The organism is Luteitalea sp. TBR-22, from assembly GCF_016865485.1.
GTDB lineage: Bacteria > Acidobacteriota > Vicinamibacteria > Vicinamibacterales > Vicinamibacteraceae > Luteitalea.
The window spans coordinates 5,643,636-5,700,718 of record NZ_AP024452.1 but is presented as its reverse complement, the minus strand read 5'-3'; the positions used below and the strand labels follow the sequence as shown (position 1 = coordinate 5,700,718).

The 57,083-nt window shown below is 70.9% G+C and carries 50 protein-coding genes, 1 tRNA gene and 1 pseudogene (2 of these 52 cut by a window edge); 37 read left to right on the top strand and 15 right to left on the bottom strand.

What is annotated here, in order from left to right; all coding sequences use genetic code 11:
* The 9 genes and pseudogenes from TBR22_RS23480 to TBR22_RS26995 form a co-directional block, all read left to right on the top strand.
* On the top strand, window positions 1-367 hold the end of the coding sequence (locus TBR22_RS23480; protein ID WP_239490270.1) for a hypothetical protein. The gene continues 407 nt to the left of window position 1, outside the view; 367 of the gene's 774 nt are visible here — the last part of the coding sequence; its start codon lies beyond the left edge, outside the window; it ends in the stop codon at window positions 365-367.
* A gap of 201 nt (window positions 368-568) precedes the next feature.
* A complete protein-coding gene (locus TBR22_RS23475) occupies window positions 569-1,558 on the top strand; it encodes a hypothetical protein (protein WP_239490269.1) in 990 nt (329 codons plus the stop codon).
* A 683-nt stretch (window positions 1,559-2,241) separates the two neighbouring features.
* Window positions 2,242-2,970, top strand: coding sequence for a hypothetical protein (locus tag TBR22_RS23470; protein ID WP_239490268.1), 729 nt, complete (start codon window positions 2,242-2,244; stop codon window positions 2,968-2,970).
* Between the two features lie 144 nt (window positions 2,971-3,114).
* Entirely contained in the window at window positions 3,115-4,665 is a 1,551-nt protein-coding gene (gene istA / locus TBR22_RS23465) for an IS21 family transposase (protein WP_239489239.1), read from the top strand.
* Window positions 4,662-5,423 carry an IS21-like element helper ATPase IstB gene (gene istB, locus TBR22_RS23460; protein ID WP_239489238.1) on the top strand — a complete coding sequence of 254 codons (762 nt, stop codon included), beginning with the start codon at window positions 4,662-4,664 and terminating at the stop codon, window positions 5,421-5,423. The genes istA and istB overlap by 4 nt, the downstream gene beginning before the upstream one ends.
* Window positions 5,424-5,477: 54 nt before the next feature.
* Window positions 5,478-5,708, top strand: coding sequence for a hypothetical protein (locus tag TBR22_RS23455; RefSeq protein WP_239490267.1), 231 nt, complete (start codon window positions 5,478-5,480; stop codon window positions 5,706-5,708).
* 865 nt (window positions 5,709-6,573) lie between these two features.
* Window positions 6,574-6,789 carry a hypothetical protein gene (locus TBR22_RS23450; RefSeq protein WP_239490266.1) on the top strand — a complete coding sequence of 72 codons (216 nt, stop codon included), beginning with the start codon at window positions 6,574-6,576 and terminating at the stop codon, window positions 6,787-6,789.
* A pseudogene (locus TBR22_RS27000) lies at window positions 6,765-7,094 on the top strand (recombinase family protein); the annotation flags it as partial. The gene TBR22_RS23450 and the pseudogene TBR22_RS27000, both read left to right, overlap by 25 nt.
* An 85-nt stretch (window positions 7,095-7,179) precedes the next feature.
* On the top strand, window positions 7,180-8,340 hold the full coding sequence (locus TBR22_RS26995) for a recombinase family protein (protein ID WP_370651554.1): 1,161 nt from the start codon (window positions 7,180-7,182) through the stop codon (window positions 8,338-8,340).
* Here TBR22_RS26995 and TBR22_RS23440 read toward each other — a convergent pair.
* Together TBR22_RS23440 and TBR22_RS23435 are read right to left on the bottom strand one after the other, a co-directional pair.
* A tRNA-Ala gene (locus TBR22_RS23440) sits at window positions 8,303-8,378 on the bottom strand. The two genes, TBR22_RS26995 and TBR22_RS23440, sit on opposite strands and share 38 nt — an antisense overlap.
* A 23-nt stretch (window positions 8,379-8,401) precedes the next feature.
* On the bottom strand, window positions 8,402-9,487 hold the full coding sequence (locus TBR22_RS23435) for a diguanylate cyclase domain-containing protein (protein ID WP_239490264.1): 1,086 nt from the start codon (window positions 9,485-9,487) through the stop codon (window positions 8,402-8,404).
* A gap of 177 nt (window positions 9,488-9,664) precedes the next feature.
* Here TBR22_RS23435 and TBR22_RS23430 point away from each other — a divergent pair, with 177 nt between their 5' ends.
* Together TBR22_RS23430 and TBR22_RS23425 are read left to right on the top strand one after the other, a co-directional pair.
* Window positions 9,665-13,786: a hypothetical protein gene (locus TBR22_RS23430; RefSeq protein WP_239490263.1), complete on the top strand. Its 4,122-nt coding sequence runs from the start codon at window positions 9,665-9,667 to the stop codon at window positions 13,784-13,786.
* 29 nt (window positions 13,787-13,815) lie between these two features.
* Entirely contained in the window at window positions 13,816-14,241 is a 426-nt protein-coding gene (locus tag TBR22_RS23425) for a hypothetical protein (RefSeq protein ID WP_239490262.1), read from the top strand.
* A 131-nt stretch (window positions 14,242-14,372) separates the two neighbouring features.
* Here the strand turns inward: TBR22_RS23425 and TBR22_RS23420 are convergent, their stop codons facing one another.
* A complete protein-coding gene (locus tag TBR22_RS23420; RefSeq protein WP_239490261.1) occupies window positions 14,373-15,476 on the bottom strand; it encodes an asparaginase in 1,104 nt (367 codons plus the stop codon).
* Window positions 15,469-15,678, bottom strand: coding sequence for a hypothetical protein (locus TBR22_RS23415; RefSeq protein WP_239490260.1), 210 nt, complete (start codon window positions 15,676-15,678; stop codon window positions 15,469-15,471). The genes TBR22_RS23420 and TBR22_RS23415 overlap by 8 nt, the downstream gene beginning before the upstream one ends.
* A 316-nt stretch (window positions 15,679-15,994) precedes the next feature.
* On the opposite strand from TBR22_RS23415, the gene TBR22_RS23410 reads away from it, so the two are divergent.
* The 3 genes from TBR22_RS23410 to TBR22_RS23400 are packed head-to-tail and all read left to right on the top strand — an operon-like array spanning window position 15,995 to window position 23,833.
* On the top strand, window positions 15,995-17,422 hold the full coding sequence (locus TBR22_RS23410) for a hypothetical protein (RefSeq protein WP_239490259.1): 1,428 nt from the start codon (window positions 15,995-15,997) through the stop codon (window positions 17,420-17,422).
* 2 nt (window positions 17,423-17,424) lie between these two features.
* Window positions 17,425-20,436, top strand: a complete 3,012-nt coding sequence (locus tag TBR22_RS23405; protein ID WP_239490258.1) for a PD-(D/E)XK nuclease family protein — start codon at window positions 17,425-17,427, stop codon at window positions 20,434-20,436.
* Complete coding sequence (locus tag TBR22_RS23400) at window positions 20,429-23,833, top strand: exodeoxyribonuclease V subunit beta (RefSeq protein WP_239490257.1); 3,405 nt, start codon at window positions 20,429-20,431, stop codon at window positions 23,831-23,833. Before TBR22_RS23405 ends, TBR22_RS23400 begins: the two co-directional genes overlap by 8 nt.
* A 29-nt stretch (window positions 23,834-23,862) precedes the next feature.
* Here TBR22_RS23400 and TBR22_RS23395 read toward each other — a convergent pair whose 3' ends face one another.
* On the bottom strand, window positions 23,863-24,069 hold the full coding sequence (locus tag TBR22_RS23395; protein WP_239490256.1) for a hypothetical protein: 207 nt from the start codon (window positions 24,067-24,069) through the stop codon (window positions 23,863-23,865).
* Window positions 24,070-24,174: 105 nt separating this feature from the next.
* On the opposite strand from TBR22_RS23395, the gene TBR22_RS23390 reads away from it, so the two are divergent.
* The 8 genes from TBR22_RS23390 to TBR22_RS23355 all read left to right on the top strand — a co-directional run bounded on the left by TBR22_RS23390 (window position 24,175) and on the right by TBR22_RS23355 (window position 30,302).
* On the top strand, window positions 24,175-24,735 hold the full coding sequence (locus tag TBR22_RS23390; protein ID WP_239490255.1) for a hypothetical protein: 561 nt from the start codon (window positions 24,175-24,177) through the stop codon (window positions 24,733-24,735).
* Window positions 24,732-25,130 carry a hypothetical protein gene (locus TBR22_RS23385; RefSeq protein WP_239490254.1) on the top strand — a complete coding sequence of 133 codons (399 nt, stop codon included), beginning with the start codon at window positions 24,732-24,734 and terminating at the stop codon, window positions 25,128-25,130. The genes TBR22_RS23390 and TBR22_RS23385 overlap by 4 nt, the downstream gene beginning before the upstream one ends.
* Before the next feature lie 156 nt (window positions 25,131-25,286).
* On the top strand, window positions 25,287-25,667 hold the full coding sequence (locus TBR22_RS23380) for a DUF4870 domain-containing protein (RefSeq protein ID WP_239490253.1): 381 nt from the start codon (window positions 25,287-25,289) through the stop codon (window positions 25,665-25,667).
* Between the two features lie 112 nt (window positions 25,668-25,779).
* Window positions 25,780-26,868, top strand: a complete 1,089-nt coding sequence (locus TBR22_RS23375; RefSeq protein ID WP_239490252.1) for an Mrp/NBP35 family ATP-binding protein — start codon at window positions 25,780-25,782, stop codon at window positions 26,866-26,868.
* 17 nt (window positions 26,869-26,885) lie between these two features.
* A complete protein-coding gene (locus TBR22_RS23370) occupies window positions 26,886-27,350 on the top strand; it encodes a DUF3347 domain-containing protein (protein WP_239490251.1) in 465 nt (154 codons plus the stop codon).
* Entirely contained in the window at window positions 27,350-28,654 is a 1,305-nt protein-coding gene (locus tag TBR22_RS23365; protein WP_239490250.1) for a pitrilysin family protein, read from the top strand. The genes TBR22_RS23370 and TBR22_RS23365 overlap by 1 nt, the downstream gene beginning before the upstream one ends.
* Window positions 28,651-30,018, top strand: a complete 1,368-nt coding sequence (locus TBR22_RS23360; RefSeq protein WP_239490249.1) for a pitrilysin family protein — start codon at window positions 28,651-28,653, stop codon at window positions 30,016-30,018. Before TBR22_RS23365 ends, TBR22_RS23360 begins: the two co-directional genes overlap by 4 nt.
* An 80-nt stretch (window positions 30,019-30,098) precedes the next feature.
* Window positions 30,099-30,302: a hypothetical protein gene (locus TBR22_RS23355; RefSeq protein ID WP_239490248.1), complete on the top strand. Its 204-nt coding sequence runs from the start codon at window positions 30,099-30,101 to the stop codon at window positions 30,300-30,302.
* A gap of 123 nt (window positions 30,303-30,425) precedes the next feature.
* On the opposite strand, the gene TBR22_RS23350 is transcribed toward TBR22_RS23355, so the two are convergent.
* The 3 genes from TBR22_RS23350 to TBR22_RS23340 form a co-directional block, all read right to left on the bottom strand.
* The gene (locus tag TBR22_RS23350; RefSeq protein ID WP_239490247.1) at window positions 30,426-31,463 is read right to left on the bottom strand and encodes a S9 family peptidase; all 1,038 of its coding nucleotides are present in this window, start codon (window positions 31,461-31,463) and stop codon (window positions 30,426-30,428) included.
* Between the two features lie 311 nt (window positions 31,464-31,774).
* Window positions 31,775-33,109, bottom strand: coding sequence for an amidase (locus tag TBR22_RS23345; protein WP_239490246.1), 1,335 nt, complete (start codon window positions 33,107-33,109; stop codon window positions 31,775-31,777).
* A gap of 4 nt (window positions 33,110-33,113) precedes the next feature.
* Window positions 33,114-33,488 (bottom strand): carboxymuconolactone decarboxylase family protein, encoded by a 375-nt coding sequence (locus TBR22_RS23340; RefSeq protein WP_239490245.1) that lies wholly within the window; start codon window positions 33,486-33,488, stop codon window positions 33,114-33,116.
* A gap of 233 nt (window positions 33,489-33,721) precedes the next feature.
* On the opposite strand from TBR22_RS23340, the gene pyk reads away from it, so the two are divergent.
* Window positions 33,722-35,146, top strand: a complete 1,425-nt coding sequence (gene pyk / locus TBR22_RS23335) for a pyruvate kinase (RefSeq protein ID WP_239490244.1) — start codon at window positions 33,722-33,724, stop codon at window positions 35,144-35,146.
* Between the two features lie 150 nt (window positions 35,147-35,296).
* On the opposite strand, the gene TBR22_RS23330 is transcribed toward pyk, so the two are convergent.
* Complete coding sequence (locus tag TBR22_RS23330; protein ID WP_239490243.1) at window positions 35,297-35,800, bottom strand: SRPBCC domain-containing protein; 504 nt, start codon at window positions 35,798-35,800, stop codon at window positions 35,297-35,299.
* Between the two features lie 277 nt (window positions 35,801-36,077).
* On the opposite strand from TBR22_RS23330, the gene asd reads away from it, so the two are divergent.
* The 12 genes from asd (at window position 36,078) to TBR22_RS23270 (ending at window position 47,294) form a co-directional block, all read left to right on the top strand.
* The gene (asd, locus tag TBR22_RS23325) at window positions 36,078-37,124 is read left to right on the top strand and encodes an aspartate-semialdehyde dehydrogenase (RefSeq protein WP_239490242.1); all 1,047 of its coding nucleotides are present in this window, start codon (window positions 36,078-36,080) and stop codon (window positions 37,122-37,124) included.
* A gap of 11 nt (window positions 37,125-37,135) precedes the next feature.
* On the top strand, window positions 37,136-38,524 hold the full coding sequence (gene lysC, locus TBR22_RS23320) for a lysine-sensitive aspartokinase 3 (protein WP_239490241.1): 1,389 nt from the start codon (window positions 37,136-37,138) through the stop codon (window positions 38,522-38,524).
* Window positions 38,524-39,207 carry a 4-hydroxy-tetrahydrodipicolinate reductase gene (locus TBR22_RS23315; protein ID WP_239490240.1) on the top strand — a complete coding sequence of 228 codons (684 nt, stop codon included), beginning with the start codon at window positions 38,524-38,526 and terminating at the stop codon, window positions 39,205-39,207. Before lysC ends, TBR22_RS23315 begins: the two co-directional genes overlap by 1 nt.
* Before the next feature lie 102 nt (window positions 39,208-39,309).
* On the top strand, window positions 39,310-40,218 hold the full coding sequence (gene dapA, locus TBR22_RS23310) for a 4-hydroxy-tetrahydrodipicolinate synthase (RefSeq protein ID WP_239490239.1): 909 nt from the start codon (window positions 39,310-39,312) through the stop codon (window positions 40,216-40,218).
* Window positions 40,215-41,066 (top strand): 2,3,4,5-tetrahydropyridine-2,6-dicarboxylate N-succinyltransferase, encoded by an 852-nt coding sequence (locus TBR22_RS23305; protein ID WP_239490238.1) that lies wholly within the window; start codon window positions 40,215-40,217, stop codon window positions 41,064-41,066. The genes dapA and TBR22_RS23305 overlap by 4 nt, the downstream gene beginning before the upstream one ends.
* A complete protein-coding gene (locus TBR22_RS23300; RefSeq protein ID WP_239490237.1) occupies window positions 41,054-42,055 on the top strand; it encodes a M20/M25/M40 family metallo-hydrolase in 1,002 nt (333 codons plus the stop codon). The genes TBR22_RS23305 and TBR22_RS23300 overlap by 13 nt, the downstream gene beginning before the upstream one ends.
* Window positions 42,056-42,133: 78 nt before the next feature.
* On the top strand, window positions 42,134-43,003 hold the full coding sequence (locus TBR22_RS23295; RefSeq protein WP_239490236.1) for a TIGR00730 family Rossman fold protein: 870 nt from the start codon (window positions 42,134-42,136) through the stop codon (window positions 43,001-43,003).
* Window positions 43,004-43,006: 3 nt separating this feature from the next.
* Window positions 43,007-43,768 carry a hypothetical protein gene (locus TBR22_RS23290; RefSeq protein WP_239490235.1) on the top strand — a complete coding sequence of 254 codons (762 nt, stop codon included), beginning with the start codon at window positions 43,007-43,009 and terminating at the stop codon, window positions 43,766-43,768.
* Window positions 43,765-44,826 carry a hypothetical protein gene (locus tag TBR22_RS23285; RefSeq protein ID WP_239490234.1) on the top strand — a complete coding sequence of 354 codons (1,062 nt, stop codon included), beginning with the start codon at window positions 43,765-43,767 and terminating at the stop codon, window positions 44,824-44,826. Before TBR22_RS23290 ends, TBR22_RS23285 begins: the two co-directional genes overlap by 4 nt.
* A complete protein-coding gene (locus TBR22_RS23280) occupies window positions 44,816-46,600 on the top strand; it encodes a hypothetical protein (protein ID WP_239490233.1) in 1,785 nt (594 codons plus the stop codon). Before TBR22_RS23285 ends, TBR22_RS23280 begins: the two co-directional genes overlap by 11 nt.
* 44 nt (window positions 46,601-46,644) lie before the next feature.
* A complete protein-coding gene (locus TBR22_RS23275) occupies window positions 46,645-46,818 on the top strand; it encodes a hypothetical protein (protein WP_239490232.1) in 174 nt (57 codons plus the stop codon).
* Window positions 46,815-47,294: a thermonuclease family protein gene (locus TBR22_RS23270; protein WP_239490231.1), complete on the top strand. Its 480-nt coding sequence runs from the start codon at window positions 46,815-46,817 to the stop codon at window positions 47,292-47,294. Before TBR22_RS23275 ends, TBR22_RS23270 begins: the two co-directional genes overlap by 4 nt.
* 134 nt (window positions 47,295-47,428) lie before the next feature.
* Here the strand turns inward: TBR22_RS23270 and TBR22_RS23265 are convergent, their stop codons facing one another.
* The gene (locus tag TBR22_RS23265; RefSeq protein ID WP_239490230.1) at window positions 47,429-47,863 is read right to left on the bottom strand and encodes a hypothetical protein; all 435 of its coding nucleotides are present in this window, start codon (window positions 47,861-47,863) and stop codon (window positions 47,429-47,431) included.
* A gap of 252 nt (window positions 47,864-48,115) precedes the next feature.
* Between TBR22_RS23265 and TBR22_RS23260 the strand changes: the two genes are divergently transcribed.
* On the top strand, window positions 48,116-48,574 hold the full coding sequence (locus TBR22_RS23260) for a hypothetical protein (protein WP_239490229.1): 459 nt from the start codon (window positions 48,116-48,118) through the stop codon (window positions 48,572-48,574).
* Between the two features lie 45 nt (window positions 48,575-48,619).
* Here the strand turns inward: TBR22_RS23260 and TBR22_RS23255 are convergent, their stop codons facing one another.
* The 5 genes from TBR22_RS23255 to TBR22_RS23235 form a co-directional block, all read right to left on the bottom strand.
* Complete coding sequence (locus tag TBR22_RS23255; protein ID WP_239490228.1) at window positions 48,620-49,288, bottom strand: DUF1080 domain-containing protein; 669 nt, start codon at window positions 49,286-49,288, stop codon at window positions 48,620-48,622.
* 125 nt (window positions 49,289-49,413) lie between these two features.
* Window positions 49,414-50,580, bottom strand: a complete 1,167-nt coding sequence (locus TBR22_RS23250; RefSeq protein WP_239490227.1) for an exo-beta-N-acetylmuramidase NamZ domain-containing protein — start codon at window positions 50,578-50,580, stop codon at window positions 49,414-49,416.
* Window positions 50,581-50,820: 240 nt separating this feature from the next.
* Complete coding sequence (locus TBR22_RS23245; protein ID WP_239490226.1) at window positions 50,821-53,358, bottom strand: fused MFS/spermidine synthase; 2,538 nt, start codon at window positions 53,356-53,358, stop codon at window positions 50,821-50,823.
* Between the two features lie 46 nt (window positions 53,359-53,404).
* Complete coding sequence (locus TBR22_RS23240) at window positions 53,405-54,202, bottom strand: PhzF family phenazine biosynthesis protein (RefSeq protein WP_239490225.1); 798 nt, start codon at window positions 54,200-54,202, stop codon at window positions 53,405-53,407.
* On the bottom strand, window positions 54,202-55,284 hold the full coding sequence (locus TBR22_RS23235; protein ID WP_239490224.1) for a branched-chain amino acid aminotransferase: 1,083 nt from the start codon (window positions 55,282-55,284) through the stop codon (window positions 54,202-54,204). The genes TBR22_RS23240 and TBR22_RS23235 overlap by 1 nt, the downstream gene beginning before the upstream one ends.
* Before the next feature lie 167 nt (window positions 55,285-55,451).
* Between TBR22_RS23235 and TBR22_RS23230 the strand changes: the two genes are divergently transcribed.
* Window positions 55,452-57,083, top strand: the 5' portion of a protein-coding gene (locus tag TBR22_RS23230) for a hypothetical protein (protein WP_239490223.1). The gene runs 270 nt beyond the window's last position; 1,632 of the gene's 1,902 nt are visible here — the first part of the coding sequence; it begins with the start codon at window positions 55,452-55,454; its stop codon lies beyond the right edge, outside the window.

Below are 57,083 nucleotides of genomic sequence, written 5' to 3'. Positions count from 1 at the left end.
CGCACATGCCGAGGGTCTCTTTCGCCGCTATCTGCTTGCCCTGAGTGAGGCGAAGAAGACCGCCGGCACCACAGCTTCTGGCCGGGAAGACGAAGTCGTCATTGTGTTCGGCAGGCGGGACGAACAGATGTCTGATTTGAGCAAGCCTGTTCTGAAGCTGCTGCCGCGGCTGGCTTCAGTGGACCCAAGCAATATAGCGATCAATCGGCAGATCTTGTGTAACGCGATGGTGAATGCGATAGCAGCGCGGTTCGCTCTGGCAGCGGTTCTAGGCGATGGAAGTCTGCAGGAGAACAGATCTAAGCCAGAAGCGCGAGCGACGAAGGGGAAGCAAGCCAGAAAGCGATCAGGAGCTCGGGCGAAGTAGAGTGTCTCGCCCACTGTGCGAAACCGCATGCGGCAAGTGAATGAGTTGCGCCACGTGTTGAGCTCCGAGGCAAAGGTCTGCGCGTGCAGGCGCTGACGCCGATCCGCGCGGCCGAATCCCTCTAGACATGATGGAGATGCTCGCCGTGCCGAATCCCCATCGAGTAGCTCCTCAAATCGCGAAGAGCGCGGGTATCATGCCGTGATCATGCCGCGCCGAAAAGCTCCGCAGCCACATCATTTTCGGTCGTCGACTGCTCTGACCGAGCACATCGCGTCCAAACGACTCGGTATTATCAATTCGCGTGAGTGGAAGGAAGAGTGGGCCCAAAGATGGGTTGTGTACGCTGATCTCGTTGCTTTCGCGTCCCGCGCTCTTCGATCAGAGCCCGTCGTACTGAACAACATCGTACGCTTCGACCGCGCCTCTACGCTCGTCGCTGCAGAAGTCCCGCAGATCGCGGTACGGAGGTTCTCTGACGCCACGTTTGCCATTGCCGAGAGCTTTCATCAGGCGCTGGCTTTCGGGGTTGCTCTTTCGCATACGTGCCTGGCGTTCAATCGTGAGTTCCTCAACCGCGGTACCAAGCCTTTCTTCATTCACCTGATCGCCCCCCGGGTCACCATCGCCAACGGCCAGGTCTTACTCCTGCCAACAGACGCGTCCCACCCTCGATACAATGGGATCGATCCTCGCAGCGTCTTGGCGGGCTCAGCAATCGTTCGGGCCTACCAATTGGAACGGCATTCGGCCGGCGGCCTTGTGACTATTGATGAGAGCGGGATCGACGCGCTCCGCGTTCTCCAGGTTCGCGGTGACAATGGCCGCGTGACGAACGGTCTGCGCCGGTGGGTAGCGCAGGTCGGGAACGCAGAAGCAGTTGCCAAGGGAGAAGTGTTGTTTCATCGCCGTCGGGTGCTTGACGTGCCCTGGCTGCTGATGAGACCCCTGCAAGACGAATCAGGACAGGTGTGGGGAGCGCACAATGAAGACGCCGACGCGGCAATCCAGACATTTCTCCAGGTCTGGGACAAGAGCGTTCGCGAGTTCTACTCACCTCAGAACTTCGACGCCTCTCTCGACGTCTCAAAGCATTCTCAAGCAGCCATACGTCACGCAGTCCAGTGTCATCACGCCGCTCACGGTAGGCGCGTACCGAAGTACCAGTCGTTCCGCGAGCTGCTTGATTAGTTAAGGAGTATGACCACCTGTCGGTAGTTCGCCGTGACGGCGTGCGGATGAGCTGTCCGGAGTAGAGTGTTGCGACCAAGCCAAGGGGCAATTGCCTGATTGGAGCAGCAGGGTCTGGCGCGACAGTCGCTGCCAGGCCTACACGCCCGCGAGCGACTCGCCTCGCGGCAATCCCGGTCTCTCTCCCTGGTAAGCCTCCCCCCGCTTTCGTCGGCCTAGACCTGGCCTCGACGAGTCCGCTCTGGCAGTGGGTGGTCGTTCGGAGACTCCATGGCCGACCTGAACGAGCGTGCGACGCGTCCCGGACGGCGATTTCAACCGGGCGATGTCCTGGCTACCGAGCGATGTCGCGATTCGCTACCGCTCAGTAAGGTCGAAGGCACTTCGCGGGTTCTACTTCGTGCAGGACGAATGTGCAGGACACATCGACCTCGCCGGAGACGAACGCCGTGCCGGAGCATCAAGACGGATCCGTTCCGTCGCAGCATGACCTACTGGGCGCTGGATCGCGTCGAGCCGCTACCTCGGTCGAATCAGTTGGCGGCGCTGGCCGAACGAGCCCTCGAGTCCTACGCAGTGGCGGGGGCCGCCCCGCCCGGTCACTCGCCTCTTCGCTGACCTTCGAGGCGCGCGTCGCAACTCTGCAGACCGAGGGCTTCACAGAGCGCCAGGCGGCCTTCCTCGTGACCGTGATGTTGCACGCTGGCGTCTGCATGGTGCGGCAGTACTGCACGTTCGCCGGCATCGCTCACGGCCATAACGCGCGCGAGTTATTCGCGCGTCTGGTCGAACGGCGCATCGCCACGCCGTACTCGGCGCTCCATGCCCGGGCGCGGCTCTATCACATCCACCATCGACGGCTGTACGCCGCCATCGGCGAGCCCCATAGCCGCTATCGCAAGCCGCTGCCGACCGGTCGCGCCATGGAGCGGCTGATGATGCTGGACGCCGTCCTCGACCAGCCCTCTATCCCGTGGCTTGCGACCGAGGGCGACAAGTGGACGCACTTCATCCGCGCCTTCGGCACCGCGTTGACGATCGAGTGGCTGCCACAACTCCGGTTCGGCACCCCGCCGCACGTCACGGTGCGCTACTTCCCCGACCGTCAGCCCATCGGCATCGTCGAGCCCGGCGAGGCGTACACGTTCCTGTACCTCGCCTCGAAGCCGTCGACGGTGGACCTCTACACGTTCCTGCAGCGGCACGCGGAGCTGTTACGCACTGTCCGGCGATGGACGGTGCGGGTGCTGCTGCCGCCGCACCTGTTCAAGGCGCGTGATTCCTACATCCGGGCCCTGCGCCTGGAGCTCGGGACGCGGTTGGCGCCCCACATGGCCGACGAGTTCCGTTGGTGGTGCCGGGCGCGAAAGGCGGGCGCGGCGACGAGGCTGCCAGGCGAGAGCCCTCGGTGAACACCCAAATCCGGCCATTTAGCGACACCTCAAAACCGGCCATACCCAAATCCGGCCATTAGCGACACCTCAAAACCGGCCATTTCCTGAGGCCGGCGCCGAGACGTGAACCGCGCCCGGACGCCCTGTGCGTCCGTGAGCGCCATGGGGAACGTCTTGGACCCACAAAAACAGCAGCAGGTGGTGGCGCTGGGGCGCCTGGGCTGGTCGCTGCGCCGCATCGAGCAGGCGACCGGCGTGCGCCGCGAGACCATCAGCGGCTATCTCCGGGCCGCCGGTGTCGCCGTGCGGGGCCGCGGGCGGCCGCGGGCCGACGCGCCCGCGCCGCCGAGCGAAGCGGCGGCAAATCCGGCCATTTCGCCGACGGGGGTGTCCACCGACCCCACACCGTCCCGCGCCTCGAGTGCGAGCGCCTGCACGCCGTACCGCGACCTGATCACCGAGGCGGTCGGTCGCGGGCGGAACGCCCGCGCGATCTGGCAGGACCTGGTCGACGACCACGGCTTCACGGCCGGCTACGCGAGCGTCCGGCGCTTCGTCGGCCGGCTGCGTGGTGCCGCGACGCCGGAGGCGCGCGTGGTGATCGTCACCGCGCCGGGCGAGGAGGCCCAGGTCGATTACGGCGAGGGGCCGATGGTGCGGCCGCCGGGCGGGGGCAAACACCGGCGCACACGCCTGTTTGTGCTGACGCTCGGCTACTCGCGTAAGGCCGTCTACCTCCTCACGTGGCAGTCGAGCGCGGCGATCTGGGCCACGCTGCACGAGCAGGCGCTTCGTCAGCTGGGCGGCGCCCCGCGCGTGCTGGTCCTCGACAACCTGCGCGAAGGCGTGCTGACGCCGGACGTCTACGACCCGACGATCAATCCGCTCTATCGCGATGTGCTCGCGCACTACGGCGTCACGGCGCTGCCGTGTCGCGTGCGCGATCCCGATCGCAAGGGCAAGGTCGAACGCAGCGTCGGCCACGCGAAGCAGACGCCGCTCAAGGGGCAGCGCTTCGAGTCCCTCGAGGACGCGCAGGCCTACCTCGATCGCTGGACGGCCCACTGGGCGGACACCCGCATCCACGGCACGACGAAGCGGCAGGTGGCCGCGATGTTTGCCGAGGAGCAGCCCGTGCTGCAGGCGCTTCCCGTCACGCCGTTTCGCTATTACCGGTACGGCACGCGCACCGTGCATCTCGATGGCTGCGTCGAGGTCGAGGCCGCCTACTACTCGGCGCCGCCCGGCTGGATCGGCCAGCGTGTCCAGGTGCAGTGGACCGATGGGGTCGTGCGCCTGCTCACGCTCGACGGCCAACTGCTGCGCGAGCATGTGCGTGGGCCGCGGGGGCATCACCGCATCGCGGAGGCGGACCGGCCCGCCAAGACGCCGGCGACGACGCTCGCGCTCCTGGCGCGCGCCCGCCGGATCGGTCCCGCGCTGCACACGCTGTGCACGCACATCCACACGCACGACGGCGCGGCCGGCACACGCCGCATCCTCGGCGCGCTCGCCCTCGCGAAGCGCTACGGCCCGATCGCCCTCGAGGACGCGGCCAAGGCGGCGCTCGAGCTGCGCGTCCTCAATTACCGCTTCCTCCGCCGCTACCTGGAGCGACGGCCGCCGCTCACGCTGCGGCAGGTCGACCCGCTGATCCGTCAACTGACCGTCTATCGCGATCTGATCGATCGCACCACAGGAGATCCCACATGACGCTGCCCGAACTCGATGCCGCCCTGCGCAAGCTGCGCCTCTCCGGGATGGCCGATGTCCTCGAGGCCCGCCTGCGCCAGGCGCAGCAGGAACGCCAGGCCCCGATCGATCTGCTCTCGGCGCTGGTCGGCGACGAGCTGCTGCGCCGCCAGGACCGGCTCCTCGCACGCCGGCTGCAGCAGGCCGGCTTTCGTGATGCCGAGCGGACCCTCGACACCTTTGACTTTGGCTTCAACCGGAAGATGCCGCAGGCGCTGATCCACGAGCTCGCCACCGCGCGCTTCGTGGCGCAGCGAGAAGACGTGCTGCTCCTCGGCCCGCCCGGCACCGGCAAGAGCCATCTCGCGCAGGCCATCGGGCGTGCGGCCATCCTGCAGGGCTATCGCGTGCTGTATCGCGAAGCGCACATCCTGCTCGAGGAGATCACCGAGGCCAGCGTGGAAGGGACGCGCAAAGCGCTGATGCTGGAGCTGACCACCGTGCCGCTGCTGATCATCGACGACCTCGGCATGCGCAAGCTACCGCACACGGCCGCCGAGGACCTGCTCGAGGTGATCATGCGGCGCTACGAACGCGCCTCGACGCTGCTGACGTCCAATCGGCCGGTCGATGACTGGGGCAAGCTGCTCGGCGACACCGCCGCCGTCACGGCGCTGCTCGATCGCCTGCTGCACCACGCCCACGTGCTCAAGTGCGGCCCCCGCAGCTGGCGAACCAAGGTGCACACCGACTTGCGTCCGGAGGCAGCCGCGCAGTAGAACTCAGACCGTCTCGACGCCCGGCGGGAATGGCCGGTTTTGGACGTCCACGAAATGGCCGGTTTTGACCCGTCCACCGAGGAGAGCGAACGTTGGGCCAGGGCATCGCGGGCCTTCGCGTCTCCCAGGTTCCGCGCGCTCTACCAGTCGTGGGGCGACTACGTCATCGACAGCGCGGTCTCTCCCATCCTCGCGGACGCGATGGAGCGCGGCACCGGCCGCATCGAATGCGAGGTGCTGACGCGCCCCTACCTGCACCTCTCTACCCTGGTCGGCACGGCGTGATGGAACGGTGATGTCGCGGGCCAAGGGGAGCCACCGGGGGAGCTAACGCTCCGGGGGGCTATTGGCCCCATGGCGACCCATCGGTCCGTGCCCTCCCGACTACGGCTCGCACGCTGGCGATCGGCGCAGCGTCGGCCTGCAAAGGCCCATGACGCAACGGGTTGCGCACGGTGGCCCCGGACCCGGAGGCGGCGCTCTGTGCCGCCGATCTCGAGACAAGCATCCACGACACAGAGGAGAGGTAGGGGCGTGAACGACCCCCTCAAAGAGTGCGGGACCCGGTCCCGCACCCCGCCCCGACGGGGTCGTTCACGCCCCGCTGCAGGTGCAGCTGCCTGACCCAGCTGGTGGCACCTCCAGACGGGAAGCAGAGCGCCGCATCACGGGCCCTTTGTAAGCTTCCGCCGCGAACGCGAGTTCAGGTAAGCAGAGACCAGTACGGCGCTGCATGCCCGAACCCGTGCAGAGCAGTGTCGTCGCGCACCGCCTCACCGGCGCTGCGTTCGTGGAGCGTGCCGCACGGCGCCACCCACCCGGCGGTCATCTCCCCCGGGAGCCATCGGTCTCACCTCTGGTCGACCTGAGTGGTCGCCACCGCCCGCGCCGCGATGGCCCGGGCGCTCCCGCCGCAAGCGCCCCAGTGGCGCCAGCCAGAACAGTTCGACGAGCAGGACCATCACGCGCTCGATGGTCGGCCCGTTCTCGTGCCCGTCAAGGCGCCTCGCTGGCGCTCGGCCCGCGCCGCCGGCGCGGCTTCGGCCTTGACGGGACCCTCGAACGAGCCGGAGACCGGCAACTGCGTGATGGTCCGAGACCGGTCCCGTGCTCATGCCTGGCGCGGGTCGTGTCAGGACAGGACGCCGCCATGGACGACATGGTCGAACCGCAAGGCGCGCGAGACGTGCTGCCGATTCTGCGTTGCCGTCAACTGCTGGGCGACGAGGCCACCGACCTGACCGACGCCGAGGTCGAGGAGCTGCGCCGCCACGCGCATGTGCTCGCCCACGCACTGCTGGAGGTGTTCCTGCACCGGCGTGCCCAAGGCCGAGTGAACCGATGCGCCCGACCACAAACGCCTTGAACGCGCTCGGCGACGGGACTACGCTGCCAGCCATGGCCGGCGCCGTCATCTACATCCGCGTCAGCACGAAGGAGCAGACGGAGAACCTGAGCCTGCCGACCCAGCTCCGGGCCTGTGAGGAGTACTGCCGCCGCGAAGGCCTCGACGTTCTCGAGCGCTTCAAGGAAGAGGGCGAGAGCGCCAAGACTGCGGACCGCACCGAACTGCAGCGACTGCTCACGTTCTGCCGCACGAACAAGGGCCGCGTGCACTTCGTGGTCGTCTTCAACCTGACGCGATTCGCGCGCGACAAGTACGACCATTTCGCGTTGCGCTCGCTCCTGAAATCGCTCGGCATTTCGTTTGCGGTCCGCGACGGAGCCGATCGACGACACGTCCACCGGCAAGTTGATGGAAGGCGTGCTGGCGGCGTTCGCGCAGTTCGACAACGACGTGCGCTCGGACCGCACACGGGCCGGCATGAAGGCGGCGCTCGAACTCGGACGCTGGGTGTTCCTGGCGCCGATCGGCTACATGAATGCGCCGCGCGCGTTGGGCAAGAGCCTGATGCCAGATCCCGAACGCGCGCCGCTCGTGCGACGGGCCTTCGAGGAGTACGCCACCGGACGGTTCACGAAGCAGCAGTTGCTGCAGCAGGTGACGGCCTGGGGACTGCGCAACCGGCGCGGCCAGCCTCTCAGCTCGCAGGCGATCGGGATGCTGCTGCGCAATCAGCTCTACGCCGGCGTCGTGGACGTCGCCGAGTACGGGGTCCGCGGCAAGCGTGGAGACTTCGAGCCGCTCGTCAGTGAGGACACCTTCTATCGCGTTCAGGCCGTGCTGTCGGGCCGCACACCCAGCCTGGCGCCCCAACTACAGGGACACCCGGATTTCCCGCTGCGTGGCTTCGTGCGGTGCGAGTCCTGCGGCCGCGGCCTCACCGGCAGTTGGTCGAAGGGGCGAAGCAGCTACTACGCCTACTATCACTGCCGTCCGGGCTGTCGCGGCGTCAACGTGACCAAGGCCAGGCTCGAATCCTTGTTCGAGAAGGAGCTGGCCCGGCTGCAGCCGACCGCCGGCTACATGCGGCTGCTGAAGGAGTCGGTCCTCCAGATCTGGAAGGCGCGCAAGGAGTCTGCCCGCGCCGACCTCGCGCGCGCCGCACGCCAGGCCGAAGCCATCCAGAAGAAGCTCGACCGTCTGGACGAGGCGTTCCTGTTCGAGCGCTCGATCGATATCGACGTCTACGACCGGCACGCCGAGAAGCTGCGCGAGGAGCTCACGCTGCTCCGCATCGACAGGCACGCCACGGAGCTCGAAGAGCTCGACGTGGAAGGGATCCTGGCGTTTGCCGAGCGGGTGCTGCCCCGCGCCGCAGACCTGTGGGTGCAGGCCTCACTGGACCAGCGCCAGCGGTTCCAACAGCTGTTCTTTCCCGAGGGAATGACGTTCGACGGCCGCGACTTCGTTGGAACCGCCGTAACTACACGGGCGTTCAACTACTTGCAGCCGATTGAGGGGGGAGATGAAAGGTTGGTGGACCTGACCGGGATCGAACCGGTGACCTCCTGAATGCCATTCAGGCGCGCTCCCAGCTGCGCTACAGGCCCACGCAAAGACAGCGGAGTATACCCTATCCCGCCGACGAAAGCCAACCCACCAGGCGACCGAGCCCGCTCGACTCGGCCTGCAGCTGCGACAGGCCCTCGAGCGCCTCGGCCTGCTGTTCGGCCCGCATCAGGGCGTCGGTGGCGTCGCGGTCGGTCCGGCCAGGGCTGTGGGTGACCACGCTGCTGAACGTGAAGACGACGCGCCGCGTCACGCCGTTGCGCTCGTACTCGTACTCGGGAGCGACCCGCGCCTGCACCTTCCGGACCTGCGACCCCACCTGCTTCGGGAGGGCTCCCGGGAGGAAGATTGCGACACAGTGCGTACTGCTCCGGTACACTCTGGTCTGGCTGCCGAAGCTGTCCTTCAGCAGTTGCGCCAGCGCGATGATCACCCGCTCCAGCACCTGGGCCCCGTGCCCGTCGACAATCGCCTGCGGCTCGTCGATCCGGCAGACGACCAGGGACGCAGACGCGTGATCGGCGCTGGCGAGGTCCGAAAGCAGGGCCGGACGGGGCAACAGGCCCCCGGGCCGGGTCTCGGCGGCGACGCTCTGCACGATGGTCTGATCGACCTTCTTCAGGTCGCCGGCCACCCGGGCCATGCGCGACGCTTCCTGGCGTTCCCCCTGCGCCACGCACTGCCGCAACTGGTCCACCTCGCGGTTGAGGGCGCGCCGAAGCGTCCGGATGTCCTCGATCTGGGTGAGATCGGCCACCCGCTCACTGCTGCGCATGAGGTCGTTGCGGAACGCCATCGCGTCGCCACGCAGGCCGTCGACAAGTTCTCGCAGCAGCCGGATGACGCCGGTGAACTCGGCCTCCCGTGCCGAGGCGTGGCCGCTGAGCCGGGCATACGCCTGCGAGGCATCTCCCACCAGCCGGAGACCCGCGTTGGCGACCTCGTCGGCCTGTTCGGCGGCGCGCAGGCGGTCCCGGGCCTGGTTGAGTCGGGTCTTCAGGCTGTCGGACGGGAATTCCGGGGCGATGGGGAACTGCGCTTCGAGCAGGGCGACCAGATCCTCGACCACGCCTTGCAGGGCCAGGCGATGGTCCGAGGTCGCCGATGAGGCGCCGTTGGCGAGTTCGAGGGTGATGGGACGGGACGGCATCCGGGTCGAGTCTCTGGTGAGAATCGGCCACGGCCGAGCCGGGCTTGAGCTGCCGCCGGCCGGTGGTCGTGAGCCGACCGACGGAACGGCCCGGCGATTGCAAGCGCCGGGCTCGCGCCGACGGTCGGCACAGTGAGTCCGGGCGACGCGTCCGGCGTCGTTCGGGGAGGGGGAAGCATGCAGAGCAGGCGAGCAGGGTGGGGCGGCCTCATGGTGGTGGCCCTGGCAGTGACCGGTGCGCCGGTATGGGGGCAAACCACCGAAAGGGTGAGCCTGTCGGCCTCGGGCGCGCAGGCCACCGGCGGCAAGTACACGCCACGTCCCAGCATCAGCGCGGACGGCACGTTGGGGGCGTTCGAGAGCCCGTTGAGCACGCTGGTGCCCAACGACACCAACTACGCCAGTGACATCTTCGTCGCCACCAACGGCACGATCACCCGCATCACCGGGCCGGGCGGCGTCCAGCCCAACTGCGCATCGGTGCGGCCGTCCGTGTCGGCCTCCGGCCAGTTCGTGGTCTTCGACTCCTGCGCCAGCAACCTCGTGGCCGGCGACACCAACTCCGCCAGCGACGTCTTCCTGCTCGATCGCAACACCGGGGTCGTCTCGCGCGTGTCGCTGTCATCGGCCGAGGCCGAGAGCACGTCCGGCGCCGACAGCTACGCGGCGGCCATCAGCCCCAACGGCCAGTGGGTCGCCTTCCTCAGCGAGGCCGCGTGGGACGGCGGCACCCTGGGCCTCGCGCAGGTCTACCTGCGTGACCTGGTCAATGGCAACACCTACCTCGTCTCGCGCGCCAGCGGCGTCTCCGGGACGCCGGGCACGGGCGACGCGCGACCCAGCGTGGCCGACAACGGCACCGTGGCATTCGCCTCGTCAAGCGTCGGGCTGGTGTCGGGCGACAACAACGGCGTCGCGGACATCTTCGTGCGCAACAACCCGACGAGCGGATCGCCGACCACCGAGCGGGTCAGCCGATCGGCCAACAACGGGCAGCTGAACGCCGCCTCGACGCATCCCTCGATCAACGCCGCCGGCGATCGCGTCGTCTTCGAGACGCTGGCGGCCGCCGTGACGGCCGACACCAACGGGCTGAGCGACGTCTACGTGCGCGACCGCACGGCCGGGACGACGGTGCTCGTGTCGCGCACCGCGAGCGGCGCCGCCGGCAACGGCGGGAGCGTCGATCCCGAGATCAGCCCCAACGGCCTCTACGTGGCGTTCACGTCGCAGGCCACCACCATCGACGGCACCTTCGACAACCTGTTCGACGTGTTCCGCGCCACGCTGTCGGCGGGCTCGCCGGTCACGGTGGGCGGCCTCACCCGGATCTCGGTGGGCACGGGCGCCACCACGCAGGACTCGACCAGCCCCGACGTCGCTGACACCGGCAGGGTCGCCTTCTCGTCCGACGAGCCGCTCCTGGTCGCCGGCGACGTCAACGGCGACACCGACGTCTTCACCTCCGACGGCGGCGCGACGATCGTCCGCCACACCTTCCCGGCCTCCGGGCTGCCCGAATCGTACTCGGGCGACAGCTCGCGGCCGGCGCCGAGTTACGACGGCACGATCGTCGCGTTCCTGTCGTCGACCACCCAACTGGCGTCGGGCGACAGCAATGGCCGGATCGACGTCTTCGTGCGCAACCGCACGACCGGCAGCACCGAGCGCCTGCCCGTGTCGCCGGGCTTCGAGGGCTACGACGCCGACTGGGTGACCATCAGCCATGACGGCCGCTTCGTGGCCTACAACCGCGGCGCGGCGTTCCTCTACGACCGCTACAACGGCACGACGACGCTCATCAGCACCGCCACGCCCGGCGGTGGCCCCGTCTTCGCCGCCCAGCCGCGCATCAGCGCCAGCGGCCGCTACGTGGCCTTCCTCACCAATGCCGCTTTCGACGCCGCCGACACCAACAGCGCGCCCGACGTGTACCGGTGGGATCGGCTCACCGGCGCACAGGTGCTGGTCAGCCGCGGCGCCGCCGGCGGCAATGCCGGCGCCACCGCGCCGACCATCTCCGGCGACGGCAACATCGTGACGTTCGTCTCGGGCGCCACCAACCTCGCCACCGACGGCAGCACCGACACCAACGCCCGCGCCGACGTGTTCGTGCGCAACCTGACCGCGGCCACCACCACGCGCGTGAGCGCCGGCCTCGACGGCACCGCGGGCGTGTTCATGCGCGACCCGTTCGTGTCGGCCGACGGCACCAGCGTCGCGTTCCTGGCCTCCGCGTCGCAGCAGTCGGAAGGGACCAGCGTCGCCTCCAACGTGTACGTGGTCAAGGCCGACGGCACGGGCCTGCGTGGCCCGCTGAGCGGCCCGACCGAGGGCGCGGCCGGCAATGGCGGCGCATACGACCCGAGCCTGAGCATGTACGGGCGGTTCCTCGCGTTCCGCTCCTACGCCACCGATCTCGTGGGTGACGACACCAACAGCGCCGCCGACGTCTATGCCCGCCAGATTCTCGGCGCCGCGGCCGGCGTGACGACCGGCGTCGGTGGCACCGCCATCCTGGTGCCTCCCCCGACGGCCTTCGGGACGGCGGTGCGCATCAGCGTGGCCGGCGCCAACACGCAGGGCGCCGGCGGCACCGGTCTCGACACGGAGAACCCCGAGATCAGCGGCAACGCCCGCGCCATCGTCTACCAGTCGGGCTTCTCGAACCTCGTGGCCAGCGACACGAACTACATCGTCGATGCGTTCGTGCGCGCCGGCGTCTTCGGCAACGGCGAGTGCGACTACATTCCGGCCGCCTACCTCGCGTTCGCGCAGCAGCACGGGCTCGACCCGTGCACCAACAACGGCTCGCCCTATGCCGACCCCGACGGCGACGGCAAGACCAACGAGCAGGAGAGCAACGACGGCACCGACCCGGTGCTCGGCACCTTCACGCGCTACTTCGCGGAAGGCGCGACCAAGACGGCCGGCCTCAACTTCGACACGCGCATCGCGGTGGCCAACCCGAGCGGCGAGCAGGTCAGCGGCCAGCTGACCTACCAGCTGCCGTCGGGCGTCGCGGTGCCGCCCACGCCGTTCACGCTGGCGCCCTACGAGCGCAAGACCATCCTGCTCGACGAGCAGCCCGGCATCGCCGAGAACGGCCCCGACGTCTCGTACGAGTTCTCGACCACCGTGAAGGCGACTGCGCCGGTGGGCGTCGACCGCACCATGACGTGGGACAAGAGCACGTACTCGGGGCACGCCGAGACCGGCGTGGTCAGCGCCTCGCGCAAGTGGTACTTCGCCGAGGGAGCGACCATCGGCGGGTTCAACCTGTTCTACCTGCTGCAGAACCCGTCGTCGGCGCCGGTGACCGTCGAGGGCCGGTTCCTGCTCGGCACCGGGGCCGTGTACAGCAAGACCTACACGCTGCCGGCCAACAGCCGCTTCAACGTGTGGGCCAACGTCGAGAACATCAACGGCGCGACGCCGCTGGCCAACGCCGAGCTCTCGGCCGAGTTCACCGTCACGGCCGGCGCCGACATCATCGCGGAGCGCGCCATGTACCGCGGCTCGAACCCGCTGTTCAAGGCCGGCCACGAGAGCGCGGGCGTCAACGAGCTCTCGACCGAGTGGTTCCTCGCCGAAGGCAACGCCGGCGACTTCTTCGACGAGTTCGTGCTGATCGGCAACACCACCGGCAACGCCGCGCTGGTGCAGGCCGACTTCGTGGTGGGCGGCAGCCAGGGAACCTCGCTGGTGCCCGGCACCATCTACTCGAAGCAGTACACCGTCGCGCCCAACTCGCGCTTCAACATCTGGGTGGACGAGGAGGAGATCACGCCGGGCAGCCGTCCGTTCCGCACCGGCAACACCGACGTGTCGGTACGCATCCGCTCCCTCAACGGCGTGCCGCTCATCGTCGAGCGCGCCATGTGGTGGCCGGGCAGCTCGAACACCTGGTACGAGGCGCACAACTCGCCGGGATCGACGCGCACGTCGAGCCGCTGGGTGGTGGCCGAGGGCGAGAACGGCGGCGCGCTGGGGTGGAACACCTACATCCTGGTGGCCAACACCGGCACGACGGCGGGCTCGATCCGCATCCGCCTGCTCGGCCCCAACGGCCAGACCGGCGTGATCAGCGGCCGGACGCTCGCCGCGCAGTCGCGCACCACGTTCTTCCTCGGCGAGCTGCTCCAGGCGGCGGGCCTGCCGGCCGACTTGCAGGCCGGCGTGCTGATCGAGTCGGAGACGGGCGCCCTGCCGCTGGTCGTGGAGCGGGCGATGTACCGCAACGTGAACGGCGTGACGTTCCAGGTCGGCACCAACGCCCTGGGCACGCCGCTTCCGTGACGGAGCGGTCGCCCGTGGAGTCCGGCGGCATGCGTCCGACGCGTGCCGCCGCAGCTCCGGCCTGGCGCTACGTCCTCGGGGGGATGCTGGCCGCGGCGCTCGCCGCGGCCGGCAACCTCGCCTGGCGCTCGGCCGCCCCCTCGTATACCGGCCAGCCCGTGCCAGCGCTCATCGACCCCACGTCGGTGGCGCTGGCTTCCGTGCTGTCGGTGCTGCTCGCGGCAGGCGTGTACCTGCTCCTGTCGCGCGGGCTCACCATCGCCACGCCCCTCTACGTCCTGGGCAGCCTGCTGACCGCCGCGGTCTCGTGCGTGGCGACGTTCGTGCCGGTGATGCCCGACGGCACGCCGACGCCCCCGGGCTTCACGCACCTCACCATCCCGATGCACATGTGGGCCGGCGTGATGGCCGCCGTCGTGGTGCCGATCGTCGTCCTGGTCGGCGTGCGGAAGTGATGAGTCACGCTCGACGCCTGACGACCGACGTTCGACCGAGAGGCTGCCCGCGGGGCAGGGAAGGACGTTGACGTCGGCCCTGGCCGACGGTCAGGGGCCACGTCAGGGAAGGAACGCCGCTCGGGGCGCGCTCAGTATTCGTTGAAGATGCGTTGAAGATCGGCCGGGTCGCTGGTCCTGGTCAGCGCCAGCATCAGCAGGATGCGGGCCTTGACCGGCGAGAGGTCGCCGCCGGCGAGGCGCGGCGGGGCCGCCACGGTGGCGGTGACCGGCTCGCGGGTCACCGCGATGCGGCCGCTGCCGGTGCGGGTCGTGGCGACGATCGGCACGCCCTTGTCGCGGGCGTACGTGATCCCCTCGTTCTGTGTCCCGGAGATCGCGCCGGCACCGGCGGTGGCCAGCACCAGGCCGCGCGCCCCGAGATCCACGGCCGCCCTGATCAGATCGCCGGGCGCCCCCTGGTAGACCAGGAACACGTCGACGCGCGGCAACGTGGCCAGCGTCATCACGTCGAACTCGCTCGCGGCGGTGTGCCGTCCCTCGGCGCTGCGGCGGAACACGACGCGGTCGCCATCGACGACGCCGAGGCTGCCGAAGCCGCGCGAGGCGAACGTGTGCAGGCGGAGCGCGTCGGTCTTGGTGACGTCGCGCGCGCCGTTGATCTCGTCGTTCAGCACCACCAGCACGCCGCGCCCGGCCGCCGCCGGATCGGCCGCGACGCGCACGGCGGCCAGCAGGTTGGCCTGCCCCTCGTATCCCACCTGGCTCGGGTTGCGCATCGAGCCCGTCACGACCACGGGCCGCCGGTCACGCACCGTGAGGTGCAGGAAATAGGCGAGTTCCTCGAGTGTGTCCGTGCCGCTGGTGACGACGATGCCGGCCAGGTCCGGCTCGTCGCGGAACAGGGCGTTGAGGCGACGCGAGATCGCGAGCCACTGCTCGAGCGTCAGCTGCGAACTGCCGGTGTTGGCAAACTGCTCGGCCTGCAGCGACGCGTGCTCGGCCAGCGCCGGCACGGAGGCGACGAGCTCCTCGGCGGTGAGGCGTCCGCCGCGGCGGTTGCTGATCGTGCCGCCCGTGGCGACCAGCCGCACGCGCGGCAGCGCGCGCGCCGGCTCCGCCGGACGTGCGGTGGCGACGGGCTGGGCGGGCGAAGGGGTGGGGAGGGCCTGCGCCCCGGCGACCCACGGAAGGGCCGCCAGGACCAGTGCCGCGGTCAGGACCGCGTCACGCATGCGCGGCGCTCGGTCGGTGAAGCCGTGACAGCCACTCCGACAGGCGCTGCGCGGCGGCGTCGGCGGTGTCGTCGTAGAACGGCATGAGCGCCGTCGGGGCGCCCTGCGCCGTGACCACGTGCGCGCGCCAGCGCTGGCGCTGCACTTGCGACAGCTCGATGTAGTACAGCCGGCCGTTGATGTGTTGCTCGATTCGGTGCACGCGTCAACCCACGATCGTTTCGGTGCTCGGACTGCTGTGGAGCCCCCGGGTATTCCGGAAGCGACGGTCATTGTAGAGAACTGCCGGACCCACGCAAGCGAAGAGGCCTGCGAAACGCCGTGCACACGGCGTGTGTGACCGGCCAAGGTGCGTGAACGCAGCGGCTTGCAGCCGTCCCTGCACCGCCGTGCACACGAAATCCACCGTCCGTCCGCAGGTTTTCCACAGGGGCGATCCGGCGCCGCGGAGGGCGTTTCCGGCGGCCCTGCGGCCGCGCTCGACACGCGCCCCTCGAAGCAGCGAAGATCGCAGGATCGTGCGGGCGCTCACACGGCGGCGGATGGCGGGCCTGATGCTGGCCCTGTGGGCGTCGGCCGCCGTCGCGGGCGCGCAGTCGGTGGCACAGACGTCGCCGGTGTCCCCCTGGTTCCGCATCTTCCTGGCCGATGGCCACGTCCTCACGACGGTCGGCGAGTACACCCGCGTCGACGACGTGGTCCTGCTGCAGGTGCCGACCGGCGTGCCGGTCGATGGCGCATGGCCTGAGGCCCGCACCGTGACGCTGCCGGCCTCGCGGGTCGACTGGACCCGCACCGACGCGTACCGCGAGGCGATGCGCCGCGCGCAGTTCGAGCAGGCCGGCGGCGAGCGTGCCTACGCGGCGTTCACCGAGGAAGTGGCCGCGACGTTGCGCGACGTCGCGCTCCTGCCCGATCCCCTCGAACGCATCCGCCGCCTCGAGGCCGCGCGGATGCGTCTTGCGCAGTGGCCCGCGGCCCATCACGGCTATCGCGCCGACGACGTGGCACAAACGCTGTCGGTCGTCGACGATCTCCTCAACGGGATGCGCGCGGCGGCGGGACAGAAGGCCTTCTCGCTGGCGCTCACGACGGGCGCACCGGCGCCCGCCGCGCCGGCGGTGCCGTTGCTGCCGCCGCCGACCCTGCAGGACGTGGTGTCGCAGGCGCTCGGCCTCGCACCCAAGGTCAGCGACCCGGCCGAGCGGCTGTTGTTGCTGCAGTCGGCCGAGGCGCTGCTGGCCGTGGCACCCACCGCCGACCGACGCTGGGCCTCGGCAACCCGCCGGCAGGTGCGCCGTCAGATCAAGGACGAGGGACGCGTCACCCGCAAGTATGCAGACCTGCGGACGTGGATGCTCGACAGGTCGGCCCGGCTGCTGGCAGCCGCCGACGTGCGCGGCCTCATGAGCATCCGCGCAGACGTGCTCGCACGCGACGCGCGGCTCGATCATCGTCGGCCCGCCGAAGTGGCATCGCTGCTGGCGACGCTCGACGCGCGGCTCGAGACGGCGCGCCGGCACCGGCTGTTGCTCGAGCGGTGGCAGGAGCGTCGTCCGGAACTGGAGGCGTACGCGGCGACGGTGACCCGACAGCTCGGCGCCTCGTCGGTGCTGGTGCGAGCGCTCGAGGAGATCAAGGCCCTGAGCGGGCCGGGACCCGAGGGATTGCTCGCGGCCGAGGCACATCTCGCCCGCGCGAAGGTCGACGCCGGCCTCGCGCTGGTCCCCGACGAAGCACGCGCCGTTCACGGCATCTGGACGTCTGCGCAACAGCTCGCGGCGCGCGCGTTGCAGGTGCGCCGGGCGGCCATCAGGAGCGGCGACCTGCAGCAGGCGTGGGAAGCATCGGCGGCAGCGGCGGGCGCGCTGCTGTTGCTGCAGCAACTGCGGGCCGACGTGCCCGCCCTCGCCCGTCCTCCAGCGCTTCCGGTCACCGGGCTCTGAGGATGCCGGTCCAGATCCGTCTCATCCAGGCTGACGACCTCGACGCCTGGCAGCGGGCGCTGCTGGTGCTGTGCCTTCCGCCGGCGCAAGTCGGCGACGGGGAGCCGGTCGAGGCACCTGTCGTGGTCGTGCCGTCGCGCGCCGCGGCCGAGCAATGGCGCCGCACGCTGGAGCAACGGCTGCTGGTCGAGGAATGGCAGACGCCGGCGGCGCTGCAGCGTGCCCTCGGGCACGAGGTCGCCGCGGGCCCGCGGGCCGCGCTGCTGCTGCCCCGCATGCTGACGCGCGACGATCTCTACGCGACCTTCCACCTGGCCGCACGGCTGGAGCGTCCTCGCCTGCCCGCCGTCACCCGTGAGGTGCTGATGGGCGCGAGCGCCCGGCAGGCGGCGCGCCGGCACGCCCCGCCGTTCCTGCTGCGGCCCGGCCTCATCGCCGAGATGGTGCGCTTCTTCGATCACGTGAGTCGGCTCGGCCACGTCCCCACGGCGTGGCTCGAGGACGCGGCCGCGCGCCTCGGTGACGAGGCCACCACCGATCGTGGCGCCGAGCGGCTGCTGCGGCAGACCCTCTTCCTCCACGAGGCGTTCCGGATCTTCGGCGAGCGCGTCGGGGCGCTCGCTGGCCTCGACGAGCATGCCTTGCGCGCGACGCTGTCGGCCTCGCCGCTCCGGTGGTGCCCGCGTCACGTGATCCTCAGCGTGGCCGACCATCACGCCGACGCGGGCGGCCTGTGGCCAGGCGACCTCGACCTGCTCTCGGCGGCGCCGGGAATCGCCCGCCTCGACGTGGTGGCGACACGACGCATGGCGACGCCCTTGTTCGCGCGGTTGCGCGGCCGCTGGCCCGGCGCGATCGACGTGCGGGTGGGCCCGCAGCGCCCGCCGTCGACGCGGCTCGAGGTCGGGACGCCCGATCGGCGCTGGCTGGCCTGCCGCGATCGCGACGAGGAAGTGATCGCCTACGCGAGGCGGGTGAAGGCCCGCCAGCCGATGCCGCCGCACGCCAGCGCGCTGGTCTATCGCCGGCCGCTGCCGTACCTGTACGCGGCGCAGCAGTTGCTCCGCGCCGCGGGCATCCCGTACCAGTCGTCGGGCACGCTGCCGCTGGCCGCCGAGCCCTGGGCGGCCGGTCTCGACCTCCTCATGGACGCCGCGCTCTCGGGCCTGACGCGGGCCAGCATCGTGACGCTCCTGCGGTCGCCCCACGTGCGGATCACGCGGGAGGACGGCGTGGCGGTGGATGGTCCGGGCATCGCGGCCCTCGACGCCTGGCTCGCGCAGGGACGGTTCCTCGGCACCCTCGGCCACCTCGATGCGCTGATCGCCAGGCCGCCGTCGCCGACGCCGCCCGACGGCGCCGACGGCACGAGCCGTCACGCCGCGCAGTGGCGACAGGAGCGCGCGGGACGAGCCGTGGCGGTCGCGATTCGGCCGTGGCTCGCCCGGCTCGTCCCGCTGCAGGGCGTCGCCCCCGGCGCCGATCACGTCCGTGCACTGCGGGAGGCGTGGGCGGCGTGCGAGCGCATCCCGACCGACGACGATCCGGAGGCCAGCCGGACCCGCCGCACGCGCGCCGCCGTCGACCTGCTGCTGTCGGAACTGGAGCAGGCGCTGGCAGCCCACGATGCCACGCCGGTACCGGCGCGCGACACCTGCATCCTGGTGCGGCGGTGGATCGAGGAGCGCACCTTCGCGCTGCCGCGTGCCGACGCCGGCGTGCACCTGGTCGACGCCGATGCGGCCCCGTACGGACTCTTCGCGCACGTGCGCGTGGTCGGCCTGCTCGAGGGCGAGTGGCCCGAGCCGACGGCCCGGGAGATCTTCTATCCGGCGTTCATGCTGGAGCGCCTCGGGTGGGCCGAGGAGCGCACGCGCACCGCCGCGCTGCGCGCCCGGTTCGCCGATCTGCTGTCGCTGCCGACCGAGGCCGTCGGCGTCTCCGTCCCCGAACTGGACCAGGACGCGGTCGTCCGGCCGTCGTCGCTGCTCGACGAACTGCAGGCCATCGGCCTCGAGCGCCTCGAGCCGGTGCCGGCCGACGAGCGCACCCTTCCCGTGAGCCGCGAGGACGCGCTGCTCGGTGTCCCGGCCGTTCCGGGTGCCGGCGTGCTCGACGAGGCGGCGCAGGCGTGGGCGCGCTGGCGACTGGCGCGTCCACCGCGTCCGGAGCCCGGACGCACCGCGGGGACGCCCGGGGACCGGTACGGCGTCACGGCGGTCGAGACGTACCTGCAGTGCCCGTTCCAGTACTTCGCCGGTCGAGTCCTCGGCCTCACCGAGGAAGCCGACGACGAGCCGGGACTGCCGGCACGCGACGCGGGCGTCCTGCTGCACGAGGTGCTGCACGACTGCATCACGGCCTGGGAGCGGCGCGGGCACGTGGCGATCCGCCCGGAGGACCTGCCCGAGGCGCGGGCGGTGTTCGCGGAGGTGGCCGAGCGGGCGCTGCGCAGCCTGGCGCCAGCAGACCGGGCCATCGAGCGGACGCGATTGTTCGGCTCGGCCGTCGCGACCGGGGTGATCGAGAAGATGCTCCGCACCGAGGCCGAGTCGTTCGGCGACGTGACCCGTCGGGCGCTCGAGCACCCGATCGACCGCCGTGTCGTCCTGCCGGGGCCTGAGGGCGAGCGGGAGGTGCACCTGCGCGGCCGCGTCGACCGGGTGGACTGGACGCGCGACGGCCGGGTGCGGGTCATCGACTACAAGTCGGGCCGCAAGCCGACGCGCCCACTCCAGCCGGGCGTGTACGCGCATGCGGTGGTGCAGCAGGAGCGTGATGCCGGACGCGTCCTGGCCATCGCCCCGAGCGGCTTCGTGGCGTTCCGCGAGGGCGTGCCATGGGTGGAGTCGGTGGGGTCGGCCAGGGACGCCGACGATCAGGCACGGCAGTTGGTCGAGGCGGTCGAGCAGATCGAGCGTGGCGAGTTCCCCGTGCGCCCGCACAGCCCGTTCCGCTGCCAGTTCTGCGACTACGCCGGCGTGTGCCGGAAGGACTACGTGGGCGATGAGTGAGTCCGTCGTCCTCCCCGTCGACCAGGCCGCGCGCGCCTACGCCACCGACCCGCGGCATCACGTCGTGCTCGAGGCGTCGGCCGGCACCGGCAAGACGCGCGTGCTCGTCGACCGGTACCTCGCGCTGCTGGCGGCCGGCGTCGACCCGCGACACGTGCTCGCCATCACGTTCACGCGCAAGGCCGCCGCCGAGATGCGGGAGCGCATCGTCACCGACCTGCAGGCGCGCTATCCGGAGGTGTGGCAGGGACTGCGCGATCGCGCCGACGAGATCGCGGTCTCGACAATCGACGCGTTCTGCTTCGCGCTGCTGCGCGAGTTCCCGCTGGAGGCAGGGCTCGACCCCGGCTTCACGCTGGCCGACGAGACCGAGGTGGCGCGGCTCGTCGAGATGTCGCTCGATCGCACGCTGCGCGAGTGCCGCGATCGCGCGCCGTTCGACGAGGGCATCCGGCTGGTGCTGGCGCAGCTGACGCTGCCGCGATTGTTCGAGGGCCTGCGCGCCCTGCTCGAGCGACGGTTCGTCGCGCCCGCCGCCTTGCGGCAGTACCTGCGGACGCAGGTGCGGCAGGTGCGCTCGGAGGCGGCCTCGGCCGAGCGCGCCCGCCAGGATCTGCGCCTGCGCCTCGGCGCCATCCCCGGCGGGATCACCGCCTGGATCGCCAGCGGCCCTGGCGACGTGCCGCTCTGGACGCTGTGTCGCCTCGACCTCGATCGCCTGCTCGCCGACCCGGTGGCCGTGCCGATGACCGCCGCCGAGGTGCGCGCGGCGCTCGACGGCCTCGCCCGCTGGCTGCTGACGCGAGAGGGCGACGCCCGCAAGAAGCCGGCGGCCGTCAAGGCGGCCTTCGCGTCGGTGGGCGATTGGAACCGGCACCGCGAGGCGCTGCCGCACGTGGCCGACGCCGTCATCGCGGCCCGGCGCGGCTTCGAGGCCTCGCTGAACGTGCTGCTGGCCCGCGGCATCAGGCGCGTCTTCCGGCTGGCGTACCGGCGCTACCTCGAGACGTTGCTGCTGCACGACGCCCTTGACTTCTCCGAGGTGCTGCAGCGTGCCGTGCAACTGCTCGCCAACATGGACGAGTTCTCGCGCAGCCGCTTCAGGCTCGAGGCGCGGTACCAGCACGTGCTCGTCGACGAGTTCCAGGACACCAGCCGGCTGCAGTGGCAGTTGGTGGCCTCGCTCGTCGAGGCGTGGGGCGCCGGCCTCGGCCTCGGCCACGAGGGGCCGCTGCCGCCGTCGCTGTTCCTCGTCGGCGACCGCAAGCAGTCCATCTACCGCTTCCGCGATGCCGACGTCGGGCTGCTCGACGAGGCCGTCGGCTTCGTGCGCACGCTTGCCGACGACGCGCCCGTGCGACAGGCGATCTCCCAGAGCTTCCGGTCGCACGCCGACCTGCTCGCCTTCGCCAACGACCTGGCCGCCGGCATGGTGCTTCCGGGCGCCCCGCCCGCCATCGCCTTCCGCTACGGGCCCGACGACCGCTTCCCCCTGCCGGCCGGCCACGTGCCCGGCGCCGAGGCCGAGCCGCGCCTGGCCCTGGTGCTTGGCGACGACGTCGAGGCCTGCGCGTCGGGCGTGGCGGCCGAGATCGTGCGGCTGCTCGCCGAGGGGCTCGTCACCGATCGCGGCGGCGACGCACCGCGGCGCGTGCGGCCCGGCGACATCGCGATCCTGTTCCGATCGCGCGAGAGTCACCGGGAGTTCGAGCGCGCCCTGTCGGCGCGCGGCGTGCCGGGCTACGTGTACAAGGGCCTCGGCTTCTACGACGCCGACGAGATCAAGGACCTCGTGGCGCTCGTCCGGGTGCTCGCGGCGCCCGAATCACACCTGCGCGTGGCGGCGTTCCTCCGCTCCGGGTTCGTGGGCCTTTCGGATGACGGCCTGCGTCGACTCGCGCCCGACCTCGCGGGATGGTTGGGCAGCGACGGGCCCGACGCGGCGGGTCCCGGGGACCGACCGGCCGCCGCGGGGCGCGTCGTCGACGGCCTGTCGCCAGACGATGCCGAGGCGCTCGCGCGACTGCGCGCCGCCTGGCCCGGGTGGCGTGCCCTGGTCGATCGCCTCCCGCCAGCCGAGGTGATCGATCACGTGCTCGAGCAGTCGGCGTACGCCGTGACGTTGCGCGGCCCTCGGCAGGCACAGGCGCGCGAGAACGTGAAGAAGTTCCGCGGGCTGGTGCGTCGCATCCAGAACCGCGGCTACGCGACCATGGCGCGCATCGCGGGGCACATCGACCGCGTGTCGGCAGGCGACGAGTCCAACGCCGCCGTCGATGCCGCCGACGCCGTCAACCTGATGACGGTGCACGCCTCGAAGGGACTCGAGTTCCCGATCGTGTTCCTGGTCAACCTCACGCGGGGCACCGGCGGGGTGCCCCCGCCGCTGCGCGTGCTCGCGGGCGACAGCGGCGAGGCCCCGATCGTCGGCGTGGCGCGGTACGAGCCCGGTGCGACCGAGGCCGAGCAGGTGCGCGATCGCGAGGAGAGCAAGCGGCTGATGTACGTCGCCGTCACCCGTGCACGCGAGCGCCTGTATCTCAGCGCCGCTGCCGGTCGGCAGGGGAAGGTCGTCGCCGGGCCCGGCAGCCTCGCTGCGGTGTGCCCCGAGGGCGTGCTCGCGGCGATGACGGCCGCGTTGGCCTCCGGCGTCGACGAGGTGAGCTGGCAGGGGCAGGTCCATGCGCACCGGCTGCGCGTGTGCCGTCAGCCAGCCGGCGCGGTCGAGCCACTCGAAGGCGAGGGGCAGGCCGCCGCCGCGGTCGTGTGCATCAGCGACGAGGTGCCGGCGTCGTTGGCGCCCCTGCCGGCCCACCCGCCTGCCCGGCACGTGCGCGTGACCAGCCTGGCGGCGGGGCGCCTCGACACGACGTCGATCGCTGGCGGGCATCCTGCCGTCGACGAGGAACTCGTCCTCGGACGTGCCGTGCATCGCCTGCTGGCCCGGGCGATCGTCGGCGAGTCGACCGCCGTGCTCGCGCAGCGGGTGCTGGCCGACCTCGAGCCGGACGAGCGCCTGGCGGTGCGTGACGTGGCGGCGCTGGCCGACGACGTCGCGGCCCTGGTGCAAGGGGTGTGGGGCGACCACGCGCTGCGCGACGCCCTGGCGTCGCCCGCGGCGCGGTTCGAGGTGCCGATCGTGTTCCGCCACGAGCACGCAGGCGAGGTGTGCCTCGTGCGCGGCACGGTGGACTGCCTGGTGAGGACGGCCGCGGGAGTGCGGGTGCTGGAGTTCAAGACCGGGCAGCCGCAGCCGTCGCACCGCCGCCAGCTCGCGCTGTACGTCGATGCGGTGCGGGCGATGCTGCCCGGCGCACAGGTGGAGGGGCAGTTGGTGTACGCGGCGCGCCGGCCAGCCGCGTCATCGCCGCGCGCCGCGCGGCTGCCGTTCGACTGAGGCCGAGGCACGGCGGCGCGCCCCTGGGCTCACTTGTTGTCGTCCATCCACTTCTTCAGCTCCGGCGAGAGCCCTTCGAGCTCGCCCTCGGCTTCCTCGAAGTAGTCGCACTCGGGGCAGTGCCACTCGAGCGCGTGGCGCGTCGAGGTCTGCATCGTGCCGGCGATGCGATTGACCTGCTCGATCGGCTCCAGACGCATCGACTCCCCGCACATCGGGCATTCCTGTTTCTCCACGCGCACTCCCTCCCTGATGGGCCTATCGGCAGCAGGCCCGCACGCCTTGACAACCGGCGCGGGCGCTCCCCACACTACGCACTGCCGCACGGCACCCCGCAGGTCATGCACGACTACTACCGCATCGCCGAGATCTCGGGCGCGCGCCGCACGCGGGCCCGCGCCGTGCCCGCGTGGGCGGTCGTCCTGCATGCCATGCCGCCGGCCCGCCGCAACCCCGAAGGCGCCTCGGCGGGTGCGACGCTCCACCTCGTGCGTGCGCTCGAGCCGGAGCGTCCGTCGGAGCGTGCCCTTCGCGACGAGGTGGCGCTCGACTTCCCGTCGGTGCGGCAGGCCATCGATCAGGCGCGCCGGGATTTCGACGACGTCGAAGGTCCGGGCGTCGCCATGCACGTGGACCTCGCGCTCACGCCGCTGCAGGCGCGTCGGAGCGCGCGCGTGCCGCTGCGCCTGCACCTGCCGGCCGTGTGCGAGCCGTGCGGGGGCCGTGGCGAGGTGTGGGACGACCCGTGCACCCACTGCGGCGGCACCGGCGCCACCGTCGCGACGCGCTACGTGGTGGTGCGGGTCCCGGCGCATTCGGCACACGACACGGTGCTGCGCTATCGCCTCGCCTTGCCGTACGGCCCGCGCGTGCGCCTCGACGTGCGCCTCGCGGTCCGGTGAGTCGCGCGGCGCTCCACGTCCAGTTGCTGGGCCGCCTGTACGTCGTGGCCGGCTGGCTGTCGCTGCTGGCGTCGATCTCGCTCGTGCTGCTCGGCGTCGGCGCCGTCAGCCTCACCTCCCGCGCTGGCCCCGAGGTCGCAGCCAGCCTCGCCGCCGCCATCTTCTTCGGATCGGCCGTCGTCACGCTGGTCTGGGCGGGGGTGCTCATTTACGTCGGGTGGGGGCTCCCGCAGTACCAGCCCTGGGCGCGTCCCGCCGCCCTCGTGCTCGCCATCGTCAACGTGTTCGTGATTCCGTTCGGCACGGCCCTGTCGGTCTACGCCAGCTGGGTGCTCCTGCAGGAAGGGGGCAAGCGCCTGTTCGAGCGGGGCCAGGCCGGCGGTTCGGCAGTATGATGCCGGCGTCTGCAGACCCGTCGACGTGCGGCCCGTCCGCGCGGCGGGCTGTCGGTGTTCGCGTCGCGTCGGCACCGGCCAGGGCAGGACGGTGAGGCGCGTCAGCTGTTCGTCCCCTCTCGCGAACACGTTGAATCAGGAAGGAGCGCAACCCGCATGAACACCGTCGCCGAGAAGTCGTCCACCGGCCTTGACGCCAACATCGCCGCCGCCATCTCGTACATCCCCATCGTGGGGCTCGTCTTCGTCATCATCGAGAAGGGCAGCCGCTTCGTGAAGTTCCACGCGGTGCAGTCGCTGCTCCTGGCCGTGGCGTTCTTCGTCCTCTACTTCGCGCTCACGATCCTGGGCTTCGTGCTCGGGATGATTCCGGTACTCGGCATCATCGTGTCGTTCGCGCTCATCTTCGTGTACCTGGCTCTCGGCCTGGGCGGGCTGGTCGTGTGGGTCCTGGCCATCCTCAAGGCCTTCCAGAACGAGAAGTGGAAGCTGCCCTACATCGGCGACATCGCCGAGGCGCAGAGCGCGAACCTGTGATCAGAAGGCTCGCGCGTCAGGGCCCAAGGCTCAGAAAGCTTCGGCGTGCTCTCTGAGCCCTGAGTCCTGAGCCTCGAGGCCCCTCCGAGCCCTGAGCCGTTAGAATCAGGGTGTGAGCCTTCCGTCCGCTGAACAGGTCCTGGACGCGCTTCGCGTGGTGCAGGACCCCGACCTGCGCCGCGACATCGTGGCGCTCGATTTCGTCAAGAACGTGGTGATCGGCGCCGATGGTCGCGTGTCGTTCGCGATCGAGCTGACCACCCCCGCCTGCCCGGTCAAGGACCTGCTGAAGCAGCAGGCCCACGACGCGGTGGCAGCCCTGCCCGGCGTCTCGGCCGTCGACATCGAGATGACCTCCAGCGTGCGCACGAGTAGCGTGCCCGGCGGACCCGGCGGGCAGCGACAGGCGCTGCCCGGGGTGAAGAACATCATCGCGGTCGGCGCCGGCAAGGGCGGCGTCGGCAAGACGACCATGGCGGTCAACCTGGCGCTGGCGCTGTCGCAGCGCGGCAGCCGCGTCGGCCTGCTCGATGCCGACATCTACGGACCGAACGTCCCGATCATGCTCGGCGTGCAGGCGCCGCTCGAGACCGACGGCCAGAAGATCGTGCCCATCGAGCGGCATGGCCTCTGGACGGTGTCGATGGGGTTTCTGGCCGGCGACTCCGATCCGGTCATCTGGCGCGGCCCGATGCTGCACGGGGTCCTGCGGCAGTTTCTGCAGGACGTGGCCTGGCCGGCGCTGGACTATCTGATCATCGACATGCCGCCGGGCACCGGTGACGTCGCGCTCAGCCTGAGCCAGCACACGGCGGTGACGGGCGCGGTCGTCGTGACCACGCCACAGACGGTGTCAGTGGCCGATTCGCGCCGCGCCGTCCAGATGTACCGGAAACTCCAGATTCCGGTGCTGGGCGTCGTGGAGAACATGAGCTACTTCGCGTGCCCGTCGTGCCAGCACGAGACCGACCTGTTCGGGCGCGGCGGCGGCCAGCGGCTGGCCGAGGAGTTGCAGGTGCCCTTTCTCGGAGCCGTACCCGTGGCCGAGCCGGTGCGTTCGGGAGGCGACGTCGGCATGCCGATCGTGCTGAGCGCGCCCGAGCACACGGTGGCGCGGGCGATCAACGCCGTCGCGGAGCGGGTCGCGGCGCAGGTGTCCATCCAGGCGTTCCGGACCATTCCGCTGACGCCGGTGTCATGAGGACTGGAGTTTCTTCGATGCGCATGCCCGTAGTCGCAGCGGCCGTGCTGGCCGCCACCCTTGCCTTCCTGCCCCTCGGGGCGTCGGCGGTCGACCTCATCGCCGAGGTGGTCACGCCATACCTCGCCATCCAGGAGGCGCTGGTCAAGGACGACCTCGCACCCGTGGCGGCGGCCGCAGCGTCAGTCCAGAAAGGCGCGGAGGCCCTCGGCGCCGACGGTGCCGCCATCGTCGCCGCCGCGATCAAGGCGCGCGAGGCCAGGAGCCTGGAGACGGCCCGCGCCGCCTTCGGCGACCTCAGCACCGCGCTGATCGCCTTCGCGGACCGCACCAGGCAGCCCATCGAGGGCAAGGTCGTCGCGTTCTGCCCGATGGTCAACAAGTCGTGGGTGCAGGCCGACGGCGCCGTGGCCAACCCGTACTACGGCAAGTCCATGGCGACGTGCGGCAGCGTCCAGCGGAAGCTCTCGGCCACCAGGTGATGCACATTCCCTTCGTCCGCCGCACGCTCGCCAACGGCCTGGACGTGATCGTCCACGAGGACCACGACCTGCCGATCGTGGCCGTCAATCTCTGGTATCACGTCGGCTCGAAGAACGAGCGGCGCGGACGGACGGGGTTCGCGCACCTGTTCGAGCACCTCATGTTCGAGGGCTCCGCGCACCACGATCACGGCTTCTTCGCGCCTCTCCAGCGCGCCGGGGCGTCGCTCAACGGCTCCACGAGCTCGGACCGCACCAACTACTGGGAGGTGGTCCCGGCGGGCGCGCTCGACCTGGCCCTGTGGCTCGAGTCCGATCGCATGGGACACCTGCTGCCGGCGCTCACCCAGGCCAAGTTCGACAACCAGCGCGACGTCGTCCTGAACGAGCGCCGACAGAACTACGAGAACCGGCCGTACGGCATGGCCGGCATCGCCCTGGCCGAGGCCCTCTACGACGAGGACCATCCGTACAGCTGGCCGACCATCGGCTATCCGGACGACCTTCGCGCCGCCTCGCTCGACGACGTGCAGGCATTCTTCCGCACGTACTACCACCCGGCCAACGCCTCGCTGGTGCTCGCCGGCGACATCGATGCCGAGCGCGCCTTCGCGCTCGCCGACCGGTACTTCGGTGACGTCGCGGCCGGCCCCGTCGTGCCGCCGGTGGATGCGCCGGCGCCGTCGCTGGCCTCGCACGCACGCCTGCACCTCGAGGATCGCGTCGAGCTGCCGCGGCTCTATCTCGCGTGGCACTCCCCGGCGCTGTTCGGCGACGGCGACGCCGACCTCGACCTGCTGGCCGACGTGCTCGGCGGCGGCAAGACCAGCCGCCTGTACCGCGCGCTGGTGGTCGAGCAGGAACTGGCCACCGAGGTCACCGCGGTGCAGTATTCGCGCGAGCTGACGGGCATGTTCCAGGTGGTGGCCACCGCCCGGCCCGACGTGACGCTCGACCGGCTTCACGACGCCGTGCAGGCCTGCCTCGACGACGTCCGCGAGGCGCCGATCCGCGAGGACGAACTGCAGCGGAGCCAGGTGCAGGCCGAGGCGCACTTCATCTATCGCCTGCAGACCATCGGGGGCTTCTCCGGCAAGTCGGACCAGTTGAACGCCTACAACACGTATTGCGGCGACCCGGGCTATGTCGGCGAGGATCTGGCGCGCTACGGACGGGCCACGCCGGCGACCCTGCAGGCTGCCGCGGCCCGGTGCCTGTCGCAGCCGTACGTCGCGCTCGGAGTCGTGCCGACCGGCCAGGTGGCCCTGGCCCTCGCGGACGCTTCGCAGGCGGTGGTCCAGTGAGCGTCGACCGCCGGACGCTCCCTGTGCCCGAGCCGCCACCGGGCATCCGCTTCCCGCACCTGACCCGCAGCGAACTGGCCCCCGGCCTCCGGTTGCTCACCGTCGAGCGGCGCGACCTGCCGCTCGTGTGCCTGCTGTGGCTGTGGCACGCCGGCACGTCGGCCGATCTCGACGAGGCGCCAGGCCTGGCCGCGTTGACGGCCGACCTCCTCGACGAGGGCACCAGCGCCCTGTCGATGGCGCAACTGCACGAGGCCCTGGCGGGCATCGGCGGGCAGCTCGACACCGACATCGGGCACGACGCGACGGTGCTCACGCTGTTGGCCCTGTCCAGGCACCGCGAACGGGCGGTGGAACTCTTCGTCGACATGGCCGAGCGGCCCAGGCTCGATGCCACCGACATGGCGCGGGTGCGCGGACTGCGGCTCAACCGCCTGCGGCAACTGCGGCACTCGGCGTCGGCCCTGGCCGACCTGCTGTTCATGCGCCGGTTGTACGGGCCGCATCCGTACGGCCGTCCCGGGATCGGCACCGAGTCGTCGCTGCAGCAGTTCACGGTCGAGGACGTGCGCAGCTTCCACGCGCGACTCGCCTCGACGCCGGCCACGCTCATCGTCGTCGGCGACATCTCGCACGACGAGGCCATGCGCCTGGTGGGGCGCCACGTCTCGGCCACCCCGCGCGTGGGCCACGCCGATCCGCCGGTCGCCTCCTCCACCGACGGGCATCGCCTGCTGTTCGTGCCGCGCGAGGGCGCCGCCCAGTCGGAGCTGCGCATCGGGCGTGTCGCGATGCCGCGCAAGTCCGACGACTACCATGCCGCCGTCGTCACCAACATGCTGCTCGGCGGAGCGTTCGTCAGCCGCATCAACATGAAGCTGCGCGAGGAGAAGGGCGTGACCTATGGCGCCCGCTCGTCGTTCCAGTTCCTGCGGCAAGCCGGGCCGTTCTCGGTGCAGGCCAGCATCCAGTCCGAGGCCACGGCAGAGTCGGTTCACGACGTGCTGGTCGAACTCGACGCCCTCGGGACCTCCCGGCCCGTCACCCCGGAAGAACTCGAGAGCGCCCGCGACGCCCTGACGCGCGGATACGCGCGGGGCTTCGAGACAGCGGAGCAGGTGGCGCGCGCCGCCGCCCAACTCGCCCTGTACGAGCTCCCCGAGGACACGTTCGACAGGTTCTCGGAGCGGGTCGCCGCCGTGACGGTCGAGGACGTGACCGGCGTCGCGCGGCGCTGGCTGCGCGCCGACGACATGCAGGCGGTCGTGGTCGGCGAGCCCGCCACCTCGCTGGTGGGCCTCGGGGCGGTCGGCCTCGGCGCCCCGGAGCATCGCCTGGCCGACGACGTGCTCGCGCACCGGTAGGTCGGGAGTACTATCCCTCCGAGGGTGAACCTGGCGCGGCCGGGCTCCGTCTCACCCCACGTCGTGGAAGGATTGTCCCGATGAGCCTTGCGAGGACCACGCTGAGCCTCGCCGGCGTCGTTGTCGCGCTTGCGACGACGCTCGCCGTCGCCACGCTGTGGCTGCTGCTCACCCAGCCGGTGACGGTCGCCGATGCGGTGGCGCGCGGCGACGTGTCGCCGCTGATGTCGGCGCTCGCGGGCATCCTGAGCAGTGCCGTCAGGGGACTGCTCGACTACCTCTGACAATTCGAAATTTGAAATTCGAAATGCTCGAGGCGCGGGCCTTCGGCCACGCGCCTCGGGATGCCGCGTGCGAGCGAAGGCCGGAGGCCAAGCCGCCCGGAATTTCGACTTTCCAATTTCAAATTACAGGGATCGGCTCAGGAACCTGGTCAGCCAGTACCCATCCAGGTACTTGAACGGCGTCTTGCCGGTGCTGTAGTGCCCGCAGGGCAGCACGGCGAGCTCGTGGGGGATGCCACGGGCGCGGAACTCCTGCACGAACGACCTCGACAGCCGCAGCGGGAAGGTCAGGTCGTACTGCGCGTACACGAGCAGCGTGCGCGTGCCGCGCATCCGATCCATGAACGGATACGGGCTGATCGGCGCCCAGATGTGACGCAGGGTGTCGAGGTCGACGTGGCCGTCCAGGCCGGCGCGCACGTGCCTGGTCGACAGTCCTTCCCACACCACGTCGGCGAAGTGCGGCGAGATGTGGTTCAGCGCCGCGGCCTTCACGCGCGGCTCGTGGGCCGCCGTGAGCATCGAGAGACAGGAGCCCAGGCTCGTGCCGCAGATGCCGATCGACGTGTAGCCCTGCTGGTGGAGGAATCCCACCGCCCGCCGGGCGTCGAGCACGGCCTGCCGGCACACCTGGAGCGTGCGCCCGACGTTGCTGCTCACGATGTAATCGGCGCGCTGCAGCTCCGGGGGCATGCGCCAGTCGTGGTACGGCTTGCTGAGGCGCAGCGCCGTCAGCCCGGCGCGGTTGAACAACTTGCAGAGCCCGACGTGGCCCTCGGCGTCCGAGTTCCACTGCGGCATCACGACGACGGCGCGGCCCTTGTCGGCCCTGGCGCGGTACAGCCGCGCGTGCACCACGTTGTTCTCCGCGTGCGGCGTGACGATCTCGCTCGCGTACCGCAGGTGGCCCTGCCGGTCGAGGTCGTACTCGGGCGCGTCGGTGCTCGCGAAGAACGTGTCGCTGTGCGCCACCGCCCACTCCGCATACCGTCGCAGCACGGCCGCGGGATCGGAGGTGGGGACGTCGGTGTCTGGCGCGCCCGGCGAGTGCGGCAGGTCGTGGAGCCAATCGAGGCCCCAGTCGAACTCGCGGACGATGCGGTCGGTGCTGCGGTTGTGGAGCGCCTCCTCCCAGCGGTGGAAGGCCCAGCGGAAGATCACCGGGTCAGCGTACGTGAACAAGGGAGGAGGGACAAGGCACGAGTCACAAGGGATGCAAGTGACCGGGGACAAGGAGACGAGTCACAAGGGCTGCACGTGACGAGGGACAAGACAGCCCGCAGACGGGGACGGCGGGGTCAGGGACGCCCGGGGGGTACAGCGACGGGAGGCAACACGGGACGAGACGCGCCAGGGCGTCACGCCGCGTCCGTGCGGCTCATCCCCTGGGGCTCCTGCCTCGTCCCTTGTCGTCCGTGTCCCCTGTCACTCGCAACCCTTGTGACTCGTCCACTCGTCTCTTGTCCCTCGGGCTACGCGCCTCCGTTGGCCAGGACCGCCTCCACGGTGCGGGCGATGGCGACCAGCGATGCCGTGTCGCGTCCTACCAACTGCAGGCTGGCCATCCAGCCGCCGTCCACCTCGCCGGCCGGCATCACCAGCGCCGGCGAACGCGACAGGTTGAAGGGCTGCGTGAGCCGGAGCATCGCCGCCCGCGTCGGTTCGTCGCCGTGCGGCCAGTGGACGTCCGCCTGTCCGAGACGCGGCGGCGTGATCGCCGAGCCGGGCAGGGCGAGGACGTCGACGCGGGTCAGCAGGTCCGCGACGTCGGCCTCGATGCGGGCCCGCGCCTCGTGCGCACGGGCCCGCTCCTCGTCCGAAGGGCGGGCGGCGGTCTCGAGGCGACCACGCACGGCGGGCGTGTAGTCCTGGGCGTGCACGGGCAGCCGTGGCCGGTGGAAGTCGAGCGCCTCGCTGATGACGATCGTCCCGTAGGTCGGCACGACCAGCGGCGCCGACGCCAGCGGCACGTCCTCGCTCGCCGCGCCCGCCGCGGTGAGGCGGGCGATTGCCTCCGCCACGCGCCGACCGATGCCCGGATCGACGACGCGCCAGCCGAAGTCGCGCAACACGCCGATGCGCAGGCCGCGGACGGGGCGTGCCTCCGGGAGCGCGGCCAGGGTTGCCGAGGTCTTCAGGCCCTGCAGGGCGATCCACGCGTCGTCGACGCTGGTGGCGAGCGGACCCACGCAATCGACGGTGGGACTGAGCGGCACCACGCCCTGGAGGGAGACCTCGCCCCACGACGGCTTGAGCCCGACGAGGCCGCAGGCCGCAGCCGGGATGCGAATCGACCCGCCGGTGTCAGAGCCGATGGCCACGTGGCTCATGCCGGTGGCGACGGCGACGGCGGCGCCGCCGCTGGAGCCGCCGGCCGAACGCCCACCGTCACGCGGATGCCGCACGGGGCCGAACCCCGAGTCCTCGCTGGTCGTGCCCAGCGCGAACTCGTGCATGTTCGTGCGCCCGAGGAACACGACACCCTGCGCGCGCAGGTGGGCCACGCAGGGCGCATCGGCCTGCGCCACGGCCGTCATCGAGCGTGAACCGGCGGTCGTCACGACGCCCTGCTGGTCGAGGAGATCCTTCAGCGAGATCGGGATGCCGTGCAGCAGTCCACGATCGTGCCCCTGCCGGAGCGCCTTGTCGGCCGCGTCGGCCTCCCGGCGGGCCGCCTGCTCGTCGAGGTGGATGAAGGCGTTGGTGGCCGGCTGCCACGTGTGGATCTGCTCGAGACACGCCTCGACGAGGGCGCGCGAGCGGGTGCGGCCCTCACGCAGGGCCCGTGCGGTGTCGCGGATGGCCATGCGCTTACGCCTTTCCGTCCGTCTCGCCGGGCACGCGCTCCGCGGCGATCTCGTCGAGGGTGGCCATCGCGCGCCGCAGGTGCGGGATGACGATCGACCCACCGACCACCAGGCCGATGTGGAGCGCCTCGCGCAGCTGCTCGTCTGACAGCTTCTCCTCCTTGCAGCGGATCAGGTGATAGGTCACGCAATCGTCGCAGCGCAGCACGAGGGAGGCCACCAGCCCGAGGAGCTCCTTGGTGGGGACGTCGAGGGCGCCCGCGTCGTAGGCGCGCGTGTCGAGCGCGAAGAAGCGCCTAGTCTCGAGTGGCCCGACCTCGAGGATGCGGGCGTTCATCCGTTCGCGGAACTCGCGGAAGCGCGTCAGGTGGTCGGACATGGGGGAACACGATACAAGAAGCTGGGCACCGGGCACCGGGCACCGGGGGGCGGGAGTCGGGAGTCGGGAGTCGGGAATCGGGAATCGGGAGTCGGGAGTCGGGCAGCGGGCAGCGGGCAGCAGCGGCGGTCGCGTTCATCCCGTATGCCTTGCGCCGTCTGAGCCCTGAGCCCTGAGCCCTGAAGCCCCGCGCCGGGCGCCCGAGCCCGACTGCTACACTGCTCGACAGCCGCATGCGACAGACCCGCATCATCGCCACGCTCGGCCCGTCGAGCGCCACACCCGACGGCGTTCCCGCACTCATCGCCGCCGGTGTCGACATCTTCCGGCTGAACTTTTCGCACGGCACGCACGAGCAGCACGCGACCGCGCTGCGGCTGGTCCGCGACGCGGCGGCGAAGGCCTCGCGGGCGGTCGCCGTGCTCCAGGATCTGAGCGGCCCGAAGATTCGCACCGGGCGGCTGGTCGGCGGGCAGTCGATTCCGCTGGTGGCGGGGCAGCGCCTCCGGATCACCACCGGCGACGACGAGGGCCGCGAAGGCCATGTCTACACGACGTTCGCCGGCCTGGCGCAATCGGTCGGCCCGGGCATGCGGTTGCTGCTCGACGATGGGAACCTCGAGCTGCGGGTGGAGGGTACCGACGGCACGTCGATCGAGACCACGGTCCTCGTCGGCGGCATGCTCGCGCAGCACAAGGGCATCAACGCGCCCGACGTCGTGCTGCCGGCCTCGGCGCTCACCGAGAAGGACGTCGCCGACCTGCGCTTCGGCGCCTCGATCGGCGTCGACCTGGTGGCGCTCAGTTTCGTGCAGACGCCCGAGGACCTCACGCAGACGCGCGCCGCCCTGGCCGCTGCCGGCGCCCCGGCGACCTCACTCATCGCCAAGATCGAGCGGCCACAGGCCGTCGAGCACCTGGAGTCGCTGCTGCCGCACTGCGATGGCGTGATGGTGGCGCGAGGCGACCTGGGCAACGAGGTGCCGCTGCACAGCGTGCCGCGGGCGCAGAAGGTGATCACGCAGCTCGCCCAGGAGGCGGGCAAGCCGGTCATTGTGGCCACCCAGGTGCTCGAGTCGATGCGCACCAACCCACGCCCGACGCGTGCCGAAGTGAGCGATGCGGCCAACGCGGTGGACGACTCGGTGGACGCGGTGATGCTGTCGGGCGAGACGGCCAGCGGGCAGTACCCGGTGGAGGCCGTCAAGGTGCTCGACGCCGTGATCCGCGACGCCGAGCGCACGGGCGTCAAGCCGCGCGCGACCTTCAACGCCGGCGTGCTCGGCGTGCCGCACAACCGCGCGCTCTGCGAGGCCGCCGTCACGCTCGCGCGCGCCGGCGACGCCGCCGCGATCGTCGCCGTGACCCGTGAGGGCAAGACGGCGCGCGTGCTCGCGGCCTTGCGCCCGGAGACGCCGGTCTACGCCGTCACGGCCGACGACCGCGTGGCGCACCGCCTGATGCTGCACCGCGGGGTGGAGCCCATCGCCGTCGGCCCGGACCTGCTCGGCAACCCCGGTGGTGCCGAAGCCCAGGTCGAGCGGTACCTGCTCGAGCGGGGCGTGCTGCGGGCGGGCACGTCGATCGTGTTCGTGAGCATCAACGCCGACCTGACCCGCGGCGACGCCAACTTCCTGCGGATCCGCCGCGTCGGCTGACCGCAGGTAGGGCGCCCTCTCCGACTTGTCCCACCGGAGCCTTGGCGGAGGTGGACCGCGCCGTCAGCCAGCCAACGGCGGGGTGGCTTGCCCTGAGCGGCGTCCAAGGGGACACCCCGCCCGACCTGGCTCAACAGCCCCAACGCGGTCCTATCGAGGCGCGTCTTCGCCGGACTGACGCCGTTCCACCAGCGCCTTCAGCGAGCCCAGGGCCGCGCTCCAGCCGGCGTTCACGATGCGGTAGAAGCGCCGCCAGCGGGGGCTGTCGTCGCAGCCATCGAGCTGGAAGCGGAGGCGCGTGCCCGCTGCGATTGGCTCGCAGAGCACCTGCAGCGCCATCGGGCCGACGGGATCGCGCGTCGGCGGCAGCCAGTAGGCGTCGGCCAGGAAGAACTCGCGGCCCGGACGGACGTCGATGACCGTGCCGTGGAAGACGCCGCCGAGGGGGCCGAGCAGCGGGTCGGCGTGCCCGGTGGTCGCCCATTCGAGCGCGTAGATGCCGAGCGGCCGTGGCGAGGTCACCGACCTGAGCACGTCCCACCAGGCCTGCAGGTCGTCGGGCGAGAAGAACGCCGCGAACACCGCCTCTGGCGGGGCCGCGATCTCCACCACGCAGTCGAACGCGGCGGGGTCGGGCGAGGTCGTGCGGCTCATCGGCCGGAGTATGACACGCGCCCGCCCTTGCAACCGGTTGCGCGGGCCGCGTACCCTATTCGAGCTGTCGCGCACGCGACGGCTCGCTCCCATGACGCGCACCATTACCATTACCGTGACCACTCGAAAGCGGGAACTCGATTCCGCGCGCGGGTGGCTCGTGTACGCGTCCTGAGCTGAGCAGCTCTCATCAACAAGCGTACGTGCTCCACAAAAACCCGCCGCGCGGCCCGCGCAGGCGGGTTTTGTCGTTGAAGGCGGACGAAACGAGGAATCGATGTCGTCTCGAGTAGCAGTGGGCGTCCTCGGCGCCACCGGCACGGTGGGCCAGCAGTTCGTGCGGTTGCTCGCCAACCATCCGTGGTTCGAGGCCACGTGGCTGGCCGGATCCGAGCGCTCGTCGGGCCGGAAGTACGCCGAGGCCTGCAACTGGAAGCTCTCCACGCCGATGCCCGACGCGGCAGCCGCCAGGGTCGTGCAGGAGCCGGTGCCGGGGCAGGGTCCCAGGCTCGTCTTCTCGGCCCTCGACGCCAACGTCGCCGGCGACATCGAGAAGGCCTTCGCGGCAGCCGGTCACCTGGTGGTGAGCAACGCGCGCAACTACCGCATGGACCCGCTGGTCCCGTTGCTGATCCCCGAGATCAACCCGGACCACCTGCAGCTGGTGCCGAAGCAGGCCGAGGCCTACGGCTGGAAAGGCGGCATCGTCACCAACTCCAACTGCTCGACGATGTTCCTGGCGATGGCGCTGGCGCCGCTGCGGCAGTTCGGCCTCACGACGTGCAACGTGGTGACGCTGCAGGCCGTGTCGGGCGCAGGCTACCCGGGCGTGCCGTCGCTCGACATCCTGGGCAACATCATCCCGTTCATCGGCGGCGAGGAGGACAAGCTCGAGATCGAGCCGCAGAAGATCCTCGGCAGCCTGGCCGGCACCCACGTGGAGCCGCATCCCGTCGTCGTCAGCGCGCACACGACGCGCGTGCCGGTCATCGACGGCCACTCCGAGATGATCTCGGTCGGCTTCGACCGCACCGTGGCGGCGGCCGACATCCGCGCCGCCTTCGAGGCGTTTCGCGGCGTGCCGCAGGAACTCGGCCTGCCGTCGGCGCCGAAGCAGCCGCTGGTGTACCTGGAGGCGGAGAACCGGCCGCAGCCGCGGCTCGACGTCGAGCGTGACGGCGGCATGGCGGTGTTCCTGGGACGGTTGCGGCCGTGTCCCGTGCTGCAGCACAAGTTCGTCGCCCTCGGCCACAACACCGTGCGTGGCGCGGCCGGCGCGGCCCTGCTCAACGCGGAACTGATGCAGGCCCAGGGCCTGGTGTAGGAGGACGCGCCATGGTCGTCATGAAGTTCGGCGGTACGTCGGTCAAGGATCGGGAGGCCATCGCGCGCCTCGCCGCCATCGTTGCCCGCGAGCAGGCACGCACGGGCACGCCGGTGGTGGTGGTGTCGGCGATGTCGGGCATCACCGACCAACTGCTCGACGCGGTCGCGGCCGTCGAGCGCGGCGATGCCCCCGGCGCCGCGCAGAAGGTGACCGTCATGCGGGACCGCCATCGCGCGGCGGCCGAGGCGCTGCTGACGCGGGGCGACGTGCGCGACGAGGTGATCGACGCGCTCGAGCGGCAGTGGCGGGACACGGCGCAGATCCTCCACGCCATGGCCGTGCTGCGCGAGGTGTCGCCGCGGTCGCGCGATGCGGTGGTGGCGATGGGCGAGCTGGCCAGCTCGCAGCTGGTGGCCGCCGCGCTCACCGAGCTCGGCACGCCGGCCCGCTTCGTGGATGCACGGACGGTGCTGGTCACCAGCGCCGACCACGGGATGGCGCAGCCGGACCAGGCCTCGACCGCCGCGCGGCTGCACGAGCGCGTGCTGCCCCTGGTGCGCGAGGGGCTCGTGCCCGTGCTCGGGGGCTTCATCGGCGCCACCGCCGACGGCATCACGACGACGCTCGGCCGCGGCGGCTCCGACTACTCGGCGTCGCTCTTCGGCGCCGGGCTCAAGGCGGCCGAGATCCAGATCTGGACCGACGTGGACGGCATGCTCACTGCCGATCCGCGCGTGGTGCAGGGCGCGCGGCCGCTGCCGTCGCTGTCGTTCGCCGAGGCGTCGGAGCTGGCGTACTTCGGCGCCAAGGTGCTGCACCCGAGCACGATTGCGCCGGCGGTGACCGACGGCATCCCGGTCAGGATCCTGAACTCGCACCGGCCCGAGGTCGCCGGCACGACGATCACCGCCAACCCGCCGCTTCCCGAGGCCCCGCTCACCGGCCTGGCCTGCAAGCGCGACATCACGGTGGTCGACATCCGGTCGACGATGATGCTGGCTGCCTACGGGTTCATGCGGCGCGTCTTCGAGGTGTTCGAGCGACACCGGACCTCGGTCGACGTGATCACGACCTCCGAGGTGAGCGTCTCGATCACGATCGAGGACCGGCGCGCCATCGAGGGCATCGTCGCCGACCTGTCGGCGTTCGCGGAGGTGGGCGTGGAGAACGAGATGGCGCTGCTGTGCGCCGTGGGCGAGCGCCTGCGGCTCGAGGCCGGCCTGGCGGCGCGCGTGCTCGGCGCCCTCGACGAGTTCCCGTTGCGGATGGTGTCGCAGGCAGGGGCGCGGCGGAACCTCACGGTGGTGCTGCCGCAGGCCCAGTTGCAGGCGGCGATGGCGCGCGTGCACGAGCGGTTCTGCCTCGAGCCCGCGCCGGTGCCCGAGGCGGTGGCCTGATGCGCATCATCCTGTTCGGGCATGGCCGCATGGGTCGCCTCGTGGGCGTGCATGCTGCCGATCACGACGGCGAGGTCGTGGGCGTGATCACCAGCCGCAGCACGCCCGAGGACTGGGCCGCCGCGGCCGGCGCGGGCGCCGACGTCGTCATCGACTTCGCCACCGGAGAGGCGCTGGAGGCCAACCTCGAACGGCTGTGCGGCCTGGCGCCGACCCTGGTGCTGGGCAGCACGGGGTGGGGCGCGTTCGAGCCGCAGGCGCGCGCCATCGCGCAGCAGCACGGCCGGGGCGTGGTGGCCGCGTCGAACTTCTCGGTCGGCGCCTACCTGATGGAAGCCGCGGTGCGGGCCCTGGCGCCGGCCATCGAGTCCCTCGACGACTACGAGCCCTTCCTGCACGAGGCGCATCACTCAAAGAAGCGCGATGCGCCTTCCGGCACGGCCCTGCAGCTGCTCGGCGCGATGCGGCAGGCCGGCCTCACGCGCCACGTCGACGTGTCGGCGACGCGCGCCGGCCACATCCCGGGCACGCACACCGTCGGCGTCGACGGGCCGACCGAAGCCGTCACCGTGACGCACCTGGTGCGCGACCGCGCGACCTTCGCCCACGGTGCGCTGCGCGCCGCGCGCTGGGTGCAGGGCCGCACCGGGTGGTACTCGATGAAGGACGTGCTGGGGATCTGACGGTTAACGTTTAACGTTTGACGTTAACCGTGACTCCCGACTCCCGACTCCCGACTCCCGACTCCCGACTCCCGACTCCCGACTCCCGTTATCCTTACCCCCATGACCCCACGACGTCCCTTCACCGGCTGTGGCACTGCCCTGGTCACGCCGTTCACCGCCAACGGCCGGGTCGATGAGGCCGGGGTGCGCCGCCTGGCTCGACGGCAGGTCGAGGCCGGCATCCACTTCCTGGTCCCGGTCGGCACGACGGGCGAGGCGCCGACGCTGTCGGCCGCCGAGAAGCGGGCAGTGATCGCCGCGGTCGTCGACGAGGTGAAGGGCGTCGTCCCGGTGCTGGCCGGCGCGGGCGGATACGACACCGCCGAGGTGATCGAGGCCGCGCATGCCGCGGCCGACGCCGGCGCCCAGGGGATCCTGTCGGTGTCGCCCTACTACAACAAGCCGACGCAGGAAGGCATCTACCAGCACTACGCGTCGATTGCGGCCAACACCAACCTGCCGATCGTGCTCTACAACGTGCCGGGCCGCACGGGCAGCAACATCGAGCCGGCGACGACCGAACGCCTCGCGCAGTTGCCGCAGATCGTCGGGATCAAGGAAGCGTCGGGCAACGTGTTCCAGATGGCCGACGTCCGTCGCCGCGTCCCGAAGGAGTTCCTCGTGCTGTCGGGCGACGACACGCTCACCGTGCCGTTGATGGCCATCGGCGGCGAGGGCGTGATCTCGGTGGCGAGCAACGAGGTGCCGGCCGACATGGCGCGGATGGTCGAGGCGTGCGAGCGCGGCGACTTCGCCGCAGCGCGCGTCATCCACGAACGCCTGCTGCCGCTGCTGCAGGCCAACTTCCTCGAGTCCAACCCCGGCCCCGTCAAGGCCGTGATGGCGCTCGCGGGCCTGCTCGACCCGGTGTATCGCCTGCCCATGGTGGCGCCGACGAGCCACACCCTCCAGACCTTGCGCCGCATCGCCCTCGACCTGGGCCTGCTGGCAGAGACCACGTCCGCATGAGCATCGAGACATTGCGCCACGACGTCGAGCGGCTGTGGGCCGCCGGCGCCGCGGCGTCGAAGGAAGAGGGCCGCGAGGTGTTCGCGCGGCTGCGCGCCGCGCTGTCGGCAGGTATCGTCAGGGCGGCCGCGCCCGATGCCGCCTCTCCCACGGGGTGGGCCGTCAACAGCTGGGTGAAGCAGGGCATCCTGCTCGGCTTCCGGTTCGGCGACCTGGTCAACGCGTCGATGGATCACGGCAAGTGGCCGTTCTTCGACAAGGACACCCTGCCGCTGCGGTCGTTCGACGCCGGCAGCGGCGTGCGCCTGGTGCCCGGCGGGTCGTCGGTGCGCGACGGCGCGTACCTGGCGCCGGGCGTGATCGCGATGCCGCCGATGTACGTCAACATCGGCGCCTACGTCGGCGAAGGGTCGATGATCGACTCGCATGCGCTGGTCGGCTCGTGCGCGCAGGTCGGCGCGCGGGTCCACGTCAGCGCCGCGGCGCAGATCGGTGGCGTCATCGAGCCGGTCGGCGCGCTGCCGGTGATCATCGAGGACGAGGTGCTGGTCGGCGGCAACACCGGCATCTACGAGGGCGCGGTGGTCAAGGCCCGCGCGGTCATCGGTGCCGGCACCATCATCACCGGCTCGACCCCGGTGTACGACCTGCCCAACGGCCGCGTCATCAGGCCCGAGGACGGCCAGCCCCTGGTGATCCCCGAGGGGGCCGTCGTCGTGCCCGGCGCGCGTGCCGTCACCGAGGGGCCCGGCGTCGAGTGGAAGCTCTCGCTGGCCACGCCCGTCATCGTCAAGTACCGCGACAGCCGCACCGACACGCGGACCGAGCTCGAGCGATGGATCCGCTAGACGTCGTCGCCCTGACGCGGCGGCTGGTGGACGTGGAGAGCACCACGGGGCAGGAGGCCGTGGTGTGCGCGATGGTCGGCGAGGAACTCGAGCGCCGCGGCTATGCCGTGACGCGGCAGGTGGTCACCGACCGGCGGGTCAACATCCTGGCCACCGTCGGGACGCCGGAGGTCGTGTTCTCGACGCACATGGACTGCGTGCCGCCGTTCTCGCCGAGCCGGCTGGAGGGCGAGCGCATCCACGGGCGCGGCAGCTGCGATGCCAAGGGCATCCTCGTGAGCCAGCTCGCTGCGTCGGAAGCCTTGCGTGCCGCAGGCGAGACGCGCGTCGGCCTGCTGTTCGTGGTCGGCGAGGAGCGCGGCAGCGATGGCGCCATGATCGCCGACCGCCTGTCGACGGGGGTGACGCGCTACCTCGTGAACGGCGAGCCGACCGAGGGCAAGCTGGCGCTCGGCCACCGCGGCGTGGTCCGCGTGAAGCTGCACGCGAAGGGGCGCGCGGCGCACTCCGGTTACCCGCACCTCGGCGAGTCGGCCATCGAGAAGCTGCTCGACGCGCTGGCGCAGGTCCGCGCCATGGACCTGCCCGTCGATGCGGTGCTCGGGCCCACGCAGGTCAACATCGGCGCGATTGCCGGCGGCCTGGCCCCCAACGTGATCGCGCCCGAGGCGACCGCCGACCTGCTGTTCCGCATCGTCACGCCGCACGAGCAGGTGATGGCCGCGCTCGAGCCGATCCGGCCGCTGGTCGACGTCGAGTACGTCTATCACGTGCCGTTCCTGCACATGGCGACGCTGGAGGGCTTCGAGAGCGAGGTCGTGGGGTACACCACCGATGCGCCGCTCCTCAACGCCTGGGGCACGCGGCTGATGTACGGCCCCGGCTCGATCCACGTCGCGCACACCGATCACGAGTCGGTGGCCATCGCCGATCTCCACCGCGCCGTCGACGACTATCAGCGCATCGCCAGGGCGCTTCTCGCGTCCTGACGACCGGCAGGGATCCGGCACGGCCGGGGCGCGCTGGCGCTCCGGCTCGGGTCGCCTGTAGCCTGTAGCCGCAGCCCTATGAGCAGCCAACCCCTCGCGTACCTGAACGCCGAATTCCTGCAGAGCGACGATGCGCGTCCCCTGCGCATCCTGTCGGAGTACTTCGAGCCTCACCGCCGGTTCACCGAGGAGGGCATCAAGGACACGGTCGTGTTCTTCGGGTCGGCGCGGGTCAAGGCGCGCGCCGAGGCCAGACGCGAGCTGCAACTGCTCAAGGTGCGTGGCAAGTCGACGGCGCAGGCCCGCGCCACCCGGGACGAGATCCGGCGGGCCGAGAAGGCCGTCGAGTGGGCCAGGTACTACGAGGATGCGCGGACGCTGGCGCGCCTGCTCACCGAGTGGACCGCGGAGCTCGACACCGAGATGCACCGGTTCGTGGTGTGCTCGGGCGGCGGCCCCGGCATCATGGAGGCGGCCAACCGCGGCGCGCACGAGGCCGGCGGCAAGAGCATCGGCCTGAACATCAAGTTGCCGTTCGAGCAGGGGCCCAACCCCTTCGTCAGCGACCGCCTGCACTTCGAGTTCCACTACTTCTTCATGCGGAAGTTCTGGTTCGCCTACCTCGCCAAGGCGCTCGTGGTGTTCCCCGGTGGCTTCGGCACGCTCGACGAGGTCTTCGAGCTGCTCACGCTGGTGCAGACCCAGAAGCTCTCGAAGGAGCTGAAGGTGATCCTGTACGGCACCGACTACTGGGACCAGATTCTCGACTTCAAGCCGCTCGTCGAGTGGGGCGCGATCCACCAGGACGACCTGAAGCTGATGGATCGCGTCGACACGCCGCGCCGCGCGTTCCAGGTGCTGCGCGAGCACCTCGAGACGCACCATCTGCGGCCGGAACTGCCGCAGGCGGGGCCCCGCAAGCCCGACATCGCCAAGACCCGGGGGTGATCGATGACCCTGCTCGAGGCGTTCCGCGCGCTCTCTCCGGACACCGACGGCAACCCCACGGCGGCGGCCGCCTTCGAGGTGGTGTACGAGGAACTCGAGCGGCTCTCACGCAGGTTCACGTTCGACGACGGCATCCGGGAGGACGCCTTCGCCGAGACGGCCATGAACATGCTCTACGGCGGCTCGCGCACCTCGGGCGCCCTCGAGTGCGATTCCGACGCGCGCGTACGCGGATTCCTGCGCCGCTCCTTCTACCACATGGCCGTCCAGCTCTGGCGCGCACGGCGTTCGCTGGCCGAGGACACCATCGACGACGGCGATCACCCGATCGCGCTTGTCGACCTCGCGCTGAGCGCAGAAGAGGCGCTCACCCAGCCGGACCTCATGCGCGAGGCCCTCGCCATCGAGCAGCGCTTCGTCGAGCAGGTGGTGCCCGCCTGCGCGGAGACCTTCAAGCAGCCGCAGGCGCGGCGCGATTTCGTCGTCGCCGTCACCCAGATGCGGGCGCTCGCCTACAAGACCACGACGATCGACGACGTGGTGCTCGAGGCCACCGGCCGCACCGGCGCGGCCGCCGAGGCGACCGTCCACAAGCGTCACCAGCGGGCCCGCGTCCGGCTGGCGGACTTCATCGCCGCCGAGGCGGCCGCCGGCAGGCTCACGGCCGAGGAAGCCGACCGGTTGCGCGGCTGTGTCAGTTTCCTGCATCGCCGCGCGTCCAGCGCCAAGGAGGCCGCCCGCGCGGCCCAGCGTGAACAGCGATGACGACCACGACGACCCCGCACGACGCCCTCGCCCTCCTCGGCCTGCCCGGACTGACCCTCGCCGACGAGGGCACGCACCTGCAGTGGGCCACCTCCACGCAGAGTCAGGCGCTCGGGAAGGGCGACGTCGCCGCGCTGGCCTTCTCGGCCCTGGCGGCGACCGGTTTCGTCGACGTGCCCTTCGCCGACGTCAGGCACGGCACCCTTGGCCGCCTCGATGCCGCCATCTCCTCGCCCGCCCTCGGCGTGATCCGCCTGTCCGCGCCGGCCGACCTCGACCTGCACGTCCATGTGCCGGCAGGCGTCGCCCGCGACGAGGTGCAATACGTGCCCGAGGAGGACGCGGGTACCGCCTACGTCGACCTGGCGCGTGCCGCAGCGGTGATCGTGCGGGCTGGCGCCGACGCCGTCCTGCTGCGCCTGACCAACGACGGCGTGTCCGTGCACGGCGTGACGCCACCCGAGGCCTGCCTGTCGCCACTGCAGTCCATGCCCTCGGTGGAGACGTGGGCCGGGGCGTGCCGGGACGGCTGGCTCGCCGAGCAGGTCGCGCCGCTGGCCACGTCGGGCGACCCGTGGACGCACGTCGTCGCCGCCGGCATGCTGGCCCGTCTTGCCACGCCTGCCGATGCAACCGAGGCCCGCGCCTGGCTGGCTGACGTCCGCGCCGGCCGTGCCGACGCGAGCGTCGTCGCGCCGCGTCGCTGGGCCGCCTCGTTGTCGGCCGACGACCGCGCTGCCCTCTCGCGCCAGGCCGTCGCCGAGTGCGCGTCGCTCTGCCTGGACATCGAGGACGTCGAGGACGACGTCCACGCGTCGGCGCCCGGCTGGGACGACGAGGTGAGGGCGTTGGCACACCGGCGCGACGACCTCGAGGCCGTGCTCGTGCTGCTCGATGCTGCCAGCGCTGCCGACGATCTCAGGCTGGCGCTCGTCGAGGTCGATCGCGCCGGCTTCCTGCTCGGCCTCGCCATCCCGCATGGATCGGGCCTGCAGGACGAGCGCCTCAGGCGCGCCGGGCTGAAGGACCCCGGCGCGTGGTGGGCCCTTGCTGCCTGAACTCGTTCGCGGGCGCGCGGACCGCGCGGCTCGCGCGCGGCTGCGCCCCGTGCTCGGGATCGGCCCCTGGTGCTGGCCGACCGATGCCGCGTCGCCGGCCGCGGCCCTCGCTCGCGACATCACGGGACTGCCGTCGCCTCCCGCGGCGGCGATCGGCACCATCGCCGGCCTGAGCGTCGAGCGCACCTGCGGCTTTGCGTGGATCCTGCACACCGGCGCCGCGTTACGGCGAGGGCCGGAGGTCGGCACCACCACTCGCCAGTCGTGGGACGCCGCGTCGCTCGCGCTGCCGCGCTCGGTGCCATTGTTGTGGCAGTCGGTGAACGCCGCGCACGCCGGCGCGCTGCACCTCCTGCCTGTCGGCGCGCACCTCACCGAGCCCGGGCAGGCGCCGCCGTGCGACGTGGTGTCCGGCCCTTCCTTCGGCCTCGCGCTGTTCCTCCTGCAGGCGTCGCTCGTGTTCCGCGTGTCGCTGCCGGGGGACCTCGTGGCCAGCGCCGCCGTGGCGGCCGACGGGCGCGTCGAAGAGGTGGACGGGCTCGATGTGAAGCTCGCCACGATACGCGCGCTCCTGCCGAGCGTCACCCGGGTGCTGGTGGCGGCGTCCCAGGTCAGCGACGCCGAGCGCCATGCGGGACCTCTCGAGGTGATCGGCGTGCATGGCACGTCGCAGGCACTCGAGCACGTCTTCGGAGATCGCCTGGCCGGCCTGTTGCTGCAGGAAGGCCTCGACGGAGAGCGCCGACGCAGCCTGTGCGAGTGGTTCTTCCGCTTCGCGCTGGAAGGGCGCGGCGAGCTCGTCGACTGGTCGCCCATCGCCGCGGCGGCCTCGCGCGCCCTCGCGCAGTGGCCCGACCTCACCGCCGATCAGCGTTTCCAGTTGGCGTTCGCACTCGGCATCGCCGAGCGCCACGAGTTCAACGCCGGCTCGTTGCCGGTGCCCTCACCCGCGCAGCTGGCGGCCCGGCCCGCGCACCTGCGGCTCCATCTGCTCGCGCACCTCGTCCAGCAGTCGGCCGACAGCGGCACGCCGGCCCCCGACACGCTCGTGCCGCTGCTGGATCGCTTCGCGCAGCCGGACCTGCACGAGGGTCACCCGATGGCCTGGCGCGTCGAGGGCGCCCGCGCCCGCCTGCTCGCGGTCACGGGGCGGCCGATCGAGGCACTCCGACGGCAGGAGGCCCTCGCGCGCACGTACTACGAGGCGCTGCTCTACCGCGACATCTCGTTTCCGCTCGCCGAGTGGTTCCGGTTGGCAGGCGCCACCGGTGACCACGACGCGTTCGCGCGGGCCGACGCGATGCTCGCCTCGATCCTGCCGCTCGGGCCGTTCGGCTTCCAGGGCCAGGCCTACATCGACCTCGCGCGCTCGCGCGCCGCGCTGGCCCTGGGCGTGCCCGACCGTGAGCCCGCGCGCGCCGTGCTGGCCGGACTGGCCGGTGATGCCGCCGGTCCCCAGCACGTGCGATGGGCCGCAGCGCGCGCCTGGCTGCGCGCCACCGACCCGGCGGCGCCGGCCGCCGCAGCGCTCCGCGGCATGCTGGCGCGCGAGGCCGCCGTGGCCCAGGACCGTCGATCGACCCATCCCCACGCGTCACAGGTGGCGCACGCGCTCGTGCGCATGGACGACGCGCTGGCGGCCGCGGATGATGCCGCTGCGCAACTGGCCCTCGACGACCTCGGCAGGCTCCAGCCGGGCATCGTCGATCACCTCATGCGCGCCGCCGGTGGCCTCACCCCGGCGACGTACGTGGCGAGGTACTTTCCGTATTGACTCCCATCCCTTCCCACGACTGTCCCGACTGCGGCGAGCCGCTCGTGCATGTGCACACCGAGGTCGGCTCGGGCGCGTTCCGGACGCAGGCCGTGTCGATGCCGCAGATGCCCATCCACTTCTACGATTGCCCCGAGTGCGGCACGTGCTGGAAGTTCGCGACCCGGCTGCTGCCCGACCCGGTGAGGCAGATCGCCCGCGACGCGCAGGACCAGTGAAGACGGCGCTGCGGTGCCTCGTGGTGGCGGCACTGGTGTGCCCGTCGCCGTCGATGGCGCAGGTGCCCGGCGAGACGTTCGACGCGCTGGTGGCGAAGGTCGTCGATGGCGACACGATCGACGTGCGCCGGGCCGGTGGGCACGCGACGATCCGCATCCGGCTCGATGGCATCGACACGCCGGAGCGCGGCGAGCCCTTTTCGTCGGCAGCGACGCGGTTCACACGGGCCGAGTCGTTCGGGCGCACCGTTCGCGTTCGCGGAACCGACGTCGACCGCTACGGGCGCCTGGTGGCGCGCGTGACGAGGGAGGGCGCCGACCTGAGCGTGTCGCTGGTGCGCGCCGGACTCGCGTGCGTGTATCGCAAGTACAGCCGCGACCCTCTGCTGCTTCGCGCCGAGGCGGAGGCGCGCTCTGCCGCGCGTGGCCTGTGGGGGACCACGCCGCAGCCGCGTTGCGTCGAGCAGGCGAGGTAAGTCCCTGCTGTGCTTGTGTCCTTCGTGGAGCCATCCGCATAATGCGGAACGGGCTCCGCCTCGTGCGAGGCAGAGCCCGTCCCTGGCGCAGGTGCGACTGCGCCGTGTACCTCATGCGTCACCGTACGGTGACGTTACTTCTTCTGGTCGAACTGCACCTTGGTGGCGATCAGCACGTCGCCCGCCCCCTCGGTGTAGTGCACGGTCACGAGCGAGCCGGCCTTGGTCGCCAGGCCCGACACCTGTTCCTGCGCGCCGACGACCTTGGTGGCGTCGGTGTAGCGGAAGCGCTGTTCCTTGTCGTCTGCGCCCTTGATGAAGATGGCCATGCCGTCGCTGTCGACGCGCACGAGCCGCCCCGTCAGGGTCTTGGCCTCGGCCTTGGCGTCGTCCTCGAGCGGCGTCACGCCGATCGACGGCTTCGGCTGCTCGGTCGTCGGCTCCTGCTGCGTCGTCGGTTGCTGCGGCGCCGGCAGCGGTGTGGTCGTGGTGGGCGCCTGGGCGAATGCCGGGGCCCCGAGGGCGGTCACGACGACGAGCGTGGCGAAGGTGCTGGTGAGCTTCTTCATGATGTTGCCTCCGTGTATGTCGCGCATCCGTGGACGCCCGAGCGGGGCGTCCATCGTTTCCGTGTCAGGTCCGGTTCCGCCCGGTACCTGCCACTTCTGAAGGCAAGGCCCATGCCCGTTCGTGCGGATTGGCGCAAGTCACTGGTCATCAACTGCTTGCGCGATGAGCGCGACCGTGGCGGGTGCCGCGGGCAGGACGTGGCGTCGCGTAAGAATTGCTGGTCCGGTGGAAGGAATTTCCTCGTCCGTGCGGTGCTGCTGTGCCTGGGGCTCTGCGCTGGCGTGACCGCCGGGGCGGGTACGCGCGAGGACACGCTGCAGCGGGTGGTGGACGATCTGCGCGAGCGGCTGGGCATCAGTGCCGCGGTGACGGTGTCGATTGTCGAGCGCGACCCGCGGCTGGTCTCGATCCGCCGGGATGCAGCCGACGGGCGCACCTTCTCCCTGACGGTCCAGCGTGACTTCGTGGAAGGCCTTGGCGGGGCCCAACTCGAGGCGGCGCTCGCGCACGAGCTCGGGCACGTCTGGATCTACACCCACCACCCCTACCTGCAGACCGAGGAGCTGGCCAACCGCGTGGCGATGCGGGTGGTGGCGCGCGAGCAACTGATCGAGGTGTACCGCGGGGTGTGGGGCGCCGATGCGCTGCACGGCGGCCTGGCGGCCTTCCTCGGCATCGAGGAGGCGGGCGCCAGGCCAGCACAGAGGTAGGGCGCGCCCTTCGACTTCGCTCAGGGCAAGGTGCGCGCCTCTCGCCTACTTCAGTTCCTTGATACGGATGTTGCGGAACTCGACGTAATCGTTGTGGCCAAGGAAGCCGATGTGGCCGCTGGTGCGCAGCAGGCCCGGGTGCTTCTTGAGCACGGCCGGGTCGGTGACCGTCGCGAGGTCGGCGTCGAGGATCGTCTGGCCGTTGAGCACGACGGTGATGCGCTTGCCCCTGGCCGTCACCTCCTGCACGTTCCACTCCCCGCCGGGCTTCTGTGCGCCCTTCTTCGCGGCGATCACGTCGTACACGCTGCCGTGGAACTGCGAGTCCTTGAGCTTGCCCCACTTCTCGGCGAGCGCGGCCTTCTCGTCGAGGATCTGCAGCTCGATGCCCTGGTACGCAGCGTCGCCTTCCTTCGGGGCGCGAATGCCGAGGCCGTTGTTGGATCCTTCGGGCGGCAGGCGGAACTCGAAACGCAGCACGAAGTCGCTGTATTCCTTGTCGGTGAGCAGCTTGCCGCCGCCCCCCTTGGCGCAGACGATCATCCCGTCCTTGACCATGTAGCCGTCGCCGTGGCCGCCGATGAGCGTCCAGCCGTTCAGGGTCTTGCCGTCGAACAGCGGGGTGAAGCCGGCCTCGGCCTGTTGGGCGCGCGCCGGCACGGTCATGACGGCGGCGAGGGCGAGGGTGGACAGCAGGGCGGTACGACGATGCATGGCAACTCCTTGGCGAAGGAAACGGTCGATGCTGCGATGCCGTGATGCCGAATGCCGGCAGGCCGGCCAACGACGTCGCGGCGGGATGTGAAGGCCCGGGGCCGAAGGCCGAAGGCCGTCCTGTGTCAGTACATCAGGCAGCTCGATCGCAGCGCGTTGAACGAGCTGGCGTCGAGTCGGCACGCCACGCTGACCTCCATGGGCGTGGCGCCGGCATCCACCGCGGTGCGGAGCACGTCCGACCCCGCGAGGATGTCGATCGGCATCTTCTCGTACTCGTACTCGTAGGGCGGCGGACGCCACGGGAGCTGCCGGCCGGGGAGCGCGTCGCGGAACTCGCACAGCAGCGCGATGGCCGCGTCCACCGATCGGAACCTGTCGCGATCGGTGACGTGCAACTGGCAGCCGCCGCAGGTCACGCGCGCGTGCTTCTGGAAGGTCGGCTCGAAGTACGCGGGCCGGAAGTGCACGCCGGGCAGGCCGTGCGCGTTGAGGCGCGCGGCCAGCCGCTCGGCGTCCACGCCAGGATGGCCGACCAGTTCGAACGGGCGCGTCGTGCCACGCCCTTCGGAGAGCAGCGTCCCCTCGAACAGCACCATGCCCGGATACACGATGGCGGTCTCGAGCGTCGGCATGTTCGGCGAGGGCATGACCCAGGGCACGCCCGTCGCGTCCCACCACTGGCCACGATCCCAGCCCTGCATGGTCACGGCCTCGAGCTGCGCACCGATGCCGAACTGCTCGTTGAAGAGGCGCGCGAGCTCCGCAATCGTCAGGCCGTGCCGCAGCGCGATGGGATAGAGCCCGACGAACGACTCGTAGCCCGGGATCAGCATCGGGCCCTCGACCACCCGCCCGCCGATCGGGTTGGGCCGGTCGCACACGAAGACCGGCAGGCCCCTGCGGGCGGCCGCCTTCAGGCAGTTGGCCATGGTGTAGATGAACGTGTAGACACGCGTGCCGACGTCCTGCAGGTCGATCACCAGGGCGTCGAGGCCCTCGAGCATCGCCTCGGTCGGCTCGCGCGTCTCGCTGTACAGCGAGTAGACCGGCACGCGCCGCGCCGGATCCTCGGCGTGCGGCGTCTCGATCATGTTGTCCTGCAGGTTCGAGTGGAACCCGTGCTGGGGCCCGAAGATCGCCCCGAGCGTCACCCCGGCGGCCTGATCGACCTGGTCGACCGCATGCACGAAGCGGGTGTCGACCGACGACGGGTTGGCGACGAGCCCGACGCGGAGGCCGTCGAGGCGTCCGGAGGCGAGCAGGCGGGTGAGGCCGAGCGTGACGGGCACGGGGCGATTCTAGCCGAGGGACAAGGGACCAGTACGCAAGTCACAAGGGAGGCAAGGGACAAGGGGCGAGGAACGGCAGGGACAAGGGACAAGGAGGCCCGAACCATCAGAGTCGCCCAGTGGCCTGCACGCCCCGAGGTGGATGCCGCGCCGTTCACGGAACTTCTCGTCCCTTGTCGCCTGGCTCTTCCTGGTCCCTGGTCCCTCGAACGCCCTTGTGACTCGCGTACGTGTCCCTTGTCACCTGGCTCGTCCCGGCGGCACGAAGGTCACTGGTGCCGCCGACTTGATGAACGGCCGCACGTCGCCGTACACGTTGCTCAGGTCCATCGGCTTCTCGCCCTGCGGCCGCGACAGGAAGTACTCCACCAGCGGGTGGTCGTCGGTGGTGACCGGGCCGTCGCCGACCAGCGCGCGCGCGTCCTCCGGCGAGCCGACGAACTGCTTGAGCAGCTTCTCCTCGGCGTCGAGGTTGAACCCCTCGAGCACCTTCCGCAGCACGGGATCGGCCAGCTTGCGGCGGTAGGCGTCGAGGTCGACCTTCAGCCGCCCCTTCATGCCGATCATCAGGCTGCCGTCGCCCCACAGCGTCATCTCGGGGAACACCTGCCGGAACGTCCGCAGGATCAGCGCGTACTCGGTCGCCGTGTCGCCGCCGTTCCACTGCAGCGCGATCCCATCGTCCTTGAGCGCCCGCTTGACCAGCTCGAAGTACTGCACCGAGTAGACGTTGGCCGCCCCGGCGTGGCGGGGGAGGATCACGTCGGCGGTGATGATGTCGTACTGCCTGGGCGGACTCAGGAGCAGGAAGTTGCGGCCGTCGTCGACGCGCAGGTGCACGTTGGGCTTCGTGAGCACGTCGCGGTTCGCCATGCGGAAGAACCTGGCGCCCTTGACGACGGTGCCCGAGAGCTCGACGACGTCGACCTGCACGTTGGGGAACATCGCGATGGCGCCGGGCGTGGTCCCCGCGCCGAGGCCCACCACGAGCGCCCGCGTCGGGTTCGGGTGCAGCGCGGTCGGCAGGAAGCCGATGCGGCTGTGGCCGAAGATCGTCGACCGCATGTCGTTGGACTGGTGCATGCCGTCGAGGTACATGATCCGCATGCGGTCCTGCGGGCGCGGGCCGGTGCGTCGCTCGTGGATGGCGACGCTGGTCTGCACGCCCTCCTCGCGCCAGATGCGGCGCTCGTTGCGGTGGAAGTTCACGAGCGCCACCTCGAACGGGTCGACCTGCAGCGCGGCGAGGGTGCCGAAGATGCCCAGGGCGACGACGGTCATCGTCAGGGCGGCGCGCCGCTGCGTCTTCCACAGCGACATGACGAGCAACAATGCGCCCGCGAGGGTCACGCTGGCCAGGGTGAGCAGCGTGCCGGTGCTGCCCAGCGTGGGAATCAGCACGAAGCCCGCCCCGGCGGCCCCGACGATCGCCCCGCACACGTTGATCGAGTAGAAGATGCCCGCCAGCTTGGCGGCGCGTCCATCGTCGGTTGCCGTCCCCGCCCACACGCGCAGGCCGATCGGGAAGGCCATGCCGAGCAGCAGTGCCGTCGGGAGGATGGCGAGCAGGCTGGCCACCAGCAGCGGCGACAGGTAGGCCACGACGGGCGAGTCGGTGAGCGTGCGCCGCAGCCAGCCCATCGAGTACACGGTGATCCCGAGGCCCTGGAACGACGACAGGGCGAGCACCGCGATCCCGAGCTCGAGCCCGGCCAGCCACGCCAGGAGATTGCGGCCGCGCTTGAGGATCGGCGAGGCGAGGTAGCTGCCGATCGCGATGCCCGAGAGCACCGTGCCCAGCATCAGCGTGAAGGAGTACGTGGTCGGGCGCAGGAAGATCACGAGGACGCGGAACCAGAGCACCTCGAGCGCGAGCGACACGGCGCCCGAGAGCCCGAACACGAGCAGCACCGCGACGCGCGTGAAGGTGGAGGCCTCGACGTCACCATCACGTAGGCGTCGACCCTGGGCGGCGCTGGATTCGGCCGCGGTGTCGGCGTTGGCTGACCGTCGGCCCAGGCCGACGGCTACGGACTGGGGTGGGGCGACGGCGTCAGGCGTGGCCGGCGACGTCCGATTGCCGATTCCCGATTCCCGACTCCAGTGAGCACTGTCGGTCCTCGTGCTGGCGACGATGGCGGCGATGCCGATGAGCGCGTTGAGCGACGCCGCCAGCCTGAACGCGGCCTGCAGGCCGATGCCCGGAATGAGCACGAAGCCGGCCAGCAGCGCGCCGGCGATGGCGCCGGTGGTGTTGATGCCATAGAGCAGGCCGATGCGTTGGCCGACGTCGCGGCTGCCGCCCAGCGCGGACTTCAACACCAGCGGCAGTGTCGACCCCATCAGGACCGTCGGCAGCAGCAGCACCGCGAACGAGAGGAGGAAGCGAACCAGCGTGAGCTGGCCGAGATTGCCGGCCAGCGACGGGTACCACCCCATGTACAGCCGCGTGACGGCGTCGAGGGCCCACGGCGTGAGCAGGGCGGTGATGCCGACGAGGAGCTCGGCGATGCCGAAGAGGCGCAGCGGGTGCTTGGTGCGCTCCGCCACGTAGCCGGCGATCAGGCTGCCGATGGCCAGGCCGCTCATGAAGCTCGCGAGCACGGTGCTGGCGGCGTAGACGGTGACGCCGAACACCAGCGCCAGCAGCCGGAGCCAGAGGGTCTGGTAGATGAGGGCGCAGAACCCGGACAGGAAAAAGAGGGTCAGGAGCAGGGGCAGGAGCCAACCGACCGTGGCGCGACCCTTCACCTGCGGAGCCTGGGTACCGTCGAGCATCCGGAAATGCTAGCAGGCTGTCGGACAGGGCAGGTAGGGCCCGGGGCTAGACGGTGATCGTGCCTTCGAGATAGCAGACCGTCTGGCCGGTCATCCGCACGCGGTCACCGTCGATCGTGCAGCGGAGTGCGCCGCCCCGCCTGGAGACCTGCCGCGCCTCCAGCGTGGTCTTCGCGAGGCGATCAGCCCAGTAGGGCACCAGGGTGCAGTGGGCCGAGCCGGTCACCGGGTCCTCGGCGACGCCTGCCGCCGGGGCGAAGAACCGCGACACGAAGTCGGCGCCCGGCGACAACGCCGGGTCGGCCGGCGCGGTGGCGATCATCGCGAAGACGCCCAGCGCCTTGACCTTGGCCATGTCGGGCACCAGCGCCCGCACCTCGGCCTCGGTCTCGAATACAGCCATGCAGTCGCGGGCGAGCCACAGCTCGTTGGGCTCACCGCCGAGCGCCACCGCGACCTGCCGGTCGCGGGGCAGCGGGCGCGGCCGGCGGGCGGGGAAGTCCATCGTGTACGCGCCGCCCTCGCGAGCGACCACCAGCGGGCCGCTTCGCGTGTCGAACGTCACGGCTGGCGCATCCTGCCCGAGGTGCTCGTACAGGACGGCTGCCGCGGCCAGCGTCGCGTGGCCGCAGAGGTCGACCTCGACCTCCGGCGTGAACCAGCGCAGGTGGTAGTGCGCGGGGCCGGTCGGCACGAAGAAGGCCGTCTCGGCCAGGTTGTTCTCGGCGGCGATGCCCTGCATCGTGGCATCGGCGATCCAGGTCTCGAGCGGCACCACCGCGGCCGGGTTGCCGCGGAACACCTCCCCCGTGAACGCGTCGACCTGATAGATCGGCAGGCGCATCAGATGACCACCCGCCAGCCGCGTGGGTCCGGATCGAGGCCGTACTGGATGCGCGTGATCGCGTCGTAGAGGCGATTGGCAATCGGCCCCGGGTCGCCGCCGTTGATCACCATGTCGCCATCCTCGCTGGCCAGGGTGCCGACCACCGACACCACGGCAGCCGTGCCGACGCCGAACACTTCCTGCAGCGAACCCTTCGCGTGTGCCTCGCGCACCTCGCCGATCGACACGAGCCGTTCCTCGACGGGCATGCCCCAGTCGCGGGCGATCGTCAGCACCGTCTCGCGCGTGATGCCGGGAAGGATGCTGCCCCCGAGCGGCGGGGTGACCAGCGTGCCGTCGATCACCAGGCACAGGTTCATCGTCCCGACCTCCTCGACGTACTGGTGCCCGATGGCGTCGAGCCAGAGCACCTGGTCGCAGCCGCGCGCGCGGGCCTCCTCGGCCACCTGGAGGCTGGCCACGTAGTTGGCCGCCGCCTTGGCCGCACCGATGCCGCCCTTGACCGCGCGCACGCGCTCCTTCTCGACCCAGATGCGCACCGGCTTGAGGCCGCCGGCGTAGTAGGCGCCCACCGGCCCCGTGATCACGAAGAACGTGTAGGTCTTCGAGGCGCGCACGCCCAGGAACGGCTCGGTCGCGATGATCGTCGGCCGGATGTACAGCGCCGTGCCGGGCGCCGACGGCACCCAGTCGGCATCCACGTTGACGAGCTGCGCGATGCCCTGGACGAACAACTGCTCGTCGATGGCCGGAATCGACAGCCGCCCGGCCCCGGTGGCCATGCGGTGCGCATTACGGTCGGGGCGGAACAGCGCGATTCGCCCGTCGGCCTGCCGGTACGCCTTCAGGCCCTCGAACATCGCCTGCCCGTAGTGCAGCACCGACGCTGCGGGATCGAGCGACAGGGGGCCATAGGGCACGATGCGCGGGGCGATCCAGCCCTGTCCCTCGACGTAATCGACCACCAGCATGTGGTCGGCGAAGTGCTTGCCGAAGCCGAGGGCGTCCTCCGCCGGGCGGGGACGGGGCGACGAGGTCCGGGTGACCGGGATCACGGGGGCAGACGCACTGACGGACATGGGTGGAGCCTCCTCCGCGTCGCATCCCGCCCCCGACCCTGCCCGAGGCGGGCCGGGCGCGTGCGACGCCGATTGCGCCGATTGTAGCTTGCCGGGCACCGACAAGCGGCGTAGTGTTGACGTTTGCCGCACGCCCGCGGTTCCTCTTCGGGCGTGCCTCGAACCCCGTGACCACGACACCTCTCCGGGACTGGCTCCTCGCGGACCTCGAACCGGACGCCGCTGCCGGCCACGCCCCGATCCACACCGCCTCCTGGTGGAAGGTGATGTGCCTGACCGGGGTCGACTACTTCTCGACCCTCGGCTACCAGCCCGGCATCGCCTTCCTGGCCGCCGGCGTGCTGTCGCCGCTGGCGACGCTGGTCCTCATCGCGCTCACGCTCCTCGGGGCGCTGCCGGTGTACCGCCGCATCGCCGCCCTGAGCCCCCACGGGCAGGGCAGCGTCGCGCTGCTCGAGCAACTGCTCCCGCGCTGGCGGGGCAAGGCCCTGGTCCTCATCCTGCTGGGCTTTGCGGCGACCGACTTCGTGATCACCATCACGCTGTCTGCCGCCGACGCGACCGAGCACATCATCCACAACCCGTTCGCCCCCCACTGGCTCGACCACCCCGTGTGGCTCACGCTGCTGTTGCTGGTGATGCTCGGCGCCGTGTTCCTGAAGGGCTTCCGCGAGGCGATCGGCCTGGCCGTGGTGATCGTGCTCGGCTACCTCGCCGTCAACGTCGTCGTGCTGCTCGTCGAGTTGTGGGCGATCCTCCACCACCCCGAATACTTCTCGAACTGGCGTACGGCCCTGCTGGCCGCTCACGGCAATCCCGTGATGATGGTGGCCGTTGCCTTGTTCCTCTTCCCGAAGCTGGCGCTCGGCCTGTCGGGGTTCGAGACCGGCGTCGCGGTGATGCCGCTGGTGCAGGGCGACCCCGGCGAGACCGAGGCGCAGCCGACGGGGCGCATCCGTGGCACCGGGCGCCTGCTCACGAGCGCTGCCCTGATCATGAGCGTCCTGCTCCTGGCCAGCAGCCTCGCCACGACGCTCAACATCCCGGCATCGGCATTCGAGGAAGGGGGCGAGGCCCGTGGGCGCGCGCTCGCCTACCTTGCCCACCGCGACCTCGGCCACGTGTTCGGCACGGCCTACGACATCCTGACGATCGCGATCCTGTGGTTCGCCGGCGCGTCGGCGATGGCCGGCCTGCTGACGCTCATCCCGAAGTACCTGCCGCGCTACGGCATGGCGCCCGACTGGGTGCGCGCCACGCGGCCGCTGGTGCTGATCATCCTGGCCGTGACCTGCGCGGTGACCCTGATCTTCCAGGCCGACGTCGAGGCGCAGGGTGGGGCCTATGCCACGGGCGTCCTCGTGCTGATGACCTCCGCCGCGCTGGCCACGACCATCCACGCGCGCCGCACCGGCGGCCTGGCGTGGGCCTTCGGCGCGATCACCCTGGTCTTCGCCTACACGACGGTCGTCAACGTCATCGAGCGGCCCGACGGCATCAAGATCGCCAGCTTCTTCATCGCGTCGATCATCGGCACGTCGCTGCTCTCGCGCGTGCTTCGCTCCACCGAGCTGCGCATCAAGCACGTCAAGTTCGACGAGGCGGCCGGCGCCTGGCTGGCCTCCCTGACCGCGCCGACCGTGCGCGTGATCGCCAACCGGCCAGACAAGGGTGTGGAGGCCGAGTACGCGGCCAAGTGGCGCGAGGCGCGCAGCAGCCACCACATCGAGAGCCTCAACAACGTGCTGTTCCTCGAGGTGCAGCCGGGCGACGCGTCCGAGTTCGTCGACGACGTGCTC

Excerpts from the sequence above, each read along its gene's own strand:
- TBR22_RS23255 (WP_239490228.1), bottom strand. The coding sequence starts at position 49,288 with ATGCATCGTCGTACCGCCCTGCTGTCCACCCTCGCCCTCGCCGCCGTC.
- TBR22_RS23400 (WP_239490257.1), top strand. The coding sequence starts at position 20,429 with ATGAGTGAGTCCGTCGTCCTCCCCGTCGACCAGGCCGCGCGCGCCTAC.
- istA (WP_239489239.1), top strand. The coding sequence starts at position 3,115 with ATGGGGAACGTCTTGGACCCACAAAAACAGCAGCAGGTGGTGGCGCTG.
- TBR22_RS23380 (WP_239490253.1), top strand. The coding sequence starts at position 25,287 with ATGAACACCGTCGCCGAGAAGTCGTCCACCGGCCTTGACGCCAACATC.
- TBR22_RS23345 (WP_239490246.1), bottom strand. The coding sequence starts at position 33,109 with ATGGCCATCCGCGACACCGCACGGGCCCTGCGTGAGGGCCGCACCCGC.
- TBR22_RS23355 (WP_239490248.1), top strand. The coding sequence starts at position 30,099 with ATGAGCCTTGCGAGGACCACGCTGAGCCTCGCCGGCGTCGTTGTCGCG.
- TBR22_RS23405 (WP_239490258.1), top strand. The coding sequence starts at position 17,425 with ATGCCGGTCCAGATCCGTCTCATCCAGGCTGACGACCTCGACGCCTGG.
- TBR22_RS23330 (WP_239490243.1), bottom strand. The coding sequence starts at position 35,800 with ATGAGCCGCACGACCTCGCCCGACCCCGCCGCGTTCGACTGCGTGGTG.
- TBR22_RS23295 (WP_239490236.1), top strand. The coding sequence starts at position 42,134 with ATGAGCAGCCAACCCCTCGCGTACCTGAACGCCGAATTCCTGCAGAGC.
- TBR22_RS26995 (WP_370651554.1), top strand. The coding sequence starts at position 7,180 with ATGGAAGGCGTGCTGGCGGCGTTCGCGCAGTTCGACAACGACGTGCGC.
- TBR22_RS23290 (WP_239490235.1), top strand. The coding sequence starts at position 43,007 with ATGACCCTGCTCGAGGCGTTCCGCGCGCTCTCTCCGGACACCGACGGC.
- TBR22_RS23245 (WP_239490226.1), bottom strand. The coding sequence starts at position 53,358 with ATGCTCGACGGTACCCAGGCTCCGCAGGTGAAGGGTCGCGCCACGGTC.
- pyk (WP_239490244.1), top strand. The coding sequence starts at position 33,722 with ATGCGACAGACCCGCATCATCGCCACGCTCGGCCCGTCGAGCGCCACA.
- TBR22_RS23315 (WP_239490240.1), top strand. The coding sequence starts at position 38,524 with ATGCGCATCATCCTGTTCGGGCATGGCCGCATGGGTCGCCTCGTGGGC.
- TBR22_RS23370 (WP_239490251.1), top strand. The coding sequence starts at position 26,886 with ATGCGCATGCCCGTAGTCGCAGCGGCCGTGCTGGCCGCCACCCTTGCC.
- TBR22_RS23285 (WP_239490234.1), top strand. The coding sequence starts at position 43,765 with ATGACGACCACGACGACCCCGCACGACGCCCTCGCCCTCCTCGGCCTG.
- TBR22_RS23425 (WP_239490262.1), top strand. The coding sequence starts at position 13,816 with ATGCGTCCGACGCGTGCCGCCGCAGCTCCGGCCTGGCGCTACGTCCTC.
- TBR22_RS23300 (WP_239490237.1), top strand. The coding sequence starts at position 41,054 with ATGGATCCGCTAGACGTCGTCGCCCTGACGCGGCGGCTGGTGGACGTG.
- TBR22_RS23435 (WP_239490264.1), bottom strand. The coding sequence starts at position 9,487 with ATGCCGTCCCGTCCCATCACCCTCGAACTCGCCAACGGCGCCTCATCG.
- TBR22_RS23365 (WP_239490250.1), top strand. The coding sequence starts at position 27,350 with ATGCACATTCCCTTCGTCCGCCGCACGCTCGCCAACGGCCTGGACGTG.
- istB (WP_239489238.1), top strand. The coding sequence starts at position 4,662 with ATGACGCTGCCCGAACTCGATGCCGCCCTGCGCAAGCTGCGCCTCTCC.
- TBR22_RS23455 (WP_239490267.1), top strand. The coding sequence starts at position 5,478 with ATGGCCGGTTTTGACCCGTCCACCGAGGAGAGCGAACGTTGGGCCAGG.
- TBR22_RS23340 (WP_239490245.1), bottom strand. The coding sequence starts at position 33,488 with ATGTCCGACCACCTGACGCGCTTCCGCGAGTTCCGCGAACGGATGAAC.
- TBR22_RS23240 (WP_239490225.1), bottom strand. The coding sequence starts at position 54,202 with ATGCGCCTGCCGATCTATCAGGTCGACGCGTTCACGGGGGAGGTGTTC.
- TBR22_RS23305 (WP_239490238.1), top strand. The coding sequence starts at position 40,215 with ATGAGCATCGAGACATTGCGCCACGACGTCGAGCGGCTGTGGGCCGCC.
- dapA (WP_239490239.1), top strand. The coding sequence starts at position 39,310 with ATGACCCCACGACGTCCCTTCACCGGCTGTGGCACTGCCCTGGTCACG.
- TBR22_RS23450 (WP_239490266.1), top strand. The coding sequence starts at position 6,574 with ATGGACGACATGGTCGAACCGCAAGGCGCGCGAGACGTGCTGCCGATT.
- TBR22_RS23390 (WP_239490255.1), top strand. The coding sequence starts at position 24,175 with ATGCACGACTACTACCGCATCGCCGAGATCTCGGGCGCGCGCCGCACG.
- TBR22_RS23420 (WP_239490261.1), bottom strand. The coding sequence starts at position 15,476 with ATGCGTGACGCGGTCCTGACCGCGGCACTGGTCCTGGCGGCCCTTCCG.
- asd (WP_239490242.1), top strand. The coding sequence starts at position 36,078 with ATGTCGTCTCGAGTAGCAGTGGGCGTCCTCGGCGCCACCGGCACGGTG.
- TBR22_RS23235 (WP_239490224.1), bottom strand. The coding sequence starts at position 55,284 with ATGTCCGTCAGTGCGTCTGCCCCCGTGATCCCGGTCACCCGGACCTCG.
- TBR22_RS23265 (WP_239490230.1), bottom strand. The coding sequence starts at position 47,863 with ATGAAGAAGCTCACCAGCACCTTCGCCACGCTCGTCGTCGTGACCGCC.
- TBR22_RS23430 (WP_239490263.1), top strand. The coding sequence starts at position 9,665 with ATGCAGAGCAGGCGAGCAGGGTGGGGCGGCCTCATGGTGGTGGCCCTG.
- lysC (WP_239490241.1), top strand. The coding sequence starts at position 37,136 with ATGGTCGTCATGAAGTTCGGCGGTACGTCGGTCAAGGATCGGGAGGCC.